Annotated in this window: 48 protein-coding genes and 1 rRNA gene (1 of these 49 running past the window's edge); 22 read left to right on the plus strand and 27 right to left on the minus strand. The window is 66.4% G+C overall.

Translation table 11 applies throughout. The annotated features are described in order from the left end of the window. A 5S ribosomal RNA gene (rrf, locus tag EWH10_RS11065) occupies window positions 1-91 on the plus strand; the annotation flags it as partial. 114 nt (window positions 92-205) lie between these two features. On the opposite strand, the gene EWH10_RS11070 is transcribed toward rrf, so the two are convergent. Continuing rightward, on the minus strand, window positions 206-484 hold the full coding sequence (locus tag EWH10_RS11070; RefSeq protein ID WP_065847629.1) for a hypothetical protein: 279 nt from the start codon (window positions 482-484) through the stop codon (window positions 206-208). Window positions 485-698: 214 nt separating this feature from the next. Between EWH10_RS11070 and EWH10_RS11075 the strand changes: the two genes are divergently transcribed. Continuing rightward, window positions 699-2,594 carry a potassium transporter Kup gene (locus EWH10_RS11075; RefSeq protein WP_065847627.1) on the plus strand — a complete coding sequence of 632 codons (1,896 nt, stop codon included), beginning with the start codon at window positions 699-701 and terminating at the stop codon, window positions 2,592-2,594. Window positions 2,595-2,727: 133 nt separating this feature from the next. Here the strand turns inward: EWH10_RS11075 and EWH10_RS11080 are convergent, their stop codons facing one another. Genes EWH10_RS11080 through EWH10_RS11105 form a run of 6 tightly spaced genes read right to left on the minus strand, consistent with a single transcriptional unit; the run spans window position 2,728 to window position 10,550 of the window. After that, complete coding sequence (locus EWH10_RS11080) at window positions 2,728-3,438, minus strand: response regulator (protein ID WP_065847626.1); 711 nt, start codon at window positions 3,436-3,438, stop codon at window positions 2,728-2,730. Then, window positions 3,435-6,095 (minus strand): sensor histidine kinase, encoded by a 2,661-nt coding sequence (locus EWH10_RS11085; protein WP_065847624.1) that lies wholly within the window; start codon window positions 6,093-6,095, stop codon window positions 3,435-3,437. Before EWH10_RS11085 ends, EWH10_RS11080 begins: the two co-directional genes overlap by 4 nt. Beyond that, window positions 6,092-6,676 carry a potassium-transporting ATPase subunit KdpC gene (gene kdpC, locus EWH10_RS11090; RefSeq protein WP_061938137.1) on the minus strand — a complete coding sequence of 195 codons (585 nt, stop codon included), beginning with the start codon at window positions 6,674-6,676 and terminating at the stop codon, window positions 6,092-6,094. The genes EWH10_RS11085 and kdpC overlap by 4 nt, the downstream gene beginning before the upstream one ends. A 23-nt stretch (window positions 6,677-6,699) precedes the next feature. Continuing rightward, entirely contained in the window at window positions 6,700-8,730 is a 2,031-nt protein-coding gene (gene kdpB, locus EWH10_RS11095; RefSeq protein ID WP_065847621.1) for a potassium-transporting ATPase subunit KdpB, read from the minus strand. Between the two features lie 13 nt (window positions 8,731-8,743). Further along, complete coding sequence (gene kdpA / locus EWH10_RS11100) at window positions 8,744-10,447, minus strand: potassium-transporting ATPase subunit KdpA (RefSeq protein WP_065847619.1); 1,704 nt, start codon at window positions 10,445-10,447, stop codon at window positions 8,744-8,746. A gap of 13 nt (window positions 10,448-10,460) precedes the next feature. Next, window positions 10,461-10,550 carry a potassium-transporting ATPase subunit F gene (locus EWH10_RS11105; RefSeq protein WP_037483019.1) on the minus strand — a complete coding sequence of 30 codons (90 nt, stop codon included), beginning with the start codon at window positions 10,548-10,550 and terminating at the stop codon, window positions 10,461-10,463. Between the two features lie 420 nt (window positions 10,551-10,970). Here EWH10_RS11105 and pncB point away from each other — a divergent pair, with 420 nt between their 5' ends. The 3 genes from pncB (at window position 10,971) to EWH10_RS11120 (ending at window position 14,551) form a co-directional block, all read left to right on the plus strand. Next, window positions 10,971-12,275 carry a nicotinate phosphoribosyltransferase gene (gene pncB / locus EWH10_RS11110; protein WP_065847615.1) on the plus strand — a complete coding sequence of 435 codons (1,305 nt, stop codon included), beginning with the start codon at window positions 10,971-10,973 and terminating at the stop codon, window positions 12,273-12,275. Window positions 12,276-12,356: 81 nt separating this feature from the next. Further along, entirely contained in the window at window positions 12,357-13,421 is a 1,065-nt protein-coding gene (locus EWH10_RS11115) for a type III polyketide synthase (protein ID WP_048577660.1), read from the plus strand. Beyond that, window positions 13,418-14,551 (plus strand): NAD(P)/FAD-dependent oxidoreductase, encoded by a 1,134-nt coding sequence (locus EWH10_RS11120; protein ID WP_130029985.1) that lies wholly within the window; start codon window positions 13,418-13,420, stop codon window positions 14,549-14,551. The genes EWH10_RS11115 and EWH10_RS11120 overlap by 4 nt, the downstream gene beginning before the upstream one ends. Here the strand turns inward: EWH10_RS11120 and EWH10_RS11125 are convergent. Then, complete coding sequence (locus EWH10_RS11125) at window positions 14,481-15,179, minus strand: methyltransferase domain-containing protein (protein ID WP_065847858.1); 699 nt, start codon at window positions 15,177-15,179, stop codon at window positions 14,481-14,483. The two genes, EWH10_RS11120 and EWH10_RS11125, sit on opposite strands and share 71 nt — an antisense overlap. A 59-nt stretch (window positions 15,180-15,238) precedes the next feature. Between EWH10_RS11125 and EWH10_RS11130 the strand changes: the two genes are divergently transcribed. Further along, complete coding sequence (locus EWH10_RS11130) at window positions 15,239-15,640, plus strand: DUF2147 domain-containing protein (RefSeq protein ID WP_044662863.1); 402 nt, start codon at window positions 15,239-15,241, stop codon at window positions 15,638-15,640. A gap of 47 nt (window positions 15,641-15,687) precedes the next feature. On the opposite strand, the gene EWH10_RS11135 is transcribed toward EWH10_RS11130, so the two are convergent. The 5 genes from EWH10_RS11135 to EWH10_RS11155 form a co-directional block, all read right to left on the minus strand. Next, window positions 15,688-16,545: a class I SAM-dependent methyltransferase gene (locus tag EWH10_RS11135; protein ID WP_065847854.1), complete on the minus strand. Its 858-nt coding sequence runs from the start codon at window positions 16,543-16,545 to the stop codon at window positions 15,688-15,690. 62 nt (window positions 16,546-16,607) lie between these two features. Further along, the gene (locus EWH10_RS11140) at window positions 16,608-17,891 is read right to left on the minus strand and encodes a cyclic di-GMP phosphodiesterase (protein WP_065847856.1); all 1,284 of its coding nucleotides are present in this window, start codon (window positions 17,889-17,891) and stop codon (window positions 16,608-16,610) included. A gap of 290 nt (window positions 17,892-18,181) precedes the next feature. Beyond that, window positions 18,182-19,621: an efflux transporter outer membrane subunit gene (locus EWH10_RS11145; RefSeq protein WP_130029986.1), complete on the minus strand. Its 1,440-nt coding sequence runs from the start codon at window positions 19,619-19,621 to the stop codon at window positions 18,182-18,184. A gap of 10 nt (window positions 19,622-19,631) precedes the next feature. Further along, window positions 19,632-21,188, minus strand: a complete 1,557-nt coding sequence (locus tag EWH10_RS11150) for a DHA2 family efflux MFS transporter permease subunit (RefSeq protein WP_065847089.1) — start codon at window positions 21,186-21,188, stop codon at window positions 19,632-19,634. Continuing rightward, window positions 21,185-22,351 (minus strand): HlyD family secretion protein, encoded by a 1,167-nt coding sequence (locus tag EWH10_RS11155; RefSeq protein WP_170825638.1) that lies wholly within the window; start codon window positions 22,349-22,351, stop codon window positions 21,185-21,187. Before EWH10_RS11155 ends, EWH10_RS11150 begins: the two co-directional genes overlap by 4 nt. A gap of 80 nt (window positions 22,352-22,431) precedes the next feature. On the opposite strand from EWH10_RS11155, the gene EWH10_RS11160 reads away from it, so the two are divergent. After that, entirely contained in the window at window positions 22,432-22,863 is a 432-nt protein-coding gene (locus tag EWH10_RS11160; protein ID WP_025549807.1) for a MarR family winged helix-turn-helix transcriptional regulator, read from the plus strand. Between the two features lie 249 nt (window positions 22,864-23,112). Here the strand turns inward: EWH10_RS11160 and ilvD are convergent, their stop codons facing one another. Further along, a complete protein-coding gene (gene ilvD, locus EWH10_RS11170; protein ID WP_044660624.1) occupies window positions 23,113-24,966 on the minus strand; it encodes a dihydroxy-acid dehydratase in 1,854 nt (617 codons plus the stop codon). Window positions 24,967-25,066: 100 nt separating this feature from the next. Between ilvD and EWH10_RS11175 the strand changes: the two genes are divergently transcribed. Beyond that, the gene (locus tag EWH10_RS11175) at window positions 25,067-25,972 is read left to right on the plus strand and encodes a LysR family transcriptional regulator (protein WP_025549806.1); all 906 of its coding nucleotides are present in this window, start codon (window positions 25,067-25,069) and stop codon (window positions 25,970-25,972) included. A 5-nt stretch (window positions 25,973-25,977) separates the two neighbouring features. On the opposite strand, the gene EWH10_RS11180 is transcribed toward EWH10_RS11175, so the two are convergent. Further along, complete coding sequence (locus tag EWH10_RS11180; protein WP_025549805.1) at window positions 25,978-26,775, minus strand: DUF2189 domain-containing protein; 798 nt, start codon at window positions 26,773-26,775, stop codon at window positions 25,978-25,980. A gap of 334 nt (window positions 26,776-27,109) precedes the next feature. Between EWH10_RS11180 and EWH10_RS11185 the strand changes: the two genes are divergently transcribed. Both EWH10_RS11185 and EWH10_RS11190 read left to right on the plus strand, forming a co-directional pair. Then, entirely contained in the window at window positions 27,110-30,025 is a 2,916-nt protein-coding gene (locus EWH10_RS11185; protein ID WP_158230100.1) for a TonB-dependent receptor domain-containing protein, read from the plus strand. A gap of 21 nt (window positions 30,026-30,046) precedes the next feature. Continuing rightward, window positions 30,047-31,081: an ABC transporter substrate-binding protein gene (locus EWH10_RS11190; protein ID WP_025551192.1), complete on the plus strand. Its 1,035-nt coding sequence runs from the start codon at window positions 30,047-30,049 to the stop codon at window positions 31,079-31,081. Window positions 31,082-31,104: 23 nt separating this feature from the next. Here EWH10_RS11190 and EWH10_RS11195 read toward each other — a convergent pair whose 3' ends face one another. The 5 genes from EWH10_RS11195 to EWH10_RS11215 form a co-directional block, all read right to left on the minus strand. Continuing rightward, the gene (locus EWH10_RS11195) at window positions 31,105-31,896 is read right to left on the minus strand and encodes an N-acyl homoserine lactonase family protein (protein ID WP_025551190.1); all 792 of its coding nucleotides are present in this window, start codon (window positions 31,894-31,896) and stop codon (window positions 31,105-31,107) included. Window positions 31,897-31,927: 31 nt separating this feature from the next. Then, window positions 31,928-32,809, minus strand: coding sequence for an NAD(P)-dependent oxidoreductase (locus EWH10_RS11200; RefSeq protein WP_025551188.1), 882 nt, complete (start codon window positions 32,807-32,809; stop codon window positions 31,928-31,930). A 34-nt stretch (window positions 32,810-32,843) separates the two neighbouring features. Further along, window positions 32,844-33,641: an SDR family NAD(P)-dependent oxidoreductase gene (locus EWH10_RS11205; RefSeq protein WP_025551186.1), complete on the minus strand. Its 798-nt coding sequence runs from the start codon at window positions 33,639-33,641 to the stop codon at window positions 32,844-32,846. Continuing rightward, window positions 33,634-35,022 (minus strand): MmgE/PrpD family protein, encoded by a 1,389-nt coding sequence (locus tag EWH10_RS11210; protein WP_262857459.1) that lies wholly within the window; start codon window positions 35,020-35,022, stop codon window positions 33,634-33,636. The genes EWH10_RS11205 and EWH10_RS11210 overlap by 8 nt, the downstream gene beginning before the upstream one ends. A 180-nt stretch (window positions 35,023-35,202) precedes the next feature. Next, entirely contained in the window at window positions 35,203-35,748 is a 546-nt protein-coding gene (locus EWH10_RS11215; RefSeq protein ID WP_025551184.1) for a carboxymuconolactone decarboxylase family protein, read from the minus strand. A gap of 296 nt (window positions 35,749-36,044) precedes the next feature. On the opposite strand from EWH10_RS11215, the gene EWH10_RS11220 reads away from it, so the two are divergent. From EWH10_RS11220 to EWH10_RS11240, 5 genes are all read left to right on the plus strand, one after another. Then, the gene (locus EWH10_RS11220) at window positions 36,045-36,842 is read left to right on the plus strand and encodes an SDR family NAD(P)-dependent oxidoreductase (protein ID WP_052628092.1); all 798 of its coding nucleotides are present in this window, start codon (window positions 36,045-36,047) and stop codon (window positions 36,840-36,842) included. 90 nt (window positions 36,843-36,932) lie between these two features. After that, window positions 36,933-38,306: an MFS transporter gene (locus tag EWH10_RS11225; protein WP_065847095.1), complete on the plus strand. Its 1,374-nt coding sequence runs from the start codon at window positions 36,933-36,935 to the stop codon at window positions 38,304-38,306. Then, window positions 38,306-39,259 carry an alpha/beta hydrolase gene (locus tag EWH10_RS11230; protein ID WP_037483768.1) on the plus strand — a complete coding sequence of 318 codons (954 nt, stop codon included), beginning with the start codon at window positions 38,306-38,308 and terminating at the stop codon, window positions 39,257-39,259. Before EWH10_RS11225 ends, EWH10_RS11230 begins: the two co-directional genes overlap by 1 nt. A 20-nt stretch (window positions 39,260-39,279) precedes the next feature. Continuing rightward, a complete protein-coding gene (locus EWH10_RS11235; protein WP_025551178.1) occupies window positions 39,280-40,194 on the plus strand; it encodes an amidohydrolase family protein in 915 nt (304 codons plus the stop codon). Next, window positions 40,184-40,996, plus strand: coding sequence for an amidohydrolase family protein (locus EWH10_RS11240; protein ID WP_065847098.1), 813 nt, complete (start codon window positions 40,184-40,186; stop codon window positions 40,994-40,996). Before EWH10_RS11235 ends, EWH10_RS11240 begins: the two co-directional genes overlap by 11 nt. Here EWH10_RS11240 and EWH10_RS11245 read toward each other — a convergent pair. After that, a complete protein-coding gene (locus EWH10_RS11245; protein ID WP_025551176.1) occupies window positions 40,984-41,439 on the minus strand; it encodes a PaaI family thioesterase in 456 nt (151 codons plus the stop codon). The genes EWH10_RS11240 and EWH10_RS11245 overlap by 13 nt on opposite strands. 83 nt (window positions 41,440-41,522) lie before the next feature. Between EWH10_RS11245 and kce the strand changes: the two genes are divergently transcribed. Next, window positions 41,523-42,449, plus strand: a complete 927-nt coding sequence (gene kce, locus EWH10_RS11250; protein WP_061938208.1) for a 3,5-dioxohexanoate:acetyl-CoA acetone transferase — start codon at window positions 41,523-41,525, stop codon at window positions 42,447-42,449. A 107-nt stretch (window positions 42,450-42,556) separates the two neighbouring features. On the opposite strand, the gene EWH10_RS11255 is transcribed toward kce, so the two are convergent. Continuing rightward, on the minus strand, window positions 42,557-43,933 hold the full coding sequence (locus EWH10_RS11255; protein WP_065847100.1) for an MFS transporter: 1,377 nt from the start codon (window positions 43,931-43,933) through the stop codon (window positions 42,557-42,559). A gap of 548 nt (window positions 43,934-44,481) precedes the next feature. On the opposite strand from EWH10_RS11255, the gene EWH10_RS11260 reads away from it, so the two are divergent. From EWH10_RS11260 to EWH10_RS11280, 5 genes are all read left to right on the plus strand, one after another. Further along, window positions 44,482-47,412, plus strand: a complete 2,931-nt coding sequence (locus EWH10_RS11260; RefSeq protein WP_065847104.1) for a TonB-dependent receptor plug domain-containing protein — start codon at window positions 44,482-44,484, stop codon at window positions 47,410-47,412. 29 nt (window positions 47,413-47,441) lie between these two features. Further along, complete coding sequence (locus tag EWH10_RS11265; protein WP_065847106.1) at window positions 47,442-48,344, plus strand: hypothetical protein; 903 nt, start codon at window positions 47,442-47,444, stop codon at window positions 48,342-48,344. Between the two features lie 10 nt (window positions 48,345-48,354). Next, window positions 48,355-49,131, plus strand: coding sequence for an HpcH/HpaI aldolase family protein (locus EWH10_RS11270; RefSeq protein ID WP_065847108.1), 777 nt, complete (start codon window positions 48,355-48,357; stop codon window positions 49,129-49,131). 16 nt (window positions 49,132-49,147) lie between these two features. Beyond that, complete coding sequence (locus EWH10_RS11275; protein ID WP_025551921.1) at window positions 49,148-50,086, plus strand: DUF6282 family protein; 939 nt, start codon at window positions 49,148-49,150, stop codon at window positions 50,084-50,086. A 175-nt stretch (window positions 50,087-50,261) separates the two neighbouring features. After that, entirely contained in the window at window positions 50,262-51,239 is a 978-nt protein-coding gene (locus EWH10_RS11280; RefSeq protein ID WP_064232704.1) for a LacI family DNA-binding transcriptional regulator, read from the plus strand. A 182-nt stretch (window positions 51,240-51,421) separates the two neighbouring features. On the opposite strand, the gene EWH10_RS11285 is transcribed toward EWH10_RS11280, so the two are convergent. Continuing rightward, the gene (locus EWH10_RS11285) at window positions 51,422-51,808 is read right to left on the minus strand and encodes a carboxymuconolactone decarboxylase family protein (protein WP_044660637.1); all 387 of its coding nucleotides are present in this window, start codon (window positions 51,806-51,808) and stop codon (window positions 51,422-51,424) included. A gap of 123 nt (window positions 51,809-51,931) precedes the next feature. On the opposite strand from EWH10_RS11285, the gene EWH10_RS11290 reads away from it, so the two are divergent. Further along, the gene (locus EWH10_RS11290; RefSeq protein WP_025551919.1) at window positions 51,932-52,681 is read left to right on the plus strand and encodes an SDR family NAD(P)-dependent oxidoreductase; all 750 of its coding nucleotides are present in this window, start codon (window positions 51,932-51,934) and stop codon (window positions 52,679-52,681) included. Window positions 52,682-52,819: 138 nt separating this feature from the next. Here EWH10_RS11290 and EWH10_RS11295 read toward each other — a convergent pair whose 3' ends face one another. The 4 genes from EWH10_RS11295 to EWH10_RS11310 form a co-directional block, all read right to left on the minus strand. Next, complete coding sequence (locus EWH10_RS11295; RefSeq protein WP_025551971.1) at window positions 52,820-54,442, minus strand: thiamine pyrophosphate-binding protein; 1,623 nt, start codon at window positions 54,440-54,442, stop codon at window positions 52,820-52,822. 42 nt (window positions 54,443-54,484) lie between these two features. Next, the gene (locus EWH10_RS11300; RefSeq protein WP_207212580.1) at window positions 54,485-55,399 is read right to left on the minus strand and encodes a TauD/TfdA dioxygenase family protein; all 915 of its coding nucleotides are present in this window, start codon (window positions 55,397-55,399) and stop codon (window positions 54,485-54,487) included. A gap of 89 nt (window positions 55,400-55,488) precedes the next feature. Then, entirely contained in the window at window positions 55,489-56,913 is a 1,425-nt protein-coding gene (locus EWH10_RS11305) for an NAD-dependent succinate-semialdehyde dehydrogenase (RefSeq protein WP_065846523.1), read from the minus strand. Between the two features lie 45 nt (window positions 56,914-56,958). Next, window positions 56,959-57,167: the end of a nuclear transport factor 2 family protein gene (locus tag EWH10_RS11310; protein ID WP_025551965.1), read on the minus strand. It continues 268 nt past the right edge of the window; 209 of the gene's 477 nt are visible here — the last part of the coding sequence; its start codon lies off the right edge, out of view; its stop codon occupies window positions 56,959-56,961.

Here is a 57,167-nt window from a genome sequence, read left to right on the forward strand (position 1 = left end):
CCACCCGATCCCTTCCCGAACTCGGACGTGAAACCAGTCTGCGCCGATGGTACTGTGGCTCAAGCCCCGGAAGAGTAGGGCGTCGCCAGGCATTATAGCTCGCGCTTCACATTAACCCATTCGCAATCTCCTGCGCCCAGGCGCAATGCCCCCCCAAGCGCAGACCCGCAGGCCGCCCTGGCAAACCACCAGCCCAAATCATACCTCAAACCCTGGGCAAATCACCCATGGCGCTGGACCAACGTGCTGAAAGCTCTACCGGCTGCCAAAGACGCGCGCCCATCATTGTCAGGGCCGCACCCGCGCTTGCGCTCAGAAACAGCAGCGCGGCCAGCGCAAATTCCGGCATGGTCATGTCCGCTGCCGGATTCTCCATGACCAGCCTGCGCAGCAGCCCGCCTTCCGGCCAGGTGGAGATCAACAGGATCAGGCCCGCCAGCCTCAACCCGCTCCTGGCCACCAGATGTTCATGCCAGTCCGACATTTTCCGCATTCTCCTTCCCGGAGAATGTTCAATTGCGCATTCCCGCATAGCTTATCGAGAGCGAGAACCGATCGTCCGCGTTGAAATTTCATAGGATTCGGGGGAGTTTTCCGGCATTCCTATGCGAATCCTATGCCGATCGCATAAAGCCCCACTGGAAATATAATGCGGCTTCGTGCGATGGGCGGCCCGGCAACAGCGAGTGACGGTACGGATGACGGATCGAGCGGGCGAGGGGGTGGGCCATAGCCATCCGCAGGGGAAGTTGTCGCTTCTGGCATTGGGTGCGCTGGGCGTGGTGTTCGGGGATATCGGCACCTCGCCGCTCTATGCCCTGAAGGAGAGCTTCGTCGGCCATCATCCGCTGGCGGTCGATCCTGCCCATATCTATGGCGTCTTGTCGCTGGTCTTCTGGACCATGACGCTCATCGTCACGGTCAAATATGTGTTCATCATCATGCGCGCCGACAATCATGGCGAAGGCGGCAGCATGGCGTTGCTCGCCCTGATCTCCCGCAAGCTGGGGGAGAGCCGATGGACGCCGACCATCGCCATATTGGGCGTTCTGGCGGCAGCGCTATTCTATGGCGACGCCATCATAACCCCTGCCGTATCCGTGCTCTCGGCCGTGGAAGGGCTGGAGACGGTGAATGACGGATTCGCGCCCTTCGTCCTTCCCATCGCCATCGTCATCCTGATCGGGCTGTTCCTGATCCAGAAACATGGCACCGCCCGGGTGGGCGCGCTGTTCGGGCCCATCATGGCGGTTTATTTCCTGGTGCTGGCGGCGCTCGGCATCCTCAACATCGTGCGCCATCCGGGGATTGTCGCCATCGTCAACCCCATGTGGGCCATCCATTTCTTCGCGCTCGATGCGAAGCTGGCCTTCCTGGCGCTGGGTTCGGTCGTACTGGCGGTGACGGGGGCGGAGGCGCTCTATGCCGATATGGGCCATTTCGGGCGCAAGGCGATCAGCATAGCCTGGCTCTACGCCGCCTTTCCCTGCCTGCTGCTCAATTATATGGGCCAGGGCGCTCTGCTGCTGGACCTGCCTGAGGCGGCGGAGAACCCCTTCTTCCTGCTCGCGCCGGAATGGGCGCGGCTTCCGCTGGTCATATTGGCCACGCTCGCCACGGTGATCGCCAGCCAGGCGGTGATTTCCGGCGCTTTTTCCGTGACGCAGCAGGCGGTGCAACTCGGCTTCCTGCCGCGCCTCAAGATCGCGCATACCAGCGCTTCGGCGGCGGGGCAGATCTATGTGCCGCTGGTCAACTGGGCGCTGCTGTTCCTGGTCGTGCTGCTGGTTCTGGGCTTCCAGTCGTCGAGCAACCTGGCCGCCGCCTATGGGATTGCCGTCACGGGGACCATGGTCATCACCACCTGCATGATGGCGGTACTGACCTTCAGCGTATGGCGCTGGAACCGGCTGCTCGCCGCTGGCGTGACGGGGCTGTTCCTCACCGTGGACGGCGTCTATTTCCTGTCCAACGCGACGAAGATTCCCGATGGCGGCTGGTTCCCGTTGCTGGTGGCGGCGGTGGTGTTCATCATCCTGACGACCTGGTCGACGGGGCGGAAGATCATGAACTTCTATCTGCTGGAAGGAGCGATGGAGGTCGAACTGTTCATCCAGTCCGTCTCCGGCTCCCTGAAGCGGGTGCCGGGCACGGCGATCTTCCTCAATTCCCGTGTGGAGGGCGTGCCGCCGGCGCTGCTGCACAATGTGAAGCATAACAAGATATTGCACGAGCGGGTGATCATCCTGACCGTGCGGACCGAGGGCGTGCCCCACCTGCCGCTCACCGGCCGTTCCGAAGTGACGGACCTGGGGGCAGGCTTCTACCGCGTGGTGCTGCGCCACGGCTTCATGGAGGAAATCGACATTCCCGCCGCGATGAAAGCGGTCCAGGGCTGCGGCGGCCCCATCAATGTCAGCCAGACCAGCTATTTCCTCAGCCGCCAGACTTTGATCCCGTCGGAAAAGCCCGGCATGGCGATCTGGCGGGAAAAGCTGTTCGCCTGGATGATGCGCAATGCCGTGACGCCCATGGATTTCTTCAAGCTGCCGACGAACCGGGTGGTGGAACTGGGGTCGCAGGTCGAAATCTGATTCCCCTTCATTTTTCAACTTCACCCCGTCATTCCCGAAGGCGGGAACCCATCCCCCGGACGTGCCGCCAGGGGCTTCTTATGGAGGGTGGATTCCCGCTCCGTGGCGATGACGGTTAGAGGGAGCAGGGGGCTCAAGCCCCATCCGCTTCCTTCAACCGGTAGCCGATCCCCAGTTCGTTCGCGATGATGCGCGGCCGCTGCGGGTCGTCTTCCAACTTCTGCCGCAGGGTCCGCACCAGCACGCGCAGATATTCGACATGATGCGCATGCTCGTTGGGCCAGACCTGCGCCATGATCTGCTGATGGGTGATCACCCGCCCCGGATATTTCGCCAGTTGCGCCAGCACGCCATATTCCTTCGGCGTCAGATGCACTTCCTGTCCGCCCCTTGTCACGATCCGCGCCATCAGGTCGATCGCCACATCCCCTGCGCGGACCATCGAAACGCCGCCATCCTTGGTCATGCGGTTGCGCAGCGCCACGCGCACGCGGGCAAGCATCTCGTCGGTATCGAAGGGCTTGGTCAGATAATCGTCCGCGCCCAGGTCCAGTGCGGCGACCTTCTGCTCGGTCGCGTCGCGGGCCGATATGACGATCAGGCTGGCGTCCGAATCCCGTTTGATGAGCGGCACCAGCTCCAGCCCGTCGCGGTCGGGCAGGCCTAGGTCGAGCAGGCAGATGTCGGGTCGCTCCTCCCGCAACTTGTCCAGCGCCTCGCGCGCATTGGCGGCCTCCACCGTCGCATGGTCGGCGCGGGTCAGCGCCGCGTGGATCAGGCGACGGATTTGCGGTTCGTCATCGATGATCAGCACCTTGTGGCGACCGGATGAACGGGTGGTCATGGCATGTCCTCGTCAGCAAGCGGAGACAGGATCGAGGCCTGCGGAAAGCGCAGGGTGAAGCAGGCGCCGGGCGGATTGGCCCGGTTGGCGGCCGATACGCCCAGCCCCATCGCCTCGGCAAAGCCCTTGACGATGGCAAGGCCAAGGCCGGTGCCATGCTTCGCCCGGTCCGACCCCTCCATGCGGGTGAAGGTGTCGAAGACGCGCGCCTCGCTTCCCGGCGGGATGCCCGGTCCCTGATCGATCACCGACAGGGTGATCGCGCCGGGCAGCCGCTGGCCCTGGATGGTCACGGGCGTATCCGGATCGGCATAGCGCCCCGCATTGTCGAGCAGGTTGATGAGGATATGGTGCAGCAGCGTCGGATCGACCCGCACCAGCGGAATATCGGGCAATATGTCGACCTTCACCTCATGCCGGCCAAGCGACTGGCGCGTATCGTGGACGGCGCCCGCCACCGCGTCAAACAGGTCCACGGGCTCCAGCTTCAGCGGCAGGGCGCCCGCCTCCACCCGCGCCATGTCCAGCAGATTGGCGACGAAGCGGGTCAGCCGCAACGCCTCCGCCTCCACCGTGTCGGCAAGGTCGCAGGGGTGCTGGCGCTTCAGTTCATGCGCGGCGGAGATGATGGTGGTGAGCGGCGTGCGCAGGTCGTGCCCGACCGAGGAGAGCAGGGCGGAACGCAGCCGGTCGCGCTCGCGGATCTGGCGGGCGTCCAGCATCTCCTCCTCCAGCGCCATGCGGTCGAAGGCGATGGACGCCTGGTCGAGCAGGCTCATGAGCAGCGGCAACTGGTCGGACCGCAACGGCTCCCCCGCATCCTCCCGCGCCAGTCCCAGCACGCCCAGCACGCCGCGCGTCGTGCGCAGCGGGTGGAACAGCCAGTCCGACGCCGTCAATGTGGAGGAACCGCGCCCGGCGGGCTGCTCATTGTCCATCGCCCATTGGGCGGCGGCCTTCTCTATCTGCTCCAGCCGGTCCTCCGGCGGCACGGCGGCGCGCAGTTGCGGACCGTCGGGCGATGGGAGGAGGAGGACGGTGCGCACGTCGAACATTCGCCCCACTTCGGCGCAGATGGCATGCATCAGCTCGTCCTGGCTGGACGCCGCGGTCAGTTGCCGGGAAAATCCCGCCAGCGCCGCATTCTGCCGGGCGCTGCCATGGGCCAGGTCCGCCTGGGCGCGGACGCGGGCGGCGAACTGGCTGGTGACGATGGCGACGCCCAGCAGGACGAGGATGGAGATGACATTTTCCGGATTGCTGACGGTCAGCGTGCCGGTGGGCGGCAGGAAGAAGAAATTATAGGCGAGGCTGGAAAGCAGACCCGCGAACAGCCCGGCGCGCAGGCCGAAGCTGGCGGCGGCGAACATCACCGGCACCAGATAGAGCAGGGCGATATTGCCGAGCGCGATGGTCTGGACCAGCAGCCGCCCTATGGCGGTCATCAGCGCGATCATCGCCGTGGACCAGAGATAGTCGGCGGGCTTGCCCCATGGCCCCATGCGGGCCGTCCGGCGGGGCGGCGCGAACCGGTCGCCCGGCAGGACGTGGATGGCGACGTCTTCCATGGCGCGGACCAGACGGTCGACCACCGACCCGTGCCGCAGTTCGAACCACCAGCTTCGGCTCGCCTTGCCGATCACGATCTGGGTGGCGCGGGCGTCCGCCGCATATTGGCGGAGCCCCGCCACGACGCTGGGGGCGGGGATGGTCGCGGTCGTTCCGCCCAGGCGCGATGCGAGCGCCATGGTGTCGGCCAGATGGCCGCGCTCCTCCGCCGTGAAGGCCAGGCTGCGCTGCGTTTCGATATGCACGGCGGTCCAGGGCGCCTTCAGCGCGTCGGCCAGCCGCTTGGCGGCGCGGACCAGCCCCTGCGCGCTCGGCAGTTCGCCGATGGCGACGACGACCCGCTCGCCCGCCGCGAAGCTGCCCGCCAGCGCATGGGCGCGCACATAGTCCAGCATCTGCGCGTCCACCGCCTGCGCGGCGCGGCGCAACGCCATCTCGCGCAGCGCGGTCAGATTGGACTTGGAGAAGAAATGGTTGAGCGCCCGGCTGGCCTCCGCCGGGATATAGACCTTGCCCTCCTTCAACCGATCGATCAGCTCGTCGGGCGGAATGTCGACCACCTCGATCTCCGCCGTTTCGAGGATGGAATCCGGCACCGTCTCGCGCACCCGGACGCGGGTGAAGGAGGCGACGACGTCGTTCAGGCTTTCGACATGCTGGATATTCACGGTCGAATAGACGTCGATCCCGGCGTCGAGCAGCTCCTCCACATCCTGATAGCGTTTCGGATGGCGGCTGCCCGGCGCGTTGCTGTGGGCGAGTTCGTCCACCAGCACCAGCCCGGGGCGGCGGGCGAGGATCGCGTCCAGATCCATCTCGCCCAGGCCATGGCCCTGATGATCGACTGCGCGCCGGGAAATGACCTCATGGCCGTGGAGCAGCGCCTCCGTCTCCCGCCGGCCATGGGTCTCGACCACGCCCACCACCACGTCGACGCCGGCCTTCAGGCGCTGCATGCCGTCGATCAGCATCTCATAGGTCTTGCCGACGCCCGGCGCCGCGCCGAGGAATATCTTCAGACGCCCGCGGCCTTCCCGCGCCGCCTGACGCAGATAGGCTTCTGGATCGCGGCGTTCCGGTTCGCTCATCCCGCCTGATTAGCGCCGATGCCATCCAGCCGTCGATTGATTTCGAGGACATTGACCCGCGCTTCCCCCAGAAAGCCCAGAAGCGGTCGCTCTATGCTCCGGTCGACCAGCGCGCGAACCTGGCCCGGCTCCAGACCGCGCGCCTTCGCCACCCGCCCGACCTGAAAAAAGGCCGCATCGGGGCTGATATGGGGGTCCAGCCCCGATGCGGAGGTTGTCACCAGATCGGACGGAACGGGACGACCGGGCGAGTGCAGGGCCTGAATGTCGCGGGCGACGCGGTCGGCCAGCGCCTTGCTGGCGGGCCCCAGGTTGGAACCGGAGGAGGCGAGCCCGTCATAGCCCTTGCCCGCCGCTGACGGACGGGAATGGAAATAGCGGTCGCTAGCGAAATTCTGGCCGATGAGCGTGGAGCCCACCGGCCTGCCGCTCTGCCCGATCAGGCTGCCATTGGCCTGGAACGGGAAAAGCGCCTGTCCGATGCCGGTCAGCGCCAGCGGATAGGCGATGCCCAGCAGCAGCGCGAAGAGCAGCGTCATCGCGAGCGCGGGTCGGAGGGAGGTTTTAAGGTCGGTGAACATTCTGCTATCCTTTCCGCCGTTCGTCACGCCAGACCCAGTCCATTCACGGCAAGGTCGATCAGCTTGATGCCCGCGAACGGCGCGACCAGCCCGCCCAGCCCATAGATGGCGAGGTTCCGCGCCAGCAGAGGCCCGGCGCCGATGGGCCGGTAGGTCACGCCCCTCAGGGCCAGCGGCACCAGGCAGGGAATGATCAGCGCGTTGAAGATGATCGCGGACAGGATCGCGCTTTCCGGGCTGGCAAGGCCCATGATGTTCAGCACCCCCAGCCCCGGATAGAGCGCCACGAACATGGCGGGGATGATCGCGAAATATTTGGCGACGTCGTTGGCGACGGAAAAGGTGGTCAGCGCGCCCCGCGTCATCAGCAATTGCTTGCCCAGGCCCACCACCTCGATCAGCTTGGTCGGATCGCTGTCGAGGTCGACCATATTGCCCGCCTCCCGCGCGGCCTGTGTGCCGGTGTTCATGGCGACGCCGACATCCGCCTGCGCCAGCGCCGGGGCGTCATTGGTGCCGTCGCCGCACATCGCGACCAGCCGGCCGCCCTCCTGCTCCTTGCGGATCAGGGCCAGCTTGTCCTCCGGCGTGGCCTGGGCGAGGAAGTCGTCCACCCCCGCCTCCGCCGCGATGGAGGCGGCGGTAAGGGGATTGTCGCCGGTGATCATCACCGTGCGGATGCCCATCTGCCGCAGTTCCCCGAAGCGTTCGCGAATGCCCGCCTTGACGATGTCCTTGAGGAAGATCGCGCCAAGCAGCCTCCCATCCTTCGCCACTGCCAGAGGCGTGCCGCCCGCGCGGCCGATCTCGTCGGTGATGCGGCGCAGTTCCTGGGTCGCGGCTTCCCTGTCTAGGGCGGGATTGGCCCGCAGGATGCTGTCCACCGCCCCCTTGTGGATGGTCGAACCGCCCAGCGTCACGCCGGAAATGCGGGTCTGTGCCGTGAAGGGAACGACCACCGCGCCTTCGGGCAGCGCATCCGCGCTCTGCCCGAACTTCTCCCGCGCCAGCAGGACGATGGAGCGGCCCTCCGGCGTTTCGTCGGCCAGGCTGGCGAGCAGCGCCGCTTCCGCCAACTCGGCCGGGGACGTTCCGCCGACGGGGCGGAACTCGGTCGCCTGACGGTCGCCGACGGTGATGGTGCCGGTCTTGTCGAGCAGCAGCGTGTCTATGTCCCCCGCCGCTTCCACCGCTCTGCCCGATTTGGCCAGCACGTTGAAGCGCACCAGCCGGTCCATGCCCGCTATGCCGATGGCGGAGAGGAGGGCGGCGATGGTCGTGGGAATCAGCGTGATCAGCAAGGCGGCGAGGATCGCCACCGGCACGGCGCCCCCGGCATAGCTGGCAAAGCCCGGAATCGTGCCCACGGCGATCAGGAAGATGATGGTCAGGCCGACCAGCAGCAGCGTCAGCGCAATCTCATTGGGCGTCTTCTGCCGTTCGGCGCCCTCCACCAGCGCGATCATGCGGTCCAGAAAGCCCTGTCCCGGATTGACCGTCACCCGCACCCGAATCCGGTCGGAAATGACGCGCGTGCCCGCCGTCACCGCGCTGCGGTCGCCGCCCGCCTCCCGGATCACCGGCGCGGATTCGCCGGTGATGGCGGCCTCATTGACCGAAGCGACGCCGGCGACCACCTCTCCGTCGGATGGGATGAGGTCGCCGGTTTCGACCAGCACGACATCGCCCATCCTGAGCGCGCTTGCCGGGACGGTCTCGACCGCGTCGCCCTTCAGCCGCCTGGCCGTCAGTTCCGCCTTGGTCGCGCGCAGCGAAGCGGCCTGCGCCTTGCCCCGCCCTTCGGCCAGCGCCTCGGCAAAGGTGCCGAACAGAACCGTCAGCCACAGCCAGGCCACCAGTTGCAGCTTGAAGCCAGGGGCAAGATGGTCCTGCCCCACGGCCAGCAACAGCGTCAGCAGCACCGCCACGGCGGCGGTCGTGAACATCACCGGGTTGCGGATCAGGTCCCTGGGGTTCAGCTTGCGGAAAGCGTCGCCCATCGCGGGCAGGATGAGGTCGGCGGTGAAGAGCGATCGGGTTTCGGACCGGGGCATGGGCTTGTGATCCTTAGAAGAGCTGGCCACGGACCATCGCGAGATGATCGGCCATGGGGCCAAGGGCAAGGCCGGGCAGGAAGGTGAGGCCGCCGACGATCAGCACGATGCCGACCAGCAGCCCGGTCCACAGCGGCCCCGTGGTGGGGAAGCTGCCCGCGGTTTCCGGCGTGTATTTCTTCGCCGCCAGTCCGCCGGCTATGGCCAGCATGGGTATGATGATGAAGAAGCGGCCGATCCACATCGCCACGCCCAGCAGGCCGTTGTAGAAGGGGGTGTTGGCGGTCAGTCCGGCAAAGGCCGATCCGTTGTTGGCGACCGCGCTGGTGAAGGCGTAGAGGATCTCGCTGAACCCGTGCGGACCCTTGTTGAGCGGGCCGGCAAGGCCCGCCGGCAACACGCTCGCAATCGCGGTGAAGCCCAGTATCGCCATCGGCAGCACGGCGATGGCGAGGACGGCGAGCTTCACCTCCCGGCTCTCGATCTTCTTGCCGACATATTCCGGCGTGCGGCCGACCATCAGCCCCGCCACGAACACGGCGAGGATGGCGAACAGCAGGAAGCCGTATATGCCCGCGCCGACGCCGCCGACCACCACTTCGCCCAATTGCATGTTGAACAGGGGGACGAGGCCGCCGATGGCGGTGAAGCTGTCATGCATGGCGTTGACCGCGCCGCAGCTCGCCGCCGTGGTGATGACGGAGAAGAGGGCGGAGGCGGCGATGCCGAAACGCACCTCCTTCCCCTCCATGTTGCCGCCGGGAACGCCCAGATGATGGAGGACCGGATTGCCGGCGGCCTCCTGCCAACAGGTGATCGCGACGCCGGCAAGGAACAGGACCATCATCGCGGCGAGGATGGCCCATCCCTGCCGCACATTGCCCACCGCCTTGCCGAAGCTGTGGGTGAGGCCGACGCCGATGGCGAAGATCGACAGCATCTGCACGAAATTGGTGAGCGCCGTCGGATTTTCGAACGGATGGGCGCTGTTCGCGTTGAAGAAGCCGCCGCCGTTGGTGCCCAGCATCTTGATCGCCTCCTGACCCGCGACCGGTCCCAGGGCGAGCGTCTGCTTCGCGCCTTCCAGCGTCGTGACCTCGACCGGTCCCGCCAGCGTCTGCGGCACGCCGCTCGCCATGTAGAAGATCGCGAGGAGGACGCAGAGCGGCAGCAGCAGATAGAGCGTCACCCGCACCATATCGGCCCAGAAATTGCCGATGGTCGCGCTGCTGCGCCGGGCAAATCCCCGGAACAGCGCAAAAGCGAGCGCAATGCCCGTCGCCGCGGAAAGGAAATTATGGATGGTGAGCGCCAGCATCTGGCTGAGGTTCGACATGGTCGATTCCCCGGCATAGCTCTGCCAGTTGGTGTTCGAGGTGAAGCTGATCGCGCTGTTGAAGGCGAGATGCCCGCTCACCGCGCCCAGATGCTGCGGGTTGAGCGGCAGCACCGCCTGCATCCGCAGCAGCGTATAGGTGAGGAGCAGCAGCGCCGTGTTGAAGACCAGCATATGCACCGCATAGCGGCGCCAGCCCTGTTCCTCCCGCGGATCGATGCCGGAAAGGCGGTAGAAGCCGCGCTCCACGGGGCCGAGCAGGCCGTGAAGCGGCGTGCGGCGTCCTTCGTAAAGCGCGAACAGCCAGAGGCCGACCGGCTTCACGAGGATCAGCAACAGGCCGACAAAGGCCGCGATCAGCAGCCATCCCTGAAAGGTCATGGAACGCGCCTTCCTAAAAGCGTTCGGGCCGCGCCAGCACGGCGACCAGATAGAGGAGGAGGCCGATGGCGGTGAACGCGGCGAGCCAGAGGTCGATGGTCATGGCGCCCGCCCTCACGCCCGCCCGCACAGCGCGGCATAGCCGAGGCTGGCGGCCAGAAGGATCAGGATCAGGCCGATCCAGAGCATGTCTTGCATAAGGCAACTCCCGCAGCCGAAGCTGTCGCGCGGGGTGCGGGACGGGCCGTCGTCTGCCGCCGCTCAATTAGGACAGGGCGGCGTTTGAAATCGAGAGAGGGGAAAAGGGCAGGGCATAGAAATTGCGTATGAAAATGATGCGCGGCGCGGGTTCCGGCCATCATGGCCGCAGGACACGCCCGGCCGGGTCACGGATGGGCGAGGACGGCGCCGTCTTTGCAGATGAAGGGGAACGGGATCATATCCGGTTCGATTGGCGACGATGGCTGACAGTCGCGCCTGTCGCGCATAGACTGGGGCCGGTCACGGGCTGAACGGAATTTCGATGGTTTACACCGACATCGCCAACCGCACCTATAATCATAATTGGCGGCTGGACCCCATCGTCCGCAGCCTGCTGGACACGGATTTCTACAAGCTGCTGATGCTCCAGATGATCCGCCACCTCTACCCGGAAGTGCAGGCGACCTTCAAGCTGATCAACCGCACGCAATCCGTGCGTCTGGCCGAGGTCATCGACGAGGGCGAATTGCGCGCGCAGCTCGACCATGCCCGGTCCGTGCGCTTCGGGAAGAAGGAACTGATCTGGCTGGCGGGCAACAGCTTTTATGGCGAGCGGCAGATGTTCAGCCCGGATTTCATCGCGTGGCTGGCCGATTTCCGTCTGCCCGACTATGACCTGCGCAAGGTCGACGGCCAATATGAACTGTGTTTCCACGGCCCCTGGACCCACAGCAGCATGTGGGAAATCCCGGCGCTGGCGATCATCAACGAATTGCGATCCCGCGCGGCGATGAAGGGACGGGGGCGGTTCGAACTGGACGTGCTCTACGCCCGCGCCAAGGCAAAGCTGTGGGAGAAGGTGGAGCGGCTGGCGCAACTGCCCGATCTCGTCATATCCGACTTCGGCACGCGGCGGCGGCACGGCTTCCTCTGGCAGCGCTGGTGCGTGGAGGCGCTGAAGGAACGGCTGGGCCGCCGGTTCATCGGATCGTCCAACGTGCTGCTGGCGATGGACGCCGATCTGGAGGCCATCGGCACCAACGCCCATGAGCTGCCGATGGTGCTGGCCGCCCTGGCCGAGGGGGATGAGGGGCTGGCCGCCGTCCCCTATCGCGTGCTGGAGGATTGGCGCAATCATTATGCCGGCAACCTGCTGGTCGTGCTGCCCGATGCCTTCGGCACGGCGGCGTTCCTGCGCCATGCGCCGGACTGGGTGGCGGACTGGACGGGCTTCCGCCCCGACAGCGCGCCGCCGATCGAGGCGGGTGAACGGATCATCCGCTGGTGGCGGGAAAAGGGACGCGATCCGCGGTCGAAGCTGCTGATCTTCTCCGACGGCATGGATGTCGACAGCATCGAGGCGACCTACCGGCATTTTGCCGGGCGGGTGCGGATGAGCTTTGGTTGGGGCACCAACCTCACCAATGATTTCAGGGGTTGCGCGCCCTTTGCCACGACCGGGCTCGATCCGATCTCGCTGGTGTGCAAGGTGGTGGAGGCCAATGGCCGCCCGGCGGTCAAGCTGTCCGACAACCCCGCCAAGGCGACAGGCGAGCCGGAGGAGATCGCCCGATATTTGCAGGTTTTCGGGGGAGAGGGACGTCTGGAGAAGGAAGTGGAGGTCTAAGGGCGGCAGGGGCCAGGCTGCCGCGATTGATCCTTTCCCCCCACCCGGACGTTCCACGAAGACAGGAGCCATGACGACCCGATGACCGATACGCGCGCTCGCATCAACGCCATCGGGTGCGCCGTCCCCGCGCTGGACATGCATGCACCCTTCATTCGCTGGGCGACCGGCCAACTGGACGATCCGCGCGAGCGCCGGCTGTTCCAGCGCATGGCGGAGCGGTCCGGCATCGGGCATCGCTGGTGCGTGCTGCCGCCGACCGCCGAGGGCGGATCGCCGGTCGATCCCGGCGGCTTCTACGCGGGCGAAATGCCGCCGACCTCGCTGCGCATGCGCTGCTATGCCGATCATGCGCCCCGCCTGGCGATGGAGGCGATCGCGCGGTTGAGGGCGCAGGTGCCGCTCGACCGGATCAGCCATCTGGTGGTGGCGAGCTGCACCGGCTTCGTCGCCCCCGGCATCGACCAGATCATCGCCGAACGGCTGGGGCTGGAGGGGGTCGAGCGCACATTGGTCGGCTTCATGGGCTGCTATGCGGCGGTCGCGGCATTGCGGACGGCGCGGCACATCGTCCGGTCGGAACCCGATGCGCGGGTGCTGGTGGTGACGGTCGAACTGTCTTCCCTGCATTTCCAGCCGGAACGGCAGATCGAGCGGCTGCTGATGATGCTCCAGTTCGCGGACGGCGCCGCCGCCGCCCTGGTGACGGGGGAGGGCGCCGGCGTCGCGATCGACCGGCCCTTCTCGCTCAACCTCGCGGATTCGGCGGAACTGATCCGCTGGGACATAGGGGATAGCGGCTTCGTCATGCACCTGTCCGGAGAGGTGCCGGGGCGCATCCAGACGGCGCTGGGCGATCCCTCGGTGCGCCGCCGCCTGTGGGGAAGCGACGATATGGCCGGGATAGACCGATGGGCGGTGCACGCAGGCGGCCGGTCGATCCTGGACGCGGTGGAGCAGGGACTGGACCTTGGCCGCGATGCCCTGGCGCCGTCGCGGAGCGTGCTGGCGCGGTTCGGCAACATGTCCTCCTCCACCCTGATGTTCATCCTGCACGACATGCTGGCGGACGCGGGGCGGGGGGTGGCGCTGGCCTTCGGACCGGGACTGGCGGCCGAAGGGTTCCGTTTCGAAGGGCTGGCATGACGGCGCGCCTGCCCGCTCTGGTCGTCGGTGGCGGACCGGCGGGCGCGGCGGCGGCGATCGCCCTGGCTCGGGCGGGGGCGCAGGTGCATCTCCTCGACCGCCGGAGCGGCCCGCATGATGGCGTGTGCGGCGGCTTCCTCGGCTGGGATGCGCTGGCGGCACTGGGCGATCTGGGTGTCGACGCGGTCGCGCTGGGCGCGCGGCCGATACGGCGGTTGCGGCTGGTGGCGGACGGCCGGCATCTGGAACTGCCGCTGCCCCATGTCGCGGCGGGGCTGTCGCGGCGGACGCTGGACGAAGCGCTGATGGCGCGCGCGGCGCGGGCGGGAGCCGTCGTTCAGCGGGGCCGGGCGGTGCGCGCCGCCGACCCGGCAGCGCGTTCGATCCGGTTCGACGATGGCGGGCAGTTGGCCGGCGACGCGCTGTTCCTGGCGACGGGCAAGCATGAATTGCGCGGGCTGGCCCGCGATCTCACCGGCCGTCGGGAACCGCCCTGCGTCGGGTTCCGCGCGACCCTGCCCGGCAGCGCGGACCTGACGGGCGTGATCGAGATGCACCTGTTCGACGGCGGCTATGCCGGCCTGCTGTTGCAGGAGGATGGCACCGCCAATCTCTGCCTTTCCGTTGCGCGGGACCGGCTGTCGGATGGCGTGCCCGCGCTGATGCAGGCGATCATGGCGGAGGCGCCTCATCTGGCCCGCCGCATGGCTGGAAAAATGCCGCCCTCTTTTGAGGCGATTGCCGGCGTGCCCTATGGCTGGCGCGCGGCGGCGAGCGTTCCGGGACTCTTCCGCATCGGGGATCAGGGCGCGGTGATCGCTTCCCTGGCCGGCGACGGCATCGCCATCGCGCTCCACAGCGGGACCAGCGCCGCGCAGGCCTATCTGCGGGGCGGACCGCAGGCGGCGATGGGCTGGCAGGACCAGTGGCGCCGCCGCAGCCGGCGGCCGCTGGCGATTGCCGAAGCCTTGCGCCACGGGGCGGCGGGACCATGGGGACGCGGGCTGCTGATGCGGCTGCTGGGCCTGATGCCGGGGCTCGGCGTTCAGGCCGCGCTGCTCACCCGCATATCCGCTCCACGCACAGGCGGAAGGAAAAGCGCCTCACGATCCGCACATCGTCCAGGCTGATGCCCGCCTGGGGCAACAGCTCCGCCCAGTCGCCGGGGCGGAAGGACCGGGCAATGGACAGCCGGCCATCCTCCCGCACGATGCGGTGGACGCGTAGCAGGCGGGCGAGCAGCGGAAAGCCCCAATGGGCAAATCCATGCCGGTGCAGGTCGCAGATCAGCCAGCCCATCCGCGCCTCCGCCTCCATATGGCGCAGGAAGGTCATCAGTTGCGCATCCGTCATATGGTGCGTCACCTGGCTGGAGATGATGAAGTCGAACCGCTCCGGCTGGTCCAGATAGTCGCCGGCCCGATAGTCGATGGCAAGTTCGGGCGGAGTCGCGTGGCGGGCCGCGGAAAGGCTCTTTTCATTGAGGTCGACGCCGATCAGCTCGGCCTCTATCCCGCGCTTCCGGGCCCAGCGGGCGACCGCGCGCAGGACGTCGCCGTCTCCGAAACCGACATCGAGCAGGCGGAAATGCCGGGTCGAACCGACGGCGCGGTTGAGGAAGGCGATGGTGGGCCAGGCAGTGAAGGTCCAGCGGTTCACGCGGGCGAGGTCGTGCAGCACCCGCTCATAGACGGCGGGGTCCAGGTCCGGCGCGTCCATCTGCTCTTCCTGCCGCGAACGGATCGAAAGGTCGGCCATATGCCCTCTCTTCTTCTCCTGCATCATAGCATATCTTCATGGGCATGGAGGTGCATGCCATGGGATATTTCACCGCGCTCCTGATCATGGCGGCGGCGGCCTCGCCGCCGTCCGTCGAGGGCCGTTGGCTGACCGAGGACCGGAAGGGCGTGGTGCAGATCGCGCCGTGCGGCGGGCAGATGTGCGGTCGGATCGCGCAAGTGCTGGACAAGGGACCGGGCGTGCCGGCGACCGATGTCAACAATCCCGACCCCAAGTTGCGCGGGCAGCCGATATTGGGCCTGCTCACCCTTTGGGGTTTCCGCCGCGATGGCGCGATCTGGAAGGGCGGCCGCGCCTACGACCCGAAATCGGGGCGAAGCTACCGCGCGACATTGGGATTGAACGCGGACGGATCGCTCAGGCTGACGGGATGCGTGCTGTTCCTGTGCCAGTCGCAGCGCTGGACCCGGCTGCGCTAGAGCACGCTGCGCTAAATCGGACGCAGGTCGCCATGGGCTGAATCCCCTCACACCCCAGGACCGGCGCTGTCCTTCTCCCACAGGAAGATGCCGTAGCGCATCGCGCCGGTGCGCAGCGCCAGGATCAGGCGCGGCAGGCTGAGGATGAAGTCGCGGTTCCGGGTCCGGGGACTGAGCGCAAGGCTCCGCAGGGCAGGGTCGCGGATCATGGCCACCGCCAGCCGGCGCAGGCAGATCGTCCAGGTGCGGCGGACGCGGACGCTGGCATCCTCATGGTCGCGCAGCGCGAACCCCGCTTGGGCGGCCAGCGCCTCATAATCCGCCCGGCTGCCCATGCCGGGAAGCCGCCCCTCCCGGCAAATGGGTCGCAGCAGGTGGCGGACTTCCCATGGCCGCGCGCCTTCGCCCTCCAGCCAGGCGCAGACGACCAGCCGCCCGCCGGGCCGCAGCACCCGTGCCGCTTCCGTGAAGAAGCGGGCCTTGTCGACCATATGTTCGGAACTTTCGATCGCATAGGCGCCGTCGAAACCCGCATCGGGCAGATCATTGTGCAGCCAGTCCCGGCGCAGGCAGGTGAAGCGGGACGGCGCACGCGCGTCTGCCACCTTCTCCTGCGCGGAGGAGAGGGTGAGGCCCGTGACATGGACGTCGTGCCGGGCGACGATCCGGGCGGCGGTGGCGCCATAGCCGCATCCTATGTCGCACAGCCTCTGTCCCGGTTCCGGCGCAAGCCGCGCCTCCACCTCCTCGACGAGCGCTTCGGCCGCTTCGGCGGGGCTCTCGCTCCCCGTCCGCCAATAGCCATGATGCACATGCTCGCCCCAGATCCGCCGGTAGGCGAGGTCCAGTTCGTCATAATGAACGGCGACGCCCGCCGCGGTAGAGGGCATATCCGGCACGATCATGCCGCCTATATCCCTTGCCCGGCGGGCAGGCGCAACGAATTTTCAGGGCAGGGCCCCCGCCTTCATCCCGCCGCCGCGAGCAGCCTGGCGCTGAGCGCCGGCCATTCGGTCATGTCCCAACCCTCCGGCGTTTCGCGGGTCATGATCTGGTCCGCGCCGAAGCAGTTGGAAAGGTCTATGTCCTCCGCCTTCACGAAGCTGCGGTCGGAAAGCGAATAGAAGGGCCGCACCACCGGCAGCGTCAGGTCGTCGGCATTCTGCTCGACCACGATCGCCAGCCGGTGCGAGCGCAGGCGGACCAGCGATCCGATGGGATAGATGCCGACCGCGCGCTGGAACGCCTGGAAGATTTCGGGGTCGTAGAGCGTCTGCGCCTCGTCCAGCATCAGCAGCGCGCGGGATGGGTCCTCGCCATGACGGTGGATGCGGTTGGACGTCATCGCGTCATAGGTGTCGCAGATCGCCGCCATGCGGGCGAACCGTCCGATCTCCTCGCCCTTCAGCCCATGGGGATAGCCGCTGCCGTCCAACCGCTCATGGTGATGGAGGCAGACGTCCAGCACGGCGTCCGGCATTTCGCCGCCCAGCGCCAGGAATTCATGCGCCAGCGTGGTGTGGCTCTTCACCACCTCCCATTCCTCCGGCGTCAGCGGACTGTCCTTGTCCCAGGTTTCCTGCGGCACATGACCCATGCCGACGTCCATCAGCAATCCGGCAAGCCCGGCCTGCTGCACCTCTTCCGGAGAGAGGCGGAGCTGCTGCGCCAGGCTGATCATCAGCGCGCAGACCGACAGGGCGTGCAGATAGAGATATTCGCTGGTGTTCTTGAGCCGCGTCACTGCCATGAAGGCGTGGGGGTTGCGCTGGATGGAGCTGGAGATCTCATCGATCATCGTTTCCAGCCTGTTGAGCTTGATCGCATTGCCCAGTCGGGAATCGTCGAAGATCTTCTGCATCGCGCGCACCGACTTGCGGGCGAGGCGGTTGGCATGAACCATCTCCGCCTTGGCCGGCAGCCTGTCCTTCGACAGCGGGTCGAACGGACGGCTGACGGGCGGCGGCGCCCCGCGCCGGGCAATGGTGGCGCCCGCGCGGCCGAACGGACGGTCACGCTGGTCGGCAGCCGGCGCGCGGGGCGGGGCGGGCGCTTCGCTGGGCTTCAGGTCAGCGCCGCGAGAGGTGTCGATCTGCACCCATTCGACCTTGCTCGCCTTCAACGTTTCCAGTTGTTCGGCATCCTCCAGCAGCATCCTGCTCTTCCAGAAGGGGTGGGCGAACCACGACCCTTCCATCTTGTGGAGGAACATGCCCAATTCGACATGCTCGGTACGAATTCTCTTCAACATGATGATGCGCGGCCCCGACTTGAAAGTCCCTCCTGTCCGATCCGAAGCGCGCGTTCCCGTCCCTGCCGGACTCCTCCCCCGGAGCATGTCGCGCTTCCATCGGACAATATGGACTTTTAGAGCATCGTGCGGAAAAGCCTGTCCTGAGCCCTGTCGAAGGACGGGAACCGGTTTTCTGCCTAAAACGATGCGACAACAGAAACTTGAAGCGCGCGGCCTGTGCCCGATACAAGGCAACGCGCTCCAGCGCGGCATTTCGCTCCCAAAGCCTTGCGGAAAGGTTAAATTTCCTATTGCCAGCCGAGGCCGAGCGCCTTTTGCAGGGCGATATAGTCCGCCGTCATCGCCGCCGTCCCCTGGGTCAGCGCCTGAGCCGCCGACAGGCTCTGCCGCTCCGCGTCGAGAAGCTGGATGCGGGTGGCCGTTCCCGCCTCGAAACGCTGGCGCATCAGCGCGGCGGCGCGCTCAGCCGAGGCCTTCGACCGGGCGGCGCTGGCGACGCTCAGCCGCCGCGCGCCAAAGCGGGAAAGCGCGTCCTCGCCGTCGCGCAGGGCATTGAGCACCGCCTGCCGATATTGCGCGGCCGCCTCGTCCCGGACGCCTTCGGCCTGTCCGACCCGGGCGGCGTTGCGGCCGAAATCGAGGAAGCTCCAGCTCAGGCGCGGCATGGCGATCGCCGCCAGCGTGTCGAGGTCGACCAGATCGCCCGGATCGGTGCCGCCGATGCCGATCAGGCCCATGAAGCTGAGGCTGGGAAAACGCGCGGCCTCCGCCACGCCGATCCTGGCGGTGGCGGCGGCGAACTGGCGCTCCGCCGCCCTGATGTCGGGACGGCGCCTGAGCAGCGCGGCGGGATCGCCGACCGCGACCTGCGCGGGAGGCAGCGGCACGGGCGCGGGCGCGGCCAGCATGGCGTCGAGCGCGCCGGGCGCTTCCCCGGCCAGGGTGGCCAGCGCGTTCAGATAGGCGTCGCGCTCCGCACTCAGCGGGAGCAGCGCGGCGTCGCTCTGCTCCAGCTGGTTGCGCTGCTGTTCCACCTCCAGCGCGGAGGCGGTTCCCCCGGCGTGGCGCTGTTCCGTCAGGCGCAGCATCTCGCGCTGCCGGGCCGTGGCCTGCTGCGCCAGCGCGATACGCTGCTGCCGGTCGCGCAGATTGACATAGGCCTGGGCGATTTCGGCGGTCAGGCTGACCTGCGCGTCCGCGACATTGGCCTGCGCCGCCTCGACCTGGGCCCGTGCCGCCTCCACTCCCCGCCGCCGGCCACCCCACAGATCGACCTCCCAACTCGCGTCGAAGCCCAGATTGTAGAAATTGAGCGACTGGCTGTCGCCGCCATCGGAACTGTCTTCCTCCGAATTGCCGAGGTCGACGCCGGGCACGGTGGCATGGACGTAAAGGGCGGAGGCGTTGACATTGGGAAGGGCATTGGCGCGCTCCGTCCGCAGCGAGGCGCGGGCCTGCCGCACCCTTGCCTCCGCCACGGCCACGCCGGGATTGGCGGCCAGCGCCCGGCTTTCCAGCGCGTCCAGCACCGGGTCGCCCAGCGCCGTCCACCAGGCCGCGGCGGCAGGCGCCTGCGGGCCGGCGTCGGCGGGCGCCCTGACGAACTGCGCCGCCGGGCTGACCGGCCTGGCCGCTTCCGGCCCTTGATAATCCGGCCCGGCGGTGCAGGCGGCGAGCGCCAGCAGCGGGAGGATGGCCGGAGGAAGGACGGTCTGGGGGAAGCGCATGGAACCAGCCTCAATGCATCGCGACCGCTTGCCCCTTGGGCAAGGGACGCAGGAACAGCACCAGCGGCAATACGGCGATGATGCCGACCGCCAGCATCGTGAAGATGTCGTTATAGGTCATCACCAGCGCTTCCCGCTGGATCGTGCCTGCCAGCGATCGAAGCGCGGCGTCCTGCCCGCCCAGCGAATGGGCGAGGCCGCCGATATAATCCTGCACCTGCCCGCTATTGGCGCTCAGGCTTTCCTCCATGCGGCGGCTGTGCAGCCAGCTTCGCTGGTCCTGGATGGTGGCGATGCCCGCCAGCGCCAGCGATCCGCCCAGATTGCGGACGGCGTTGAACAGCCCGGCGGCATCGCCCGCATCCTCGCGCGGGACCGATGCGATGGCCGCCTGGTTGAGGAACAGGAAACCGAATACGCTGCCCACGCCGCGCAGCAATTGCGACTCGACGAAATCATGGCCTACCGCCTGATTGGTCAACACCGTGTCGACCCAGCAGCTCGTCGCCATGATGAGCAGCCCGGCGCCCACCGCGATGCGGATGTCGAGGTGCCGGATCAGCAGGGGGGTGAGCGGCATCAGCATCAGGCTCGGAATGCCGGACAGCAGGACGATGCGGCCCGATTGCAGCGCGTCATAGCCGGCGATCGCCGCCAGGAACTGCGGAATGACGAAGGCGGTGCCGTAAAGCATCATGCCGATCACCAGCCCCATCAGCGCAACGGCCCCGAATTGCCTGTCGAGCAGCAGCTTCAGCCGGATGACGGGCCTTTTCGCGAAATATTGCCCGGCGAACAGCAGGATGAAGCCGATGCCGGAGACGACCGACATCAGGACGATCTCGCTGCTCTGGAACCATTGTTCCCGCTGCCCCTCCTCCAGCACGATGGTAAGGCCGCCCAGGCCCAGCGCCATGCCCGCGATGCCCAGCCAGTCGGCCTGCCGGAATTCGCTGAGGCGCGGCTTTTGATGCGGCATCGTCACCAGCAGCAGGGTGATCAGCACGATGCCCACGGGCAGGTTCAGGAAGAAGGCATAGTGCCAGCTTATATTCTCCGTCAGCCATCCGCCGACCAGCGGGCCGAGCACCGGCCCAAGAATGGCGGTGACGCCGAACAGCGCATTGCCGATCGGCTGCTGCGAACGGGGAAGGCGCGTGGCGATGATGGTCATCGCCGTGGGGATCAGCGCGCCGCCGGTAAAGCCCTGGCCGACGCGGCCGATGACCATGGTGGTAAGGTCGCCGGCCACGCCGCACAGCATCGAAAAGCCGGTGAACAGAAAGGCGGCGGCGAGCAGCAGGGTGCGCAGCCCCAGCAGCCGTTCCAGCCAGGCTGCCAGCGGAATGACGATGATCTCCGCGACCAGATAGGATGTCGCGATCCAGGTGCCCTCCGTGCCGCTGGCGCCGATCTCGCCCTGTATCGTGGGCAGCGCGGAATTGACGATGGAAATGTCCAGCGTCGCCATCATCGCGCCCAGGCTTCCGGCGATGACGGCCAGCCACGCGGCGGTGTCGGCGCGTTCGGGAAGGGGCGGCGCGGCCGAAGCGGCGGTGGCGTTCATCGGTCGATCCGGGCGTTATGCCGCTCCTGCTCCCGGCGGATCTGCGCGGCGGCGTTCCGGGCCGAACGGGTGTCGACGGACACTTCGACGGACATGCCGGGGACCAGCAGCTTCCGGGTTTCGGGGCCGGCGCTGACGGCGATGCGCACCGGGATGCGCTGGACGATCTTGGTGAAATTGCCGGTGGCGTTCTGCGGCGGCAGGACCGAAAACTGGGCGCCGGTGCCGGGCGCGATGCTGGCGACCCGTCCAGGCAGCTCGATCCCGGGCAGCGCATCCACCGCGATCGTCACCGACTGGCCGACGCGCATCAGGCCCAGTTGCGTTTCCTTGAAATTCGCCTCGACATAGAGGCTGGCCTTTGGAACCAGCGTCATCAGCCGGCTGGCGGCCTGAACGAACTGGCCCTGCCTGACGCTCCTGTCACCGATCCGCCCGTCGACGGCCGCCCGCAATATCGTCGCCTCCACATTGGTGCTGGCGGCCGAAAGCTGCGCGCGCGCGGCCTCGCCCTGCGCTTCCGCCTGCCGCACCTGCGTCTGCAGGGTGGCGATCCGCTTCTGCGCGCTGGTCAGCGTCGCCCTGGCCGCCGCGGCCCTCGCCCGCGCCTGGGTCGCCTGGTTCTGAAGCTCCGACAGGCGCTCGCGGGTCTCCGCACCGCTGGCCGCCAGCGGGCGATAGCGCTCCACCTCGCGCGCGGCGAAGGCGGCATTGGCGTTGGCGGCGCTCAGATCGGCCTCGGCCTGCGCGACGGCGGCGCGTTGCTCCGCAATCTGGGCGACGACCCCGGCCGCATTGGCCTTGGCCACGTCGATCTGCGCCACGGACTGGGCCGCCTGCGCCCGGTAATCGCGCGGATCGATCTGAACCAGCGGCTGGCCGGCCTTCACATCCTGGTTCTCATCGACGAAGACGCGGTCGACATAGCCGGACACCTTGGGCGCGACGGTGATCGAATCGGCCTGGATATAGGCGTCGTTGGTCGATTCCTGATATTTGCCGAAGGTTTCGAAGCGGATGAACCACAGCACGCCGCCGCCGATCAGCGCCAGCGCCACGAGCAGCAGGATCAGGCGTGCGCGTGGGCTTCTGAGCGCGGAGGGGCGGCTCTGGCCCGAGTCGTCGCCATGGGGGGGAGAAGAAGCCACTGTCTCAGAACTCATCGATGGAACCCGCAGATCGCAATACCGTCCCCTATGCTCGCGCTTGCACCATAGCGCAATACCATTTATTGAGGTTCCTCATGAATGGCGCCGACGAACAGCTACTGACCGACCTGTTTCGGGTCATCACATTGATCCGCAGATCGTTCGACCGCGCGATGACGGAACAGGGCGCATCGCTCGCCCAGACCAAGATATTGATGTGCATAAAGGCGCAGCTGGGAACGGCGCGCGCCGCCGACATTGCCGAGATCATGAATCTCGCGCCGCGCACGGTGACGGAGGCGCTGGACGGGCTGGAGCGCGAGGGCCTGATCCAGCGGGTGCCGGACAGGGACGATCGGCGGGTGAAGCGGCTGGCCATCACTCCGGCCGGAGAGGCGGCGGTCGCCGTGACGGAGCCTCTCCGCCTGCAACTGGGGGGAAAGCTTTTGAAGGCGCTGAACCCTTCGGAACGGCGGCATTTCCATGCTGCGCTGCAAAAATTATTGCAGGGACTGGACGACGCCTGACCTTTTGATTCGCGCGATATTCTCTGTTATCATCGCCCCGCTCGACCGGCATAAGCCCGGCGGCAAGGGAGAGTGCGATGGAGCGTATGCATTACAGCATGTGCCAATGCAGCGTCGGGTTGCTGAGCCTGTGCAGCGCGTCGGCCCTGGCGTTGACCGGCACGCTTTATATCCTCCTCCACTGACGGCCAGCGGGCAATCGTCCGGAACGACGCGCCGCGGGGTCGAATGCGGCGCGCGCCCTGAATATCAATCCTTTTCCACCTGGCCCACGTCCCGCACCGCGCCGCGCGCCGCATTGGTGGTGAGCGCCGCATAGGCCCGCAGGGCGGGCGACACATGGCGCTTGCGGCCGAACGGCTTCCACGCCTTCGCGCCGCGCGCCTCCATTTCCGCCTTGCGGGCGGCGATGACGGCGTCGTCCAGGTCCAGCCTGATCACGCGATTGGGAATGTCGATGAGGATGGGGTCGCCGGTCGCGATCAGCGCGATCAGCCCGCCTTCGGCCGCTTCGGGCGACACATGGCCGATGGAAAGGCCCGAAGTGCCGCCGGAAAAGCGCCCGTCGGTGATCAGGGCGCAGGCCTTGCCCAGCCCCTTCGACTTCAGATAGCTGGTCGGGTAGAGCATTTCCTGCATGCCCGGCCCGCCCTTGGGCCCTTCATAGCGGATGACGACGACATCGCCCGCCTTCACTTCATTGCCCAGGATGCCGGCGACCGCAGCGTCCTGGCTTTCATAGACCCGTGCCGTGCCGTGGAAGGTCAGGATGGATTCGTCCACCCCGGCCGTCTTCACGATGCAGCCTTCGGGGGCGATATTGCCGAACAGCACGGCCAGCCCGCCATCCTTGGAAAAGGGATGCGCCGCGCTGCGGATGACGCCGGTCTCGCGGTCGGTGTCCAGTTCCTCCCAACGGGCGTTCTGGCTGAACGCCTGGGTGGTGCGGACGCCGCCGGGCGCGGCGCGGAAGAAGTTGCGGACCTCCTCGCTATTGGTGCGGCCGATGTCCCAGCGGTTGAGCGCGTCGCCCAGCGTCGGCGCATGGACGGTCGGCAGGCTGGCGTCGACCAGCCCGGCGCGCTCCAGTTCGCCCAGGATCGCCATGATGCCGCCCGCGCGATGGACATCCTCCATATGCACGTCATTCTTGGCTGGCGCGACCTTGCAGAGGCAGGGAACGCGCCGTGACAGCCGGTCGATGTCGGCCATGGTGAAATCCACCCCGCCCTCATAGGCGGCGGCGAGCAGGTGAAGCACCGTGTTGGTCGACCCGCCCATGGCGATGTCCAGGCTCATCGCGTTCTCGAACGCGGCGAAGGTGGCGATGTTGCGGGGCAGGGCCGATGCGTCGTCCTGTTCGTACCAGCGCTTGGCGAGGTCGACGATGGTGCGGCCCGCCTCCAGGAACAGCTTTTCGCGGTCGGCATGGGTGGCCAGCGTCGACCCGTTGCCCGGCAGCGACAGCCCCAGCGCTTCGGTCAGGCAGTTCATCGAATTGGCGGTGAACATGCCGGAGCAGGAACCGCAGGTCGGGCAGGCGGACCGCTCGATGACCTTCACTTCCTCGTCGGTATAGCTGTCGTCCGCCGCGACGACCATGGCGTCGACCAGGTCCAGCGCGACGGTCTTGCCGCGCAGCTCGGTCTTGCCGGCCTCCATCGGACCGCCCGAAACGAAGATGGTCGGGATGTTGAGGCGCATCGCGGCCATCAGCATGCCCGGCGTGATCTTGTCGCAGTTGGAAATGCACACCAGCGCGTCGGCGGTATGGGCGTTCACCATATATTCGACGCTGTCCGCGATCAGGTCGCGGCTGGGCAGCGAATAGAGCATGCCGTCATGGCCCATGGCGATGCCATCATCGACCGCGATGGTGTTGAATTCCTTGGCGACGCCGCCCGCCGCCTCGATCTCCCTCGCGACAAGCTGGCCCAGATCTTTGAGGTGCACATGCCCCGGCACGAACTGGGTGAAGCTGTTGGCGATAGCGATGATGGGCTTGCCGAAATCCTCGTCCCTCATGCCGGTGGCGCGCCAAAGGCCGCGGGCGCCCGCCATGTTGCGGCCATGGGTGCTGGTGCGTGAACGATAATGCGGCATGGGTCTGTCCTCGGTTCCTGTCCGGCCGCCTTACGCCTTCGCGGACAGGTTGTGAAATATATTGCAGCCGCGCTATAAGGTCGCAGGATGACTGACTGACATGGACCTTCGCCAGCTCAACCATTTCCTCGCCGTGGCGGAGGAACTGCATTTCGGCCGCGCCGCCGAACGGCTGGGCATGACCCAGCCGCCGCTCAGCCAGTCGATCATGGCGCTGGAGCGGGAACTGGGCGCGCCTCTCTTCACCCGGACCAAGCGGCAGGTGGCGCTCACCCCCTTTGGACGGCAATGGCTGGAGCATGTCCGGCCCGCCGTGGGGGCCGTGGCCGACCTCGCTGCCGTGGCGCGGCGCCTGCAGGCCGGGACGGTCGGGCGGATTGTCCTCTCCTTCGTCAGTTCGGCGGACTACAGCATCCTGCCCACGTTGGTGCGGCGCTATGCCCATGCTTTCCCCAGGGTGGACATGACGCTGGTGGAAGCGACCAGCGACGTGCAGGTGGAGGCGCTGGTGGAAGGGCGGACCGACGCCGGGCTGCTGATCCCGCCCGCATCCGGCCTGCCCGCGGCCATCGATTATCGCCCGTTGCTGCGCGAGCCGCTGGTGGCCGCCGTGCCGGAGAATTGGGTGAAGGACGGCCGCCTGCTGGTGGAGGACGGCAGGCTGGCCGGGGAGGGCTGGCTCGACCAGCCGCTGCTGCTCTTCCCGCGTCACGTCGCGCCCACCTTCCACGATCTTGTCATCGACCATTATCGGGCCCAGGGGCGGGAGCCGCACGTGCGCCAGCGGGCGATCCAGATGCAGACGATCATCAGCCTCGTCTCCGCCGACATGGGATTGGCGTTGGTCCCCGCCTCGCTACGCAACCTCGCGCGCACGGGCGTGCGCTATCTGCCGCTGGCCGGCCTTGCCCCCATGCTGGAAACCGGCCTGGCGTGGCGCCGGTCGGACGAGGCGCCGACGCTGCGCGCCCTGCTGGGCATCGCCCTCGACATGGCCGGGGGCTGATCGCCTTATCGGACGACCGCGCGCGTATAGAGGTGCCAGGTGGCATAGCCCAGCACGGGCAGCACCACCGCCAGCCCCACCAGCGCGGGCAGGGCGCCCAGCACCAGCAGCGCGACCACGATCAGGCCCCAGGCCGCGACCGTCACCGGATTATGCCATGCCACGCGGCAGGATGTGCGCACCGCGACGCCCCAACTGACCGGCTTGTCCACCGCCATGGGGAAGGAGACGACGCTGACCGCCAGCGTCAGCAGCGCGAAGCCGAAGCCGACCAGATTGCCGAGCACGATCATCTGCCAGCCCTGCGACGTGCCGAATATGGCCGACAGGAAAGCGCCCACGGAGGATGTCGAGCCGGGCACATTTTCCAGCGTCGCATGATAGATGAACCAGGCCGTCGCCATCCACGCCATGAACAGCAGCGCCAGCACGCAGGTCAGGTCGAACAGGGCGGACCCGCCCGGCTTGCGGATCACGTCCAGGAAATGGCGCCAGCGCGCGTCCAGCCCGGCCTCCCGCCGCCGCGCCAGTTCGTAGAAACCGCTGGCGAAGGCCGGCCCCAGCAGGATCGCGCCCGCCACCAGCGGAAAGATCAGCGGCAGGATCGACATCCGGCTGGCCGACATGATCGCGAGCGCGACGATGATCGGATAGATGAAGCCGATGAACACCAGATCGCCCCTTTTGGCGAGGAAATCGTCCCACCCCTGACGCAGGGCGACGCGCAGGTCGTCGAACGTGATGGTGCGGATGGAAATATCTTGCCCGGCGGACGCCGCCTGGGACGGGTGAGCCATTGCCATGGTTCGCTCTCCTGACCGAAAGCCATGAAGCTCCTGTTCTTATATGTCCTCTGTCGGGACATGCGCGCTTTTCCGGGGCGAGCATCTCTCGGCATGAGGGAGCGCCTCATGGCCAATGGCGGCATCCTACACCCGGAACAGGGCGCCCGCCAGCCCTTTGATGCCCCCCGCGGCTTCGCCTGTCGCGCCACTGCTGGATGATGCGCCTCCGGCATGTTTCTCAGTTATTGTGAATGTTATTTCGTTCAGCGATTTTTCGACGGTCCGCTTCTACGATCCGCTTCTGCGAACAGAACGACAGACCTGCGTCACGCGGGCAATCGGGAGGGATGACATGCGCGTTGCGTCGACCAGACTTGCCCTGCTTTCAGGTATCGCCTTCGCCGCCATGGCTCCGCCGGGTCCATCCTTCGCGCAGCAGCAAGGTGCGGCGGCCCCGGCGGATGGCGCTTCGGAACCGCCGGACGCCGCCCCGGCCGGCTCCCCGATCCCGGCCCCATCCTCGCCTCCCGCGCCGTCCGATCCACCGGTGGAGGCCGACATCGTCGTTTCCGGTTCGCGCATCGTGCGGGACGGCTTCAACGCCCCCACGCCCATTTCCGTGATCGGTGCGGAGCAGGTGCAGAACCGCGCCGCGATCAGCATCGGCTCGGTGCTGCAGGAGGCGCCCGCCTTCCGCCCCAGCCAGAACCCGTCGGCGGCGCGCACCTTCACCAATAGCGGCTATTATGCCGACCTGCGCGGGCTGGACGCCAACCGCACCCTCGTCCTGGTCGACGGCCATCGCTTCGTGCCGACGTCCAATGTCGGCACCGTCGACCTCAGCCTCATCCCCACCTTCCTGGTCGAACGCGCCGAGGTGGTGACCGGCGGCGCGTCCGCCGCATGGGGCTCCGACGCCGTGGCCGGCGTCGTCAACATCATCCTCGACCACAAGCTGACCGGGCTTCGCGGCGAAGCGCAGGCCGGCATCTCGGAGGAAGGCGACGGCTATAACATGAAGGTCGCTCTCGGCGGCGGGACAAGCTTTGCCGACGGCGCGGGCCATATCATCCTGGGCGCGGAATATTCCTATGACGAGGGGGTGGGCGACAATTACACGCGCGACTGGGGGCGGGAGGAATGGTGGTTCGTCACCAATCCCAATTTCGCCACCAACGGCCAGCCCGCGCGCATCTGGACGAAGAACGTCCACTACGCCTCCCAGACGCCCGGCGGCCTGATCGCCACCGGACCGTTGCGCGGCACCGCCTTCGCGCCGGACGGCACCCCCTTCCAGTTCAACTTCGGGGAAGTATGGGGCGACGACCAGATCGGCGGCGACGGGTACGGCATCGGTTCCTGGACCGGCGTCAACATCAGGCAGCCGCATGAGCGCGTCGTCGCCATGGGCCGGGTCAGCTTCGAAAGCGGCGACACCAGCTTCTTCGCGGAGGGCAACTACGCCCATGTCGACTGGACCGTGCCCAGCATCGGCACGCGCAATTTCGGCACTCAGTCGCCCAGCACCAGCGCCTTTTCCCCCATCGTCGTCAGCGCCGACAATCCCTTCATCCCGGCGGCGACGCGGGCGGCGATCGACAATTACAATGCGACGCGGCCGGCCGGCGCGCCGGCGCTCACCAGCTTCCAGCTCGGCCGGTTCGGGACCGAGAATTTCCAGCAGATCGTCAGCAAGGCGAATGAGACCGCCCGCGGCCTGATCGGCGCCGAAGGCTCCTTCGGCGGCATCAAATGGGACGTCTATGCGCAATATGGCCAGAACCGGTTCATCCGCGGCGTCATCGGCCAGCGGATCGAGGCGAACTGGCGCCGCGCCATCGATGTGGTGAACGTGACGCAGAACGGCGTTTCCATCCCCGTCTGCCGCGACCTGCTCAGCCCCAACGCCGCCATCCGCAACGCGGCGGCGGGCTGCGTGCCCTATAATATCTTCGGCACCGGCACGGCCAGCGACGCGGCCAAGGCTTATGTGACCGGCCTCTCGCTCCAGCATCAGAAGACGACCCAGACGGTCGTCGCCGGCAATCTCCAGGCGGAACCCTTCTCGACCTGGGCGGGCCCCGTGTCCATCGCGACCGGCATCGAATATCGCCGGGAGACATTGCTCTCCATCCCCAGCCCGCTGGAGGCGGCCCGCGCCTTTTCCAGCGCCAACTCCGCCTTCGTGGACGGATCGTTCGACGTGAAGGAAGGCTATGTGGAGCTGCTCGTTCCGCTGGCGGCGGACAGGCCATTCTTCCGCCATCTGGATGTCAACGCCGCCGCCCGCTACGCCGATTATAGCGGCGCGGGCAGCGTGTGGACCTGGAAGGCGGGCGTGAACTGGTCGATCACCGATGAATTCCGCGTCCGCGCCACCCGCTCGCGCGATGTCCGCGCCCCCAATCTCACCGAAATGTTCACGCCGGAAAGGAATCAGAACGCGCGCATCATCGACCCGGTCACCAATACGGCCTATACGGTGCGCACCTTCTCCGTCGGCAACAGGAACCTGGAACCCGAAGTCGCCAATTCGCTGACGGCGGGGTTCGTCTATCAGCCGCAATGGGCATCGGGCCTGCAATTGTCGGTCGACTATTATGACATCGACATAGACGGCGTCATCAACACCTCCGTCGCGCAGGTCGTCCTCGACTCCTGCGTCGCGGGCGACGCCAGCCGCTGCGCCTTCATCACCCGCCCCGTCGCCAACGGTCCGATCACGGAGATGGTGACGCCCTATCTGAACCTCAACCGGTTCCAGACCAGCGGCGTCGACATCGAACTGTCCTATCGCATGCCCCTCGGCGCGGGCAATCTCAGCACGCGGCTGCTCGCCACCTATGTCTGGGACTACAGGCTGACGGACACGACCGGGGCCATCGATCGTTCCGGACAGAATGGAACGCCCGTCAATGGCGGCACGGTCGGCATGGTGGACCTGACGATGAACGCGACCATCGCCTATGACACCGACGATTTCGGCGTGAACCTCCAGGCGCGCTACATCAACGACGGCAAGATCGACACCGCCGCCGTGCCGGGGACGGCGACCAGCCTCAACATCAACAGGATTCCCAGCCGCATCTACTTCAATCTGGGCGGAAAGCTTGTCCTGACCCGCAGCGAGGACAACGACAGGAAGGTGGAACTGTTCGGGACGATCGACAATCTGCTCGACACCGATCCGCCATTCCCTTCCTTCGACGGGACCTATTATGACCTGGTGGGTCGTGCCTATCGGCTCGGCGTGCGCTTCCGCTATTGACGCCCTTGGGGGAGAATGACGATGCGCGGTAACAAGGCGGCTCTGGCCGCAGCCATGGCGGCCCTGGCGTTTTGCGGATGCGCCGCCGCACCGTCGGCGGCGGTCAATGCCCCAACGGCTCCGGCCGAACCGCTTTCCGTCTTCGGCCATCGATCCGTGCTGGAGTTCGGGCCGGCTCTGCTGGCGGCGAAGAATGCGCCGCCCGGAACCGTCGTCACCGCCAGCGGCGGGGTTCCCAACCTCTGGGCGGCGCCCGACCCCGCGCTCGCCGCTTCGGTCGGCGGGCATGCGGAGGGCGCGCCGCCGCCGCCCAATCCCGGCATGGCCGATCTCGCCGGCAATGCCGAAACGCAGACGCTGCGCATGTCGCTGAAGCATCCCGACGTCCGCATCGTCGTCACCACGACGGAAGGCCTGTACCGCATCGTCGCCCGGCGCTCCTCCGGCATCGCCTCCGTCGCGGACCTGAAGGGAAAGCGGATCGCGGTGTTCGTCAACACCTCCGCCGCCTTCTACCTCCACAGGCTGCTGAAGGGCGCGGGGCTGGGCGAGGCGGACGTCACCATCGTTCCCCTGACCGCCAGGGCCGGTGCGGACGCGGTGATCAAGGGCGCTGTCGACGCGCTGTCGACCTGGGAACCCGAAGCGGAACGCGCGGCTCTCGCGCTGGGGGACAATGGCCTCAGCATCCAGCCCAAGGGCGCCTATCGCGAAATATACAGCCTGAACGCCAGGGCCGGGACGCTCCGCGATCCGGCGAAGCGGAAACAGGTCGTCGCCTTCCTGCGCGAACTGCTGGCCGGCTGCCGCAAGGCGGAGGAAGATCCCGGCGAAATGCAGGCCATGCTGGCGGAACGGACCGGCCAGAATCTCGAACTCATTCGCCAGTCATGGCATCATCACCGCTTTCCCTGCGCGCTTCCCGACGACCTGCTGGACGTGATGGTGGAGGAGGAGCAGTGGCTCGCGAAGATCGATGGCCGCCCGCCGCGCGACCGCGCAACGCTTTCCCGGCTGATCGACCCCAGCCTGTTGCGGGAGGCGCGGGCGCGCTGAGCGGCAGCGCCCGCGTTCCGCCCTCAGGACGCCGGTTCGGCGTCCAGCCGGACCACCCCCGCCACGCCGTCGCGCGCCAGGGGATAGCGGCTCAGCACCAGCGGATCATGGCCGGGAATGATGTGGTTTTCCGAACTCGCCAGTTCCCGCATCCTGTCGAAGCCGAACAGCATGTCGGTCATGCTGTCGAAGGAGGGGAAGGGCCGCGCCTGCTCGAAATTGGCGTAGAGATGCGCGGCGTCGGAACCGAGCACCACCCAGCCGCGCCGGGTCTTCACCCGCACCACCTGCAATCCGCGCGTATGCCCGCCGACCCGGTGCAGGGTCAGGCCCGGCGCCAGTTCGCTGTCGCCATCGTGGAATTGCAGGCGGCCGTCGAACAGCCGCCCGATCATCGCCTGCACGTCGCCGGGCTCATAGGCGTGGCGCAACGGCTCGTGGCACATGCAGCGGCCGGTGCAATAGGCCATTTCCGCATCCTGCACATGGTACCGCGCCTGCGGGAACATCGCATGATTGCCCGCATGATCGAAATGCATGTGGGAAATGATGACGTCGCTGACCGCGGCGGCGTCGATGCCGATGGTCTTCAGCCCTTCGTTGACGGGCCGCACCAACTGCCGGTTGCGCTTGATCCCCATGGCCGCGTCGAAACCGGTGTCGAGTATATAGGTGCCGTGGTCGCCCACCATCGCCCAGACGAAATAGTCGAGCGGCATCGGCCGGTCGTGCGGATCGCCGCCGACGAAATTGGCCGATGCGGTGCGATCGTGATGGCCGTACTGGACGGCATAGACCTGATAGCAATCCTCCAACGACTTCCCTCCCAAATCTCGCGTCAGGCGTTCAGCCGATCTCGACGCCGGCCCATTGCTCCACGACCCGCGCCATCATCGTGAAGTCGGCATCCGCGCCGAACTGCGCCGCCGTGATGTCCAGCATCGTCTTGGCCAGATTGCCCAGCATCATGGGTACGCCCAATGCCTGCGCTTCGTCCAGGCAAAGGCGGACGTCCTTCAGCGACAGGCCGGTCGCGAAGCCGAAGTCGAATGTGCGCGGGACGACGGCGCGGGGAAACTTGTCCCGGGTGGCGCTGTTCTGCCCGCTCGACATGTTGAGCACGTCCAGCATCACATGCGGGTCCAGCCCCGCCTTGACCCCCATCGCCATCCCCTCCGACGTCGCGGCCAGCGCCACCACCGACATGATGTTGTTGATGAGCTTCATCGTCTGCGCCTGACCGGGCTGCATGCCGACCGGGATCACCTTGCCGAAATGGGAAAGCAGGGGCGCGACCTCCTCCTGCACGGCTGCCGGCGCGGCCAGCATCAGCGTCAGCTTGCCCGCCAGCGCCCCGGCGCGCCCGCCGCTGACCGGCGCGTCGGCGAACGACCTGCCATGCTGCGCCAGCAGGCCCGCCGCCTCGGCAGAGGCGCGCGAACCGATGGTCGACAGGTCGACCACGATCCCGACCCTCGTCCCCGCCAGCTCGGCCGCCACTTGCCGGACGATCTGGGGGGAAGGAAGGCTGGTGAACACCATGTCGGCCCGGTTGCCGACCTCCTCCACGCTGTCGCCGGCCAGGCCGCCCGCCGCCGCGAAAGCCGCCCGCGCCGAAGGATTGACGTCATAGGCGATCACCGCATGGCCGTTTTCCAGCAGCCGGGGCGCCATGGCGCTTCCCATGCTGCCAAGGCCGATAAATCCCACATTCCGGCTCTGCGTCATCGACTGCTCCTCAAACATCGCCCTGCCGCTGGCATCAGCGGGCCATCCATCCGCCCTCGATCGGCAATATGGCCCCATTCATATCCGTTCCGGCGGGGCCGCACAGCAGCAGCAGCACCTCCGCGACGCTGTCGACATCGACGAACCGGCCGCTGGGCTGCTTCCCGTCCAGGAAGCGCGTCTCCGCCTCCGGCCGCGTCAGCCCTTCCTCGATCATCATCCGCTCCAGCCGGTCGGACCAGAGGGGCGTCAGCACCGACCCGGGCATCAATGCATGGCAGGTGATCGGACTGCCCGCCGTCTCCAGCGCGGTGGCGCGCGTCAGTCCCTGGATCGCGGTCTTGGTCGTCACATAGTCCACCCGGTTGACGGTGCCCCGATAGCCATAGACCGACGTCATGTTGAACACCCGTCCATATTGCGCCTCCCTCATCTTCGGCAGGACCATCTGCGTCGCAAGGAAGGCGGCGGTCACGTTGACGGCCAGCGCCTCGGTCCATTTGTCGATGGGGAAATCCTCGATCCGCGCGAAATGCCGGACGACGGCGTTGTTGATCAGGATATGGACCGGACCCAGCGTCCGCTCGGTATGGTCGACAAGGTCCCGCACGGCCGACGCCTGGCGCAGGTCGGCGCGGCAATAGACGGCGCGCACGCCATAATCCCGCTCGATCGCCTCGCCCAGGCAGGCGGCTTCCTCCGGATCTTCCAGCCCGTGCAGCATGACGTTCGCGCCGGCCGACGCCAGCTTGCGCGCCATGGCCTGGCCCAGCCCCCCGACCGATCCCGTGACCAGCGCATTGCGGCCGGCGAGTCTTCCTGCGTCATTCATGGTCCGTCACCGTCAGTTCGGTAAAGCGCGACACGTCTTCGCACCGGTCCAGCGCCAGTGCGGCGTCGACAAGGCGCCGGGCCTGCGCTGCGGTCAGCGTTCCCGCCACATTCTCGTTGAACTTCGCCACGATCTCATCGGTGGTCATCGGATTTTCCGACGATCCGCGATTATGTTCCTCGATCTCCTCAAGGACGGTGCCGTCGGTCAGTTCCACGGAAATCACCCCCTTGAACTGCTCCGGGCCGGGGAGGGACCCGTCGACCCGATATTCGACCCGCCGCGCCAGGGAGAGAATGGCCTCGTCGCGTAGATATTCCGGCTGATAGGCGTCCTTCCCCAGCCTGCCCCGCACCAGCGCCTCCGCCAGCGTATATTGCAGGCTGACCCGCCCGTGCGAATCGGTCAGCGGATGCAGCTTCTCGCCCTGCGGCTCGCACACGATGCCGACGATATAGGGCGCGACATCGCACCTTATGGCGCGGATGCGCTCTGCCGACAGGCCGTGACGCTCGCGCAGCCGCAGCAGCGCGCTGACATAGGGATGGATGACATGGGCGGCGGGAAAGGGCTTGAAGGAGGCGTTCCGGCTTTCCCATTCCTCGCCCAGCGCATCGGTCAGCCGGCGCCAGTCGGGTGTCACGGCCTCGTCCTGAAGATGCGACGCATAGAGGCCGAAGCGCCCCTCCAGCACCTCGGCGGGACCGGTGACGCCGGCCTCAGCCAGTGTCGCCGCGGCGATCCCGCTCTGCGCGGCCCAGCCGGGGTGCAGGAATTTGGACTGGGTGCCGTCCACCCAGCATTGGATCAGCCCCGCGGCGAAGCTGCCGGTGATCCCGGCGGCGCGGATCATCGCATCCTCCTCCAGCGCCAGCATCTTTCCCGCAAGCCAGCTCACGCCGAACGGCGCGAACAGGCCGGAGGGGTGGAATCCCCGTTTGTGGAACTGACCCGGCGCCAGGCTGCCGACGCGGCAACTGATCTCGTTGCCGATGGCTATGGCCAGGATCGCGTCGCGCCCGCCGCAGCGCAGGCGGTCGCCCAGCGCCAGCGCCGCCGCGACGGCCGGGCTGCTCATGTGCACGATCGATTCATTATGGGTGTCGTCATATTCCAGCGCCTGCGACAGCGCGCCGTTGGCGAAGGCCGCGCCCGACACGCTCGACCGCGCCGCCCCGCCCCAGATGCGGGCCTCCGTTCCGGGATGCAGGCCGGCGGTGGCGCTGCGCACCGACATGCCGAACGGGCGCTGGCTGCCCGCGATGGAAAGCCCCACCACGTCGATGACGCGCAGCATGGTCGCGGTCACAACATCGTCGGGCAGATCATCGAACCGCATTTGCCTAACCCAGGCCGACAGTTTTTGCGAAGCGGCTATCACCCCTCGGACCCCTCCAGATCGTTATTGAAGATACCGGTATCACGATTGGGATACGCCGCGAACCCGCATGGCACAAGTCCCAATTTTCCTGGGCGGCAGGTTCGGCCCGGTTTTCGGTCGGGCGGGGCCAGGCGCGCAACGGCCCTCCGCGCTACGCCTGTCCCGCGCTCCAGGGCATTCTCAGCGTCGCAGATTCCAGTTGGTCACGGCTTCATCGTCGATCTCCGCACCGCTGACGGCCGCCACTCTCGCGAGCATCATATAGGTGCAGGTGATGAAGAGGATCTCGAACAGGGTGGGCAGGCCGAAATATTCCTGCATGGCCGCCAGACTCCTGTCCGAAGGGGAAACGTCCGACACCAGCTCGCTGACGAAATCGCACAGGCATTGCTCCTCCGCCGCGAAGACGCTGAAGTCGCCGCTTTCCAGCCCCTGCCTCTCCCGCTCCGTCAGGCCCAGCGCGGCGGCAATGCTTTCATGATGATAGATCTCATAGTCGGAACGCGACAGATAGGCGACGCGCAGGATGATCAGCTCGCGCTGGCGTGGCGTGATGCTGATGTCGAAGATGGCGGCGCGGCCCAGTGCGCGCTGCGGCGCCCAGAAGGGGTCGGGAGCATGCATGGCCATGCGCGATATGTTCAGCACGCGACCGAACGCCCCGGACAGCACTTCGCGCTTCGTTTCCGACAGGCCGGCGGGGTCTGGATAAGGAATGCGTGTCACGAAATCTCCTGTTTCCGGGTCCTGCCGGCGCTTGCGGACAGGGCAGCCAAGAACGGCACGGCATTTAGCGGATTTCGCGCAATTCCAGCACATCGGGAAAGCATTGGCTATCCAATAACATTATGCTGAAGCGACGGCATATGGCATTCTTCGCGAACTTTGGCCCTAGCTAAACCGAACCATCCTATGGTACCGGTATCTCATAAAGATTCAATGAGGATGGTGAAAAGGATCGGGAGCGGCCGCCTTCCCAATGGCTGCGCAACGCCTTTCCAGCGCCGCTTCAAGCGCCAATCATGATCGAGAAGGGTGTTTCCATGTCCGACAATCTCTTTACGCTGCTGGGGCGCAAGGCATTGGTCGTGGGATGCGACAGCGGCATAGGATTGGCCTGCGCCCGCGCCATCGCGGCAGCCGGCGCCAGCCTGGTCATGTCCGGGCTGGAAAAGGAGAGGGGGGAGGCATTGGCCCGTGAAATCGCGTCGGACAGCGGGCAATCCGTTCATTATCGCGCCGTGGACGTCCGCGATGAGGCAAGCGTCGAAGCCCTGGTGGCAGCCGCGACCGGGATCATGGATGGCCTGGACATCGCGATGAACAACGCCGGCATCCCCGGCCCGGCGGCGGCCATTCAGGATCTGGCGGCGCGCGATTTCGACAATCTGTTCGCGATCAACGTGCGCGGCGCCTGGCTGAGCATGAAATATGAGATTCCGGCTATGCTGGCGGCGGGGCAGGGGGGCTCCATCATCAACCTCGCCTCGACCGCCGCGCTCTCCGGCCTCGCCTATGTCGGCGCCTATTCCGCCAGCAAACATGCCGTCGCAGGGCTGACCAAGTCCGCCGCCATAGAGCTTGCCCCCCACAATATCCGGGTGAACGCGATCGCGCCCGGGCCGGTCCAGACCGACCTGCTGCACAATATGCGCGCCGGCCGCAGCCAGGTGAGCGACGTGCGGCCCGCATCCGTGCCGATGGGCCGCGTCGCGCAGCCGGAGGAGATGGCCGGCACGGTGGTCTGGCTGGCTTCGCAGGCGGCATCCTTCGTCACCGGATCGATCATATCCGTCGACGGAGGCGTGATCGCCGCCTGAACGACCATGAATTTACGATAGCAAAGACCATAAGCGCCCCGGAAAGGGCGAATAAGCGGAGGTGACGGAGATGGCGCCGGAGGCAATCAGATGAGCGGTGGAGCCCCGATCGATGCGGTGCGCACGGGTTCCGGCCCGGAAGCGGCGGTGGGCGCAGCGCTCGACAGCATCACCACCGCCCGGCTGCGGATCGTCCCGCCGCTGCTGCTGGGTTTCGTCATGCTGTTCGATTCCTGGGACAGCATCGCCATCGCCTATGTCATGCCCTCGCTCACCCGCGAATGGGGCCTGACGCCGGTCGCCGCGGGCAGCCTGATCTCGGCCGGCTATGCCGGGCAGTTCGTCGGGGCGATCCTGCTGGGGTCGCTGGCCGAACGCTTCGGCCGTATGCCGGTATTCCTGGTCTCCGTCGTCTGGATGGGATTGCTGGCGATCTTCTGTGCGCTGACGCCGGGCTATGGCGCGCTGTTCGCCCTGCGCATCGTCCAGGGCGTGGCGATCGGCGGCGCGCTGCCGGTGTCGATCACCTATATCAACGAAATCGCGCCCTCCGCCACGCGCGGCCGCTATTTCGGCATATTCCAGTTCATCACCATGGCGGGCTATGCCGCCGCATCTTTTTCCAGCACGGTCGTCATCCCTCATCTCGGATGGCGCTGGCTGTTCGCCTTCGGGGCGATTCCCCTGCTGATCCTGCCGGTGGTGATGCTGCTGCTGCCGGAATCGCCGCGCTGGCTGGTGCGCAGCGGCCGGGCGGACGACGCGGCGAAGGCGCTGCGCAAGTTCGGCTATGCCGCCGCCGATCCACAGGCGCTCCGTTCGTCCGAACCGTCCGCCGGGCCAGCGCCCCGCCTGCCCGCGACCATATTGTTCGCGCCCGAATTCCGCCGCCGCACGACCGTCGTCATGCTGCTCTGGTTCTTCACCTCCTTCGCCAGTTTCGGGCTGACGACCTGGCTGCCGTCCATCTATGTGTCGGTCTTCCATATCCCGGTGGCGACGGCGTTGCGCTATTCCGCGACGGCCAGCCTGCTGTTCCTGGTCCTCGCGCCGACCATCGCGCTGGTGATCGACAGCGTGGGCCGCCGTCCGCTGGCGATCGGCGGATCGCTGATCGCGACCGTCGCGCTGCTGACGCTGGGCTTCACCCTGCCGAAGGACGTGGCGATCCTGGTGCCGCTGGTGATCGCGGGTCAGCTCTCGATCTTCACCGGCTCCATCGTCCTCTGGCCCTATACGGCGGAAACCTATCCCACCCATGTCCGCGCCGTCGCGCTGGGGCTCAGCAGTTCGCTGGCGCGCGGCGCATCCACCCTGACGCCGGTCGTGGTGGGCGCGATCCTGGCCAGCGGCGCGTCGGTCGCCATCGTCTTCGGCATATTCGGCCTCTGCGCCGCCGGGGCGCTGATCCTGTGGGTCACGGCCACGCGGGAAACCGCCCGGATGCGGCTGGACGCGATCTGATGGCGGCCACCCTGCAAGCCGGGCTGGACCCCGACGCCCGCGCTGTGCTCGACCTCATGGAGGCGAGCGGCCGGCCGCCGCTCCATCTTCTGAGCGTTGAAGAGGCGCGGGCGGCGATCCGCATGTCGCTGGAAACGCTGGGAAAGCCGCCGCCGCCCGTCCGGGAGGCGGATCTTTGGGCGGACGGGCCGCGCGGCCCCGTTCCCCTCAGGCTCTACCGGCCCATGCAAGTGCCGGACGATGCGCCTCTGCCCGCCATGCTCTATTTTCACGGCGGCGGCTGGATGACCGGCGACCTCGCCTATGGCGCATGGTTCTGCGCCTCGCTGGCGGAGCGGGCCGGGATCGCCATGCTGTCGGTGGACTACCGGCTGGCTCCGGAACATCCCTTTCCCGCGGGGCTGGAGGATTGCATGGCCGCGCTCCGCCATGCCCGTCGCGATGCTGCGGCGCTGGGCATCGACGCAGGACGGATCGCCGTCGGGGGCGACTCGGCGGGCGGCAATCTCGCGGCCGCCTGCGCGCTATGGGCACGCGATGAAGGCCTGCCGCTCAGCGCGCAGATATTGATCTACCCCGTCACCGATCTGGTGGAGGAGCATGAGTCCTACCGCCGCAATGCCGATGGTTTCGGCCTGACCGCGGACATGATGCGGTGGTTCCGCACGGCCTATCGCAACGGAGCGGACCCCGCCGATTGGCGCATGTCGCCGCTGCGCGCGCCCCGGCTGGAGGGTGTCGCGCCGGCATGGGTGCTGACCTGCGGTTTCGATCCCCTGTGCGGCGAGGGCGACGCCTATGCGGATCGGCTGGCGGCGGCCGGCGTGCCGGTGAAGCATATCCGCCATGCCGACCAGATCCACGGCTTTTTGATGTGGCCGAAAATGATGCGCGCATCCGACCGGGCCTTGTCCGGCATGGCGCGGGAATTGCGCGCCAGGCTGTTCGCCTGAGCCAGCAGGAGAGCTTGAATATGGCAGAAGACCCGATTTTCGACACCCATGCGCATCTGATCGCGGATGACGATGTCGCCTATCCGCCGTCGCCCATGCGCGGCACGACCCATGTCACGCAGATGAACTACACGGCCACCGCCGAATGGCTGATCGACCGGATGGACCGCAATGGCGTCGGCAAGGCATGCATTGTCCAGCGCGGCCATGTCTATGGTTATGACAACAGCTATATCATCGATTCGGGCAGGAAATATTCCGACCGTTTCGTGCCGGTGGTGATATTGGACGCGCAGGACCCCGAAACGCCCGCCAAATACCGGGACATGGTGTTGAACCACGGCGTGCGCGGCCTGCGCTTCGCCCAGACGCATTTCGAATTCTTCGATACCGCCTGGATGAATTCGCCCAATGCCATGGAATGCTGGCGGACGGCGGCCGAACTGGGAACGCCGGTGGCGATCATCTTCTTCCGCAGGCATTTGTCCTGGGGGTTGCCGGCCCTGAAGTTCATCGCGGAATATCTGCCGTCGCTGAAGATCATCGTCGATCATATCGGCACGCCGCACACCCTCTCCAACCCGGAAAAGGCGCGCTATGTCGCGGCGGGTCTGGACAGCAGCATGCCGCCGCCGCCGGATTTCGGCATTGCCGATACCATCTCGATCTTCGAAGGGCTGCCCAATATCAGCTTCAAGTTCACGGAGATCAACATGGAGCGGCTGGCCGACCAGAAGGCGGAACCGGCCGCGTTCATCCGGCGGCTGGCGGATGTCTTCGGCGCGGACCGGCTGATGTGGGGCTCCGATCTGGGCCAGAGCGAATGGCCCTATGAGGAAAAGGCGGCGGCGGCGCGAAGGGCGGCGGCCCAACTCGGCCCCGACGAACGCCGCGCCTTCCTCTATGAAACGGCGGAGAGGCTTTATGAGCGCTGAGGTCCAGATGAGCGCCGAGGTCCGGGTCGACACGCACGCCCATATCTGGGGGCCCGCCATGCCCTTCTGGAGCAGGGCGTGGAAAAGGCCCGACTATGCCTATACGGTGGAAACCTATCTCGACACGCTGGACGCCAGCGGCGTCGATTTCGCGGTAATCGCGGCGGCCAGCCTGTTCGGAACCTATAATGACTATGTCATCCGCGCCCTGCGGCAGCACAGGCGCCTGCGCGGAACCGTGATCGTCGATCCGGAAATCGGGATGTACGATCTGGAGGGCATGCGCCGCGACGGGGTGGTGGGGGTGCGGTTGCAGCTTTTCCACACCGACCTGCCGGATTTCGCTGCCGACGGCTATAATCGCCTGTTCCACCGGCTGCGCGACATGGACATGCATGTCCATGTGAATGTCGAGGCGCACCGTCTGCCATCGGTGCTGGACGGCCTCAGGCCCAGCGGGGTCAAGGTGGTGATCGACCATTTCGGCTGGCCGGATGCGGGAAAGGGGCTGGACTGCCCCGGCTTCCAGGCGGCGGTCCGGGCCTGTCAGGACGGCATGGCCTGGGTGAAGCTGTCCGGCGGCTTCCGCCGGCCCGATCAGGACATAGCCCGTATGTTCGCGCAGGCCTATGTCGAGCGGGTCGGGACGGAACGGCTGTTCTGGGGCAGCGACGCGCCGTTCGTGGGGGCGGAAGGGACGGTGACGCATCGGCAGACGCTGGACCAGCTTGGCTATTGGCTGCCCGACGCGGCGGTGCGCGCCGCGATCCATCGCAGCGCCCATGATTTCTACTTCGCCTGACCGGAGCGGGTGGAGGGAAGCTTGAAGACGCCGCTGCCGCGTGCGACAGCACCATCGGGCCCCAGCAGCACGCCGTCGCAGAAGGCGAGGGACCGGGTCGCGCGCAGCAGGCGGACGCGGGATTCCAGCCAGTCCCCCGGTTGCGCCCCCCGCATGAAGTCGACGGACAGCGATATGGTCGGCGCGTGGGACACGGCACAGCCCGCCTGCGCGTTTTGGCCCAGGCAGACGTCGAGAATGGATGACAGCCAACCGCCATGGGCGAACCCGGAATAGCTGCAATTATGCGGCGCGACCCGGAAACCCAGCCGGACGGCTTCCTCCGCCGCGGGTTCGAAGGGGTCCGCGATATAGAAGGGACCGTTCAGATGCTGGAAGGGATCGACGTCGGCGCCTTCCTTGACGCGCCAGCCGGGCGGGGCGGATTGTTCGATAGGGCTCATGGGGGTCTCCATTGTCGCTTGCCGCAAGCGTGAGATACCGGTACCAATTTCTCTAGGGACAGGATGATGGAAAGGCAAATGATATGAAGAAGGGAAAGGTCATCATAAGCTGCGCGCTGACAGGGAGCATGCATACGCCGACCATGTCGCCGTTCCTGCCGGTCGCGCCGGAAAAGATCGCCGAGGAGGGCATCGCGGCCCACCGGGCGGGCGCGGCGATATTGCACCTGCACGCCCGCGATCCGGAAAATGGCCGTCCGACGCCGTCTGCCGAGGTCTTCATGCAGTTCCTGCCGCAACTTCACGCGGAAACCGACGCTGTGATCAACATCAGCACCGGCGGCGGACCCGGCATGACGTTAGAGGAAAGGCTGCGCGCGGCGGTTCAGGTCAGTCCCGAACTCTGTTCGCTCAACATGGGCTGCATGAACATCAACCTGTCGGAACTGGCGAGCCGCCACGACTTCAAATATGACTGGGAAAAGCCCTTTCTGGAGGCGACGGAAGATCTGGTCGCCAAGAACACCTTCCGCGACATACGCCACATCATCGAGACATTGGGTCCGGGCGGCACCCGGTTCGAGATGGAATGCTACGAGATCGGCCATCTCCACAATATCGCCTTCTTCGCGGACAAGGGACTGCTGAAGCCGCCTTTCCTGATCCAGTCGGTGCTGGGCGTGACCGGCGGCATGAGCGCCGACGCCGACAGCGTCTATTTCATGCGCCAGACCGCCGACCGGCTGTTCGGCGGCGATTATATCTGGTCGCTGTTCGGCGCTGGACGGCACCAGATGGGCGTGTGCACCATGGGCGCGCTGATGGGATCGAGCGTTCGCGTGGGACTGGAGGACAGCCTGTTCATCTCCCGGGGGCAACTGGCGAACAGCAATGCCGACCAGGTGCTCAAGATCCGCCGGATATTGGACGAGCTGGGCCTGGAAGTCGCAACCGCGGAGGAGGCGCGCCAGATGCTGGGGCTGAAGGGCCGGGCCAATATCAACCTCTGATCCGCCATTCGCCCTGATCTGGGTAATGGTCCAAGAACCGTCATGCTGAACCTGTTTCAGCATGACGCAGGATTCGATCGGGAAAGATGATTATGCGGGCCCTGAGCCTAAATCGTCTCCAGCTTCCGCCGCGCCGTTTCCGTGGTGGCGAAGATCCAGAGCAGCGCCGCCCCGAAGGCAAAGGCCGCAAATGCGCTGTAGACCAGTGAAATGGCGGCCCCGGTGCTCAATATCACGCCGACGAACAGCGGCGTCAGCATGGACGCGGCGCGCGCCATCGAACTGGAAACGCCCATGCCCACCGCGCGCAGATGCGTGGGGAAGCTCTCTGCCGTATAGGGCCACTGGATGAAGGAACTGAGCGCGCTGCCCAGCGTGCCGACCACCACCAGCGCCACCAGCGGTCCGGTCTCGAAGCGGAAGAGGGCAAGCGACAGCAAGGCCAGCCCCGCCGCCAGGCAGCCGCCGATCGCATAGGGCCGCCGCCCCACCCGATCCATGGTCGCACCGATGAACGGCGTCGCGAGCAGGAACAATATGGGCGTCGCCGCCGCATAGCGCAGGGCGTCCGCCAGCGCTATGCCGTAAACCGTCACGAAGATCGACGGCGCCCAGGTGGTCAGCCCGAAATTGGTGAAGGCGACCGTGAACCAGATGCTCATCAGGATGATCGTCGATGCGCGCTGTTGCGGCGCGAACAGAGCGGAAATCGGTATCCTCGCCGGCTCCCGAAGGCGCGGCGCGGCCTGCCGCAGGTCGCCGTCCGACAGGTCGATCCTGCCCCCCAGCTTCGCCAGCGCGCCCGGAACCTGCCCGGCGCGGCCGGTGCGGGCCAGCCAGCGCGGCGATTCCGGCAGGGTCAGCATCACCACCGGCAGCAGCAGCAGCGGAATGCCGCCCAGCCCGATCAGCCAGCGCCATCCCAGTTCCGGTATGATGACCGTGCTGGACAGGGATGCCGCCGCATAGCCGCTCATGCACAGCCACTGGAAGATCATGAAGTAGCGGCCGCGGGTCATCGTCGGCGCGAGTTCGTTGATATAGGTGATCGATACCGGCAATGCCCCGCCGATCGCCAGTCCCTGGACGAAGCGGATCGCCAGCAGCGCCTCCGGCCCCGGCGCCACCGTGCAGGCGATCGCCAGCGTCGCCATCGCCAGGACCGATCCGACGAACACCGGCATGCGCCCGAACCGTTCGGCAAGCGATCCCAGGGCTATGGCGCCCAGGAACTGGCCGATATATCCCGAGGAGATGAGCGCCCCCATCATCGCGGGATGCAGCCCCCATTCGCGCGACAGCGACGGCATGACATAGGCGATGGCGATGCTGTCCCAGGAATCGAACAGCATGATGAAGCCCATCAGCAAGGGCGCCAATATGCCGACGCGAAAGGTGCGGAGATTGTCGAGCGCCTCCCCCACGCGCAGTTCCAGCGGACTGGCGGCCGTCCTGTCGGCATGAGCAGCGGTCAGGCTGTCCATCTTGCGATCCTCTCCCTTTACGATCGGAAACGAAGCGGTTTCCCGCCCTTGCTTGTTGAAGCGTCTTAGCCTTCCGGAAAGCCGGGCGCAATGATACCGGTCTCAACATTCCAAGCATGCAGGCGCGCGGCTTTGTCGCGATGGTCGCGGAAGCGCGGCGGAAGAAGCGCCGCCGTCCCTGTTCCGGCCCCGAATTTCCGTCCATTCAGGCTGATGGAGCGCGGATTCCCCACCCGCAAGCGCGCCGGAACGACGCAACGCCCGCAGCTTAGCCGGTTCAGCAAAAAATCTCGTCCTATGCTATATCCACAAATTATGCTCCGATCATGGGGCCCGAACATGCGGCATAGTGAAGAGGCGCTTTTCCTTGCCTGAACAGGCAGCCAGGGCCCGAAATCATGGCTGCTGTCCTGCGCCAGACCCGCCGGCATCGCAAATTTCCGATCCGGCGCCATTTGACAGCGCCCTGTCTCTGAGATACCGGTAACACATATTCCGCCACCGTTGAGACGTCGCCTGGCAGGAAAAATAAGAGGAGGAGGGGTGAAATGAACTTGCAGGGTGCATTGCTTTGCCGCAGCTCGGCCTTCGCGCTGACATGCGCGACCATTGCGGCGCTGTCGCCGGCCATGGCGCAGGACAATCCTCCGCAGGCGCAGTCGGACGCCGCCGCAGGCGTCAGCGATGCGGACATCGTCGTCACCGGTTCGCGCGTCGGCCGCAAGGGCTATGACGCGCCGACGCCGGTCAATGTCGTGGGGGAAGAAAGGCTTCAGCAACTGGCGATCGACAATGTGGCGGATGCGCTGAACCAGATTCCGTCCTTCCGCCCCATCAATACGCCGGCTTCGACCTTTTTCCGCGTGTCCGGCAATATCGGCGCCCGCACGCTCGACCTGCGCGGGCTGGGCGCCACGCGGACGCTGACGCTGGTGGATGGCCGCCGCTTCGTGCCCAGCGCGGATGACGGCACGGTCGACATCAACGGCGTCCCGTCCATGCTGATCCAGCGGACCGAAGTGGTGACCGGCGGCGCATCGGCGGCCTATGGCGCGAACGCCGTGTCGGGCGTCGTGAACCTGATCCTCGATACGAAGCTCAACGGCTTCAAGGCGAATGCCAGCTATGGCATCAGCCAGCGGGGCGACGCCTCCAGCCTGTTCGTCGGCGCGGCGGGCGGCACGGATTTCGCGGGCGGGCGCGGGCATGTCGTCGCGGCGATCGAATATGCAAGGGAAGGCGGCATCGGCCCGTGCGAGGAACGGAGCTGGTGCACGCGCTACACCAATTATGTGCCCAATCCCGGCTATAACACCGCCACCCGGACCAGCACCAACGGCCTTCCGGCCACGCTGGTCCTTCAGGGCACGTCCTTCGTCTATAATGAGAACGGCATCGTCGTCGGCGCGCGCAAGCCCAATGGCACGGGCGGCACGATCACCCTGGGTCAGCAGGTGCTGAACACCGGCGCCACCTCCCTGCCCAATGCGTTGCGCGGCAAGCAGTTCGATTCCAACGGCAATCTGGTCCCCTATCAGTTCGGCAATTATCTGAGCGGCATATTGCAGCAGCTCGACGACCCGACGCAGCCCTATGCGCTGGGCCTCAGTCCGCTGCCGCTGATGGTGCCGACCAAGCATGTGTCGGGGACGGTGCATGCCGATTATGAACTGACGGATTCCATCACGGCTTCGGTCGAATTCATGTATTCGAAGGTCACGGGCGGTCCGACCGCGCGTTCCGCGCCGCTCGACGCAGGTGTCGCGATCAATATCAACAATCCCTATGTGTCCGATGCGACCCGCGCGACCATCCTCGCCGCCGATCCGGCGATCACCCATCTGGTCATCAATTCCTCAAGCTGGGCGCTGGGCAGCCTGTCCAAGGCGACGAGCAAGGTGGATACCTATCGCGGCGCCTTCGCTCTCAAGGGACAATTGTCCGACCAGTGGGATTGGGACGCCTATTACACCTATGGCCGCGTCGACAGCCGGGTCGGCGCCGACAACAACCGCCTGGCCGAATGGAACAACGCGCTGGACGTGGTGTCCGCGCCCGCCGGCCTTCCGGGCATAGCGGCGGGCACGCCGATCTGCCGGTCCACCATCGCCAACCCGGCCAATGGCTGCATACCGATCAACCTGTTCGGCTTCGGCAATATCAGCCAGGCGGCCATCGACCGCTATATCGTGCCCGAATGGCAGACCCGCCGGTTCGAACAGCACGCCGCCGCCGTCAATCTGCGCGGCTCGCTCTTCTCCACCTGGGCCGGCGACGTGAAACTCGCGCTGGGCGGCGAATGGCGCCGCGACACGGCGGAGGGAGAGGTCGATCCGAATACGGCCGCGGGACGGTTCATCGCCGCCAACGGCTCGGCGCTTCCCTTCACGAAGACCAGCGTGGTCGAAGGCTATCTGGAAGTCGCCGTCCCGCTGCTCAAGGACTCTCCGCTGGGGCGGTCGCTCGATGTCGACGGGGCGATCCGCCAGACGCATTACGATCCCTTCGGCGACGCCACCACCTGGAAGCTGGGCGCGGTCTACCGCCCCATCGACGACATCACCTTCCGCGTGACGCGCTCGCGCGACATCCGGGCGCCATCCGCCCGCGAATCCAGCCCCAACGCAACGACGATCCAGCTCCCGCTGCCCGATCCGTTCGTGGGCGGCACGACCAGCCAGTTCGTGGTGACGGGCGGCAATCCGGGACTGAACCTGGAAAAGGGCGACACCTTCACCGCCGGCGTGGTGCTGAGGCCGTCCTTCATCCGCAACTTCAACCTGTCGATCGACTATTATGACATCAAGGTGGAAGGCGCGATCGACTCCCTGACCGGCACCGCGATCGCCAATGCCTGCAAGCAGAAGAACCTGCTCTGCAACCTGATCCAGTTCAATCCGAACGGGTCGATCAACACCGTCTTCTCCAATTTCCAGAACCTCAGCAAGCTGCATGCGGAGGGTCTGGAACTCGTCTCCGACTTCCAGGTGCCGGCTCTGGGCGGGAACTTCAATTTCCAGGTCAACGGCAATTATGTGATCGACCTGTCGACCATCGACGCGACCGGGGTGAAGACCCAGCTCGACAACTGGACCGGCAATGCCGGATCGGTGACGAACATCCAGGGCGTGCCGCGCTGGAAACTGGACGGGGTGATCACCTATTCGCGGCCGACCTGGTCCATGACCTTCCACGGGCGCTACATTCCCCGCGCCCTGCTGGACCCGACCAAGATCGGGCCGGAACAGGACGGCTATGACATCAACGATCCCAACAGCATCAGCGAGAACCATATTTCCTCGCGCTTCTATCTCGACATGACGGGAACGCTGAAGGTCAACGAGTCCTTCGAGATTTTCGGCACGGTGAACAATGTCTTCGACAAGGACCAGCCGGAGGAACTGCGGCTGATCGGCAATCCGTTGCATTTCGATCCGATCGGGCGTTTCTTCAAGATCGGGGTGCGGACGCGGTGGTGACGATATGGGGCGGGTACTGGAGGTAATCGATGTACGACAAGACCGACCTTCGTTCGACACTGGCTGGCTCGCCCGCCGGGGCCGCGCCGGTGGACCGGCTTTACGACGCGGAATATGGCCTGTTCTACCGCGATCCGCCGGTGGAGGAGGATGCCCGCGGCAAAAGCTGGTATGTGCGGGGGCAGAATTTCGTCATCGCCTATAGCGAGGCGCTGCCCGGCGCGGTCTTCGAACGGACCGGGCAGGCGGACGAATATATGGTCCTGCTGCCCGATGAAGACACCCCCGCCATTGCCGCCGCGGGGGACCGGACCGAACGGAGCGGGGGATATGCGCTGTTCGTCATGCCGCCGGGGGACAGCCGGCTGGTGCTGGAGAAGGGCGGGCGCGTCGTCCGCATCTTCTCCGCCCAGTCGCCCGATCTGGTGGCGAAATGCCCCAATGCGGACGCCTATGCGGATCGGCATGCGAACATCCCGCCCTTCCGGCCATGGCCGGAACCGCCCGACGGGTACAGGGTCCGCCACTATTCGCTCGACGTGCCGGTCGAAGGCGGCCGGTTCGGCCGCATCTGGCGTTGCACCACGATCATGCTCAACATCCCCAACAGGCAGAAGGGACCGCGCGATCTCACCAGGGTGTCGCCGCACCATCATGACGATTTCGAACAATGTTCGCTCGCGCTGGAGGGGGAATGGCGGCACCATATGCGCTGGCCCTGGGCCGTGGACATGAACAAATGGCATGACGATGTCCATGCCGCGGTGGACTCGCCATCGGTGACGGTGATCCCGGCGCAGGTGATCCACACCTCCACCTGGCATTCCGACGTCAATCAACTGGTCGACATCTTCGCGCCGCCGCGCCTCGACTTCTCGCTGAAGCCCGGATGGGTGCTGAACGAGAGCGACTATCCGATGCCGGCGCAATAGGAGGGATGTTTTGGATCGCAAACCAAGCTTGATCGATCGGCTGAAGGCGAAGGACGCATTCCTTGTCGGCACCTGGGCGAAAATTCCCTCGCTGGAGACGGTCGAACTGATCGGCCATGCCGGTTTCGACTTCGCCGTGGTGGACATGGAACATGCGCCGCACAGCTTCCAGTCGGCTTATCAGGCCATCGCCACGGCGCAGGCGGTCGGGCTCTACGCGATGGCCCGCCTGCCGGACCGCAGCGGCGGCGCGGTCCAGAGGCTGCTCGACGCGGGCATAGACGGGCTGCTGGTCCCCCGGGTGGAGACGCCGGAGATCGCGGCGGATGTGACGGCGGCCATGGCCTTCCCGCCACTGGGGTCGCGGGGCATGGGCTATACCTCGCGGGCGGCCCGCTGGGGGCTGGACAGCGCGGCCGACTATCTGGAGCGGGGGCGCAACCATGTCATGCGCGGCGTGCAGATCGAGGATATGGGCGCATTGGAGCAGATCGAGGGCATATTGGCCGCCCCCGCGCTCAATGCCGTGTTCATCGGCTTCGGGGATCTGGCGCTGAGTTCGGGCCTGCCCGGATCGCACCCGACCCTGCGCGGGCTGGAGGCGAAGGTGCTGGCGGCCGCCAGGGCGAAGGGCGTGCCCTGCGGCACCGCCGTGCAGACGCCGGAGGAAGCGGTGCGCTGCCGCGAGGCAGGCTATTCCTTCGTCATGATCAGCGCCGACACGACCCTGTTCGCGCATGCGGCGCGCAGATTGATGGACGACACGAGAAATGCGTTGGGGCGCTGAAAGCAAAGAGGCGAACATGGTTTCACTATTGGACGAAAATGTCGCGGATCAGGCGTTGGAGGATCGGATTTCCAGCCTGCTGGTCGGCGCGGTCGACATGCATTGCCATAGCGGCCCGTCGGTCATGCCCCGGTCGCTCGACCATATGGAGGCGTTGCAGGATGCGGCGGACGCGGGCTTCCGCGCCATGCTGATCAAGGATCATTATTATTCCGCCACGCCGATCACCGAACTGCTCAACCGGACGCACGGCCATTTGAAGGTGCAGTTGTTTTCGGGCGTGCCGCTCAACAACACCACCGGCGGCTTCAACAAATATGCCGTCGATCACGGCATCGCCCTCGGCGCCCGGCTGGTGTGGATGCCGACCTTCGCCTCGAAGAACCATGTCGAGGCGGACCAGAAGCGGAAAAAGGGCTTCCCCCACACCAGCAAGCCGCTGCTGCCGCCCGATCCGCTGACGCCGCTCGACGCCAACGGCGCGCTGAAGGACGAGGTGAAGGAGATACTCGACATCATCGCGGAACATGACGTGATCCTGTCCGGCGGCCACCTCCATATCTCCGAAATCTTCCCGGTGTTCGAGGAAGCGCGGAAGCGCGGCGTCAAGCGGCTGCTGGTGAACCATCCCACCTTCATCATCGGCGCCTCGCTGGACGACATCAGGCAGTTGGTGACGATGGGCGCCTATATCGAACATTCGCTGTGCATGTTCATCCAGATGATCGGCCGCGAACAGGCGATGTTCCCGCCGGAGGAGCTGGACGCGCTGATCAGGGCGGGGACGGTCGACCGCACCATATTGGCGTCCGACCTGGGGCAGGTGGGCAACGACCGCCCGGTCGACGGCTTCCGGGGCGTGATCCGCAATTGCATCGGCCTTGGCTATTCGGACGAGGACATCCGCAAGATGATCTCGACCAACGCGCTGCGGCTGCTGGGCCTGGAGGATTGAAGGGGACTGACGGCCTGCGCGGCGCGGGGGACCGCGCACGCCGTCAGATTATCATGGCACGCCCCGCCAAGTTACGGTAACGAGCTTCCATCTGCGGAGTGCATCCCTCCGCATGAAACGATGCGAAACGAGGAGCCACTTGCCGGTATCGAAGAAAGCCAATGGGACGATCCGGATGCGCGACGTCGCGGAGCGCGCGCAGGTCTCCCGCATGACGGTGTCGCGCGCGCTGAACAGCCCGGAATCCGTCAATGAAACGCTGCGCAATCGCGTGCTGGAGGCGGTGCAGGAACTGGGCTATGTCCACAACCATCTGGCGCGCAGCCTGTCGTCGCGCCGCTCCAACGTCATCGGCCTCGTCCTGCCCAGCCTGGAAAACTCCATCTTTTCCCAGACGGTGAAGGGCATATCGGACGTGCTTCGTCCGCTCGGCTATCATCTGATGGTGGCGGAAAGCTCCGACGATCCGGAGGATGAGGAGCAGGTGATCGCTGCCTTCCTGGCGCAGCGCGTGGGCGGGCTGATCCTGCATTCGACCAACCATTCGCCCACGGCGGTCAGGATGCTGAAGGCGTCGGACACGCCGGTGGTGGAAAATGGCGATTTCCCGGTCGATCCGGTCGACATGGTGGTCAGCTATTCCAACCGCGCCGCCGCCAAGGCGATGACGCTGCACCTGGCGCGGCTCGGCTACAGGCGGATCGTCTTCGCCGGGCTGGCCGCCAATCCCCGCGCCGCCGAACGCCAGCGCGGCTTTCAGGACGCCCTGGCGGAGATCGGGCAGAAATCCGACCGCAAGCATGTGGTCGCCGTCTCCCGCGGTTTCGGCGGCGGGACGGAGGCCATTTCCTATATCGATGCGAATGTGCCGGACGCCGACGCGCTGTTCTGCGCGGGCGACGTGCTGGCCGTCGGCGCGCTGCTGGAATGCGACAGGCGGGGATGGGCGGTGCCCGGCCGGCTCGCCATCGCCAGCTTCGACGATCTCGACCTGATGCGCCACGTCAGCCCGGCGATCACCTCGCTGCGCCTACCCCGATATGAGATCGGCCGGCGCAGCGCGCAGATGATCCTCGACCGGATCGAGGAACGCACCATGCCGGTGACGACCATCGACCTGGGCTTCGAAATCGTCCAGCGCGCCAGTTCCTAGAGGGTTTTCCAAGCAGCCGGATCGGATCTGCTCCAGAGCGCGCGCTCCGGTTTTCCGTTGCCCCATCCTTTCAGGCAGAAAACCGGCCCCATCCTTCGACAGGCCCAGGACAGGCTTTTCTGCCCGATGCTCCAAGGAGCGGACCGCTGACCTTTCACCGGGGCGGGCTGAATTCCCGCGCCTCACTCCGCCGCCTGATCCACTTCCGCAAAGGCTTCCCGCGCGATCCGCGTCGAATCCAGCCCCGCAGGCACGCCGCAATAAATGGCCACCTGAAGCAATGCTTCGCGTATCTCATCGCGGGACAGGCCGTTGGTCAGCGCCGCCTTCACATGCAGTTTCAGCTCATGGGGCCGGTTGAGCGCGCTGATCATGCCGATGTTGAGCAGGCTGCGGTCGCGCCTGGACAATCCCTCCCGGCACCATATCCTGCCCCAGCAATATTCGGTCGACAATTGCTGCATGGGACGGCTGAAATCGTCGGCATTGGCGAAGGACCGTTCGACATAGTCGGCCCCCAGCACTTCCTTGCGCAACGCCAGTCCGCGCTCATAATCTTCCGTTGCCATGATGATCTCCTCTGCCGATGGTTTGAACCGCTATTCGGGCTTGCCGAAAGACTATGCGGATGCGATACCGGTAACAACCATAAAAATCACGACATAAGCCCTATTTTTCAGGAAGGATCGAAGATGCGGCTGGATGGGAGGATTGCCGTTGTGACCGGCGCGGCGCGCGGCATTGGACGGGCGATTGCACGGGGGCTGGCCGAAGCGGGCGCCCATGTCGTGCTGACCGACGTGCAGGAGGGGGAAGCCGCCGAAGCGGCGCGGGCCATCGCCGGCGCAGGCGGCCAGGCCACCGCCTTCGGTCTGGACGTTTCCGATGCCGCTGCATGCGAAACGCTGGCGGCGCGGCTGGAGCGGGATGTCGGCCCGGTCTCCATATTGGTGAACAATGCCGGGGTGATCTTCCCCGGCCGCATCGATGAGCCGGGCGCGCGGGAAAAATGGGACCGCACGCTGGCGATCAATGTCGGCGGCCCGTTCAACATGTGCCGGGCCTTCCATCCGCAGCTTCGCGCCACCCGGGGGTCGGTGATCAACCTCGCCTCCATCCGCTCCTTCGTCGCCGCGCCCAATGCGGCGGCCTATGCCGCGTCCAAGGGCGCGGTGATGCAATTGACCCGGGCGCTGGCAGTCGAATGGGGCGGGGAGGGGATCAGGGTCAACGCCATCGCCCCCGGCTTCATCGAAACCACGCTGGTTCCGGACCGGGAAAAGACGGCCGACCGCGAAGCCGCCATCCTCGCAAGGACGCCGCTGCGCCGCCAGGGACAGCCGGACGAGATCGCAGGAACGGCGGTCTATCTCGCCTCGGACGCGGCGCGCTATGTTTCGGGGGCGATCATCCCGGTGGACGGCGCTTATCTGGCCGGGTGAGAAGAGGCCATCCGACCAGATCGCAGCCGCGATGTCGGCTCTTCCCCTCCCCTTCAGGGGAGGGGACTGAGGGTGGGGGCGTGCCCCAAAGGAAAACCAAGCCTTTAGAGGCACGCCCCCACCCGAACCGCCCGGTTCCTATCCCCGAATAGCCAGAATCTGATCGTCATAGGTCGCCGGATCGATCGTCACGTCGATCAGCGCCGGACGCCCGCTCGCCAGCGCATCGGCGAAGGCTCCGGCCAGTCCGCCTTCCTCATCGACCCGGCGGGCGTGCCAGCCGAAACCGGCGGCCACCTGCGCAAAATCGGTGTGGGAAAAATCCACCCCCGCCGGAGCCAGTTGCCGCCGCCGCTGCTTGGCCCCGATCAATGTCAGGCAGGAGTCGTTGAACAGGACGACGACAGGCTTTGCGCCGCTCTGCACGGCGGTGCCCAGTTCGCCCAGGCACATCATCGCGCCGCCGTCCCCCGTGAAGGCCACGGTGGTGCGGCCCGGATCGGCCAGGCTGGCGGCGATGGCCGCAGGAATGGCGAAGCCCATGGTCGAAAGCCCTCGCGAGATCAGGGACTGGTTGGGTTCGTCGCACCGCCACATATGCAGCACCGGCAGCATATGCGCGCCCGCGTCGATGGTGATGCGGCTGTCCGCCGGCACCGCCTGACGCGCCGCGCGGACCAGCGCCGCCGGGGAAATGCCGCTGCCGCCGAAAATCTGCGCCGCCGCCCATAATGCTTCCTTGCGCCGCGCCAGCTCTCCCGGCTCCCACCCGCTGCTGTCCGTCGCATCGTGCAGGGCGGCGATGGAAGCGGCTATGTCGCCCACCACGGATGCGGTCGGCGCGAACAGCGGATGCTCATAGGCGTGGTTGGTGAGTTCGACCGTCGGAACAGCGCCATAGCGCCAGGGCTGCGGCGGTCCCTCGACCGGATCGAAGCCGTAGAGGATGATGAGGTCGGCCGACCTGATCAACGGCTGTTCGGGCACGCCATTGGCGTAGAGGCCCAGCCCGAGCGGCGCATTTTCCGACACCACCCCCTTCGCCTTGTAGGTGGTGAGGACGGGACAGCCGGTCGCCGCGACAAAGGCGCGCAAGGCGGCGGTTCCATCCGGAGACCGCGCCTGAAGCCCCGCCAGCAGGATGGGACGGCGGGCCGCGGCGACCAGCCTCTTCGCCTCCGCCAGCGCGGATGGGCCCGGCGCGGGAAGGCGGGCTGCGGGAAGGCGGGTCGCGGAAAGGGGGGCGGGCGCCGCTTCGGCCCGGCGGCGGATGAAGGAACCGGCGACCTCCAGATAGGCCGGGCCCGGCGGATTGCCCATGGCGGCGTCGATCAGCCGGTCGACCTCCGCCATGGGATCGCCGTTCCGCAGATTGGAGGAAGCGCGCAGCATCGGCGCCAATATCGCCGTCTGGTCGATCCGCTGATGGCTGATATAGGCCTGGTCGTCTTCATAGCCGTCCGCGATCAGCAGCATCGCGGCACGATCCAGATCGGAATAGGCGACGCCATTGGCGGCGGCGGCAAGGCCCGGCCCCCGCGTCGTCATCGCCACGCCGGGCGCTCCGGTGATTTCGGCGGTGACGCAGGCCATCATCGCCGCCGACGTCTCCGTCCGCGTCAGGATGAAGCGCATGCCCTGCTTCTCCGCCGCGGCGATGAAGTCCAGATTGCACTCGCCCCCCGGCACGCCGAAGATGAAGCGCACGCCCTTTTCCGCGAGGCGGGCGACAATGGCCTCGCTTACCGTTCCAACGGTCATTCTGTCTTCCTTCCGGGCGCATGCCCTGCCAGATCGGCTTTATCAGATCGGCTGTTCCAAAGTGGGGGCGCTGTCCTCCAGCGTCACCCGGCGCATGTCGCGCGGATATTTCTTGTCGTCATAGCGCGTGCCGCGATGCATGGTGCAGCGATTGTCCCAGATGACGAGGTCCCCGACCGCCCATTGATGCGCATAGACGAACGGGCGCTGGGTCGCGAATTCGGTGAGTTCCCGGATCAGCGCCATGGCTTCGGGACGGGGCCAGCCCTCGATGGCGCCGATATGGGCGGAGAGGTAGAGGGCAAGCCGCCCGGATTCCCTGTGCAGCCGCACCAGCCGTTGCGGCACCGGCGTGCACCGTTCGACCTCCTCCGGGCTGAATGCGTCGAAACCCATCTGCTCGCGGGAATAGATCAGCGAATGACAGGCGATCAGGTCCTTTGCAATGGCCTTGAGTTCGTCCGGCAGATGGTCCCATGCGACGCGGGTGTCGATATATTCGGTGGCGCCGCCGACCGGCGGGATGACGCGGGCCTGGAGCATCGACCAATAGGCCGGCGTCGGCTTGAAGCTGCTGTCGCTGTGCCACAGCAGATTGCCCAGATTATACATGCGCCGCCGGTCGTCCGCGCCCCAAATCCGGCCGTCCGGGCCCAGATTGGAGATGTCGTTGATCTTCATATTGGCGATGCGGCGTCGTTCCTGGTCAACCAGCGTCGGCGTCTCCTCGATGGTGCCGAACTGTTCGGCGAAGGCGGCCTGTTCGTCGTCGCTCATCATCTGGTTGGGGAAGACGACCACGCCATAACGGTCCATCGCGCCCTTGACCGCCGCCTTCTGCTCCTCCGTCAGCGGCCGGCGCAGGTCGATCCCCTCCGCCCGCGCGGCGAAATGGGGATGGACCGGCGTGCATGTCAGCATATCGTTCCTGTCCAACATGGTCGAATGACTGGACATCATCTTCTCCTGTCAATTGCGCGGGGCCTTGGCCCCGAAAGCGATTTGGTACCGGTCACAAACCTGTCTCTCACAAATGCGGCCCCGGTTCAAGCAAGAGACAGGCAGAGATATTTCAGCTCCAGATAATCATCCAGCCCGTAACGCGACCCCTCCCGGCCGATGCCCGATTGCTTGACGCCGCCAAAGGGCGCCACTTCGGTCGAAATGAGGCCGGTGTTGATGCCGACAATGCCGGATTCGATGCCTTCCGCCGCGCGCCAGATGCGGTTGACGTCGCGCGCGTAGAAATAGGCGGCCAGTCCGAATTCGCTGTCATTGGCAAGGGCGATGGCTTCGGCGTCGTCATCGAACTTCACCAGTGGCGCCAGGGGGCCGAAGGTCTCCTCCTCCAGCACCTGCATGCCCGGCTTCACGTCGCGCAGGATCGTCGGGGTGAAGAAGCGCGGGCCGTCGGGGGCGGGACCGCCGCCCAGCACGATCCGCGCGCCCTTCGCCACGGCATCGTCAACGTGCCGCTGGACCTTCGCGACGGCCCGTTCGTCGATCAGGGGACCGATGTCCACGCCGGTGCGGGTCCCTTCGCCGACCCGCAGTTTCGCGGTGGCGGTGGCCAGCTTCCCGGCAAAGGCGTCATAGACGCCCGCCTGGACATAGAAGCGGTTGGCGCAGACGCAGGTCTGGCCTGCATTGCGATATTTGGACTGGATCGCGCCCGTGACGGCCGCATCCAGATCGGCGTCGTCGAAGACGATGAAGGGCGCGTTGCCGCCCAGTTCCAGGCTGAGTTTCTTGATGCTGCGGGACGCCAGCTCCATCAGCAGCCGCCCGACCGCCGTCGATCCGGTGAAGCTGATCTTGCGGACCACGGGATTGCCCGTCATTTCGGCCCCGATCTCCCGCGCGTCGCCGGTCACGACGTTGAGAAGCCCCCGGGGCACGCCCGCCTCGTCAGCGATCTGCGCTATCGCCAATGCGGTGAAGGGCGTGAGTTCCGAAGGCTTGAGCACCACCCCGCACCCAGCCGCAAGCGCCGGGGCCAGTTTGCGCGCGACCATGGCGGCGGGGAAGTTCCAGGGGGTGATCGCGGCCACGACGCCCACCGGGTGCTTCAGCACCATGATGCGCCTGTCCGGCATGGGACCGGGAATGATGTCGCCATAGGCGCGCTTCGCTTCCTCCCCGAACCATTGGAAGAAGGACGCGGCATAGGCGATCTCGCCCTTCGCCTCCGCCAGCGGCTTGCCCTGTTCCTCGGTCAGCAGGGCGGCAAGATCGTCGGCGCGCTCCAGCATCAGGGCGGCGATGCGTTGCAGGATCGCGGCCCTTTCGCCGGCCGGGCGCGCCGCCCAGGCGGGCATGGCCATGGCCGCCGCTTCTATCGCCCGCCGGCTCTCCTCCCGCCCCAGCGCCGGAACGCGGCCGATGATCCCGCCCGTCGCCGGATTGTCGACCGCGATCCACTCCCCATTGCCGACCCATTCACCCGCGATGAAACATTGTTCGCGCTTCACTGACCGTCCTTCGCCCGCATTCCGCCCGCACCCGCACTCGTCGCATCAATCCTTCAGGCTGCCGGGACTCCATTTCTCATACCACGCACGCGGCGGCACGGTGGTCGGCGTGTCGCTCTTGAACAGGTTGACGAATTCCCGCGTGCGGAAACGCCAGCGGCCATCCTCGCACAGCAGCAGATGGTCGATCTGCTCCGCGATCTGGATCGGCGCGTGGGAGGGCAGCACCGGCGTCCCGTCCCCGGCGAACAGCA

The sequence above is a fragment of the Sphingobium fuliginis genome, from assembly GCF_004152845.1.
Lineage (GTDB): Bacteria > Pseudomonadota > Alphaproteobacteria > Sphingomonadales > Sphingomonadaceae > Sphingobium > Sphingobium fuliginis.

What these genes read in the sequence shown, in the direction of transcription:
- EWH10_RS11180 (WP_025549805.1), bottom strand. Translation starts at nt 26,775, where the DNA reads ATGGCAATGGCTCACCCGTCCCAGGCGGCGTCCGCCGGGCAAGATATT.
- EWH10_RS11135 (WP_065847854.1), bottom strand. Translation starts at nt 16,545, where the DNA reads ATGATCGTGCCGGATATGCCCTCTACCGCGGCGGGCGTCGCCGTTCAT.
- EWH10_RS11285 (WP_044660637.1), bottom strand. Translation starts at nt 51,808, where the DNA reads ATGGCAACGGAAGATTATGAGCGCGGACTGGCGTTGCGCAAGGAAGTG.
- EWH10_RS11080 (WP_065847626.1), bottom strand. Translation starts at nt 3,438, where the DNA reads ATGACCACCCGTTCATCCGGTCGCCACAAGGTGCTGATCATCGATGAC.
- EWH10_RS11155 (WP_170825638.1), bottom strand. Translation starts at nt 22,351, where the DNA reads ATGAGTTCTGAGACAGTGGCTTCTTCTCCCCCCCATGGCGACGACTCG.
- EWH10_RS11150 (WP_065847089.1), bottom strand. Translation starts at nt 21,188, where the DNA reads ATGAACGCCACCGCCGCTTCGGCCGCGCCGCCCCTTCCCGAACGCGCC.
- EWH10_RS11205 (WP_025551186.1), bottom strand. Translation starts at nt 33,641, where the DNA reads ATGAATGACGCAGGAAGACTCGCCGGCCGCAATGCGCTGGTCACGGGA.
- EWH10_RS11260 (WP_065847104.1), top strand. Translation starts at nt 44,482, where the DNA reads ATGAACTTGCAGGGTGCATTGCTTTGCCGCAGCTCGGCCTTCGCGCTG.
- EWH10_RS11120 (WP_130029985.1), top strand. Translation starts at nt 13,418, where the DNA reads ATGACGGCGCGCCTGCCCGCTCTGGTCGTCGGTGGCGGACCGGCGGGC.
- EWH10_RS11140 (WP_065847856.1), bottom strand. Translation starts at nt 17,891, where the DNA reads ATGTTGAAGAGAATTCGTACCGAGCATGTCGAATTGGGCATGTTCCTC.
- ilvD (WP_044660624.1), bottom strand. Translation starts at nt 24,966, where the DNA reads ATGCCGCATTATCGTTCACGCACCAGCACCCATGGCCGCAACATGGCG.
- EWH10_RS11105 (WP_037483019.1), bottom strand. Translation starts at nt 10,550, where the DNA reads ATGACCATCGACCTCTGGCTCGCCGCGTTCACCGCCATCGGCCTCCTC.
- EWH10_RS11200 (WP_025551188.1), bottom strand. Translation starts at nt 32,809, where the DNA reads ATGACGCAGAGCCGGAATGTGGGATTTATCGGCCTTGGCAGCATGGGA.
- EWH10_RS11290 (WP_025551919.1), top strand. Translation starts at nt 51,932, where the DNA reads ATGCGGCTGGATGGGAGGATTGCCGTTGTGACCGGCGCGGCGCGCGGC.
- EWH10_RS11265 (WP_065847106.1), top strand. Translation starts at nt 47,442, where the DNA reads ATGTACGACAAGACCGACCTTCGTTCGACACTGGCTGGCTCGCCCGCC.
- EWH10_RS11115 (WP_048577660.1), top strand. Translation starts at nt 12,357, where the DNA reads ATGACCGATACGCGCGCTCGCATCAACGCCATCGGGTGCGCCGTCCCC.
- EWH10_RS11255 (WP_065847100.1), bottom strand. Translation starts at nt 43,933, where the DNA reads ATGGACAGCCTGACCGCTGCTCATGCCGACAGGACGGCCGCCAGTCCG.
- EWH10_RS11125 (WP_065847858.1), bottom strand. Translation starts at nt 15,179, where the DNA reads ATGGCCGACCTTTCGATCCGTTCGCGGCAGGAAGAGCAGATGGACGCG.
- EWH10_RS11230 (WP_037483768.1), top strand. Translation starts at nt 38,306, where the DNA reads ATGGCGGCCACCCTGCAAGCCGGGCTGGACCCCGACGCCCGCGCTGTG.
- kdpC (WP_061938137.1), bottom strand. Translation starts at nt 6,676, where the DNA reads ATGTTCACCGACCTTAAAACCTCCCTCCGACCCGCGCTCGCGATGACG.
- EWH10_RS11175 (WP_025549806.1), top strand. Translation starts at nt 25,067, where the DNA reads ATGGACCTTCGCCAGCTCAACCATTTCCTCGCCGTGGCGGAGGAACTG.
- EWH10_RS11280 (WP_064232704.1), top strand. Translation starts at nt 50,262, where the DNA reads ATGCGCGACGTCGCGGAGCGCGCGCAGGTCTCCCGCATGACGGTGTCG.
- EWH10_RS11220 (WP_052628092.1), top strand. Translation starts at nt 36,045, where the DNA reads ATGATCGAGAAGGGTGTTTCCATGTCCGACAATCTCTTTACGCTGCTG.
- kdpB (WP_065847621.1), bottom strand. Translation starts at nt 8,730, where the DNA reads ATGCCCCGGTCCGAAACCCGATCGCTCTTCACCGCCGACCTCATCCTG.
- EWH10_RS11075 (WP_065847627.1), top strand. Translation starts at nt 699, where the DNA reads ATGACGGATCGAGCGGGCGAGGGGGTGGGCCATAGCCATCCGCAGGGG.
- kdpA (WP_065847619.1), bottom strand. Translation starts at nt 10,447, where the DNA reads ATGACCTTTCAGGGATGGCTGCTGATCGCGGCCTTTGTCGGCCTGTTG.
- EWH10_RS11240 (WP_065847098.1), top strand. Translation starts at nt 40,184, where the DNA reads ATGAGCGCTGAGGTCCAGATGAGCGCCGAGGTCCGGGTCGACACGCAC.
- EWH10_RS11275 (WP_025551921.1), top strand. Translation starts at nt 49,148, where the DNA reads ATGGTTTCACTATTGGACGAAAATGTCGCGGATCAGGCGTTGGAGGAT.
- EWH10_RS11225 (WP_065847095.1), top strand. Translation starts at nt 36,933, where the DNA reads ATGAGCGGTGGAGCCCCGATCGATGCGGTGCGCACGGGTTCCGGCCCG.
- EWH10_RS11300 (WP_207212580.1), bottom strand. Translation starts at nt 55,399, where the DNA reads ATGTCCAGTCATTCGACCATGTTGGACAGGAACGATATGCTGACATGC.
- EWH10_RS11145 (WP_130029986.1), bottom strand. Translation starts at nt 19,621, where the DNA reads ATGCGCTTCCCCCAGACCGTCCTTCCTCCGGCCATCCTCCCGCTGCTG.
- EWH10_RS11245 (WP_025551176.1), bottom strand. Translation starts at nt 41,439, where the DNA reads ATGAGCCCTATCGAACAATCCGCCCCGCCCGGCTGGCGCGTCAAGGAA.
- EWH10_RS11085 (WP_065847624.1), bottom strand. Translation starts at nt 6,095, where the DNA reads ATGAGCGAACCGGAACGCCGCGATCCAGAAGCCTATCTGCGTCAGGCG.
- kce (WP_061938208.1), top strand. Translation starts at nt 41,523, where the DNA reads ATGAAGAAGGGAAAGGTCATCATAAGCTGCGCGCTGACAGGGAGCATG.
- EWH10_RS11160 (WP_025549807.1), top strand. Translation starts at nt 22,432, where the DNA reads ATGAATGGCGCCGACGAACAGCTACTGACCGACCTGTTTCGGGTCATC.
- EWH10_RS11185 (WP_158230100.1), top strand. Translation starts at nt 27,110, where the DNA reads ATGCGCGTTGCGTCGACCAGACTTGCCCTGCTTTCAGGTATCGCCTTC.
- EWH10_RS11070 (WP_065847629.1), bottom strand. Translation starts at nt 484, where the DNA reads ATGTCGGACTGGCATGAACATCTGGTGGCCAGGAGCGGGTTGAGGCTG.
- EWH10_RS11235 (WP_025551178.1), top strand. Translation starts at nt 39,280, where the DNA reads ATGGCAGAAGACCCGATTTTCGACACCCATGCGCATCTGATCGCGGAT.
- EWH10_RS11190 (WP_025551192.1), top strand. Translation starts at nt 30,047, where the DNA reads ATGCGCGGTAACAAGGCGGCTCTGGCCGCAGCCATGGCGGCCCTGGCG.
- pncB (WP_065847615.1), top strand. Translation starts at nt 10,971, where the DNA reads ATGGTTTACACCGACATCGCCAACCGCACCTATAATCATAATTGGCGG.
- EWH10_RS11130 (WP_044662863.1), top strand. Translation starts at nt 15,239, where the DNA reads ATGGGATATTTCACCGCGCTCCTGATCATGGCGGCGGCGGCCTCGCCG.
- EWH10_RS11295 (WP_025551971.1), bottom strand. Translation starts at nt 54,442, where the DNA reads ATGACCGTTGGAACGGTAAGCGAGGCCATTGTCGCCCGCCTCGCGGAA.